Below are 57,671 nucleotides of genomic sequence, written 5' to 3' on the forward strand. Positions count from 1 at the left end.
TATTGTTAAAGAACGTTTGAGTTGCCTTAGCGACTCAAGGGAAGCGAATCTTACGCTTTCCTGTTTTTTTGTCAACACCTAATTTTAAATTTTATAAAAATCTAAAATCAAGTTTTACTCGACTCACTAAGTGGTTTGCCTGCAGCTTAAGCGTTGCCTGCTCTGCCGTCTCAGTGGGGTCGCATTATAGGGATATTCGAATGATGGTCAACGTTTATTTCACGCTTATTCAAAAGAACTTGGTTTTAGTACAAAATACATACAAACCGCGGTTTGAGGGGGTATAATTTGCATATAAAAAGACCATTCAATCAGTTTATACAAAGGATATGGTTATTTACATTGAACTAATTTCACTCTTACGAAGATAATAACTCTAAGCCTCCTCATAATTATTCATCTTAAGCACTCACACAAACTGCTTTTATGTATAGCTGTATGAGTAAAATTGTTAGGTACTATTACTAACCATTAATACGTATATATTTATCGGCTAACTCATCTATCGTTTCTCGGCAATTTGGATCTGGTTTAATGCAATCTATTGGACATACACTTATACAGGTTGGCTTTTCATAATGCCCTATACATTCGGTGCACCTTTCAGAATCTATCTGATAAATTTTAGCACCCATATGTATAGCTTCATTTGGGCATTCGGGATCGCACATATCACAGTTAATGCATTTGCTATTTATAAGTAGAGCCATTTTTTAACCTTTAAAATTAAAGTTTATATAAAACAAAAAGATAAGTAAAAAAAAGGTGTGTAAAGGCTAACTTTTGTGCAGTTCTAGTTTAATAAAAAACCCCTATTTTTCATTAAATCGTAACACAAGTTAGTAACACAAATTTTTATTTTTGGGTGTAAATTACAGCCGCGAATTATGCCTATCATTCTCTGTTGCTTTGTTGATCTTAATCAATAAAAATCGCCGCAAGGCCTTTATTTATATAGGTTTAATCAAAGTGAAAAAATCATTATCAACGCTTACCAAAGCTCAATACACGAAAGCGAAACTAGAATGGAAGCAACTTAAATCGCCATTTTCTATGCAGCACATAAATCGCTGTGTTATTTTGGCCTCTCAAATCATCTTTTTTGAGGAAAAAGAAAAATTAAAACAAGAGGTTAAGAAGCAAGATACAAAGCGATTATCGAAATATGAGGCACAACACAATCTTCGTCTTATATTTACCCTATCTGGAACAGTATCTTTTTACTCAGCTTTCCCTAAATCATCTGGCATAGCTAATACCAAGTTAGGTGAAGCACCTGAATTAACAATAGCAAAAGCGCGTAAGATCACTGAACAAATGAAATATGGCGTTTTAAATAATCATAATATTAAAACTGTGTTTGATGCTTATGAACAAAGCTTAATAGAGCGTCATAACACCGCACCCACTAAATTTGCAGCTTCATCGCTCAGAACATATCAATGCAGAATAAAAAAGCTCATGCATCATTTTCCGCTTAAGAGAGCGTTCCAGTCTCTTACAGCTGGAGAGTTAGAAAAGATTGTAGATATAATTATAAAAACAGAGTCTAACAACCAAGCAATCGAGCTTTTTGCACAAATTAGAAGAGTATGGCGATTTGCCAAAAACAAATTTAACTCAGGTAAAAACCCAGCTGCTGATATCGATGACTTTTACGTATCTGACCGTGTAGAAAGCCCCCGTCCTTGCCAAGTTTATACAGACTTAGATTCGATAGCTGAATTATGGATAAACCTCGCATCGGCCCCAAATGTACATCAAAAAAATGCTGCTCGATTTATGATTTTAACAGGTATACGCCCAATCAACATTCCGCAGATGAAATGGGAGTGGCTCAATAGTCTCGATTTCCCTACGTTAATTACATTTCCAGCATCCGTTGTTGGTGTGCGTGGCGAAATGAAAAACCAAAAAGAATACAAGTTGCCATTAACCAAAGCTATGCGTGCGATTATTTTGGAACAAAGAGCGTGGATGGAAAATGCGCTTCCGAACTGTAACCCTGATCATATATTTCTTCAGCCTCGCGATCTTAACAAACCATTTGCTAAAAGGTCGCTGGACAAAATCATCAAAGATTACTCCCCTGTTGATACAGTAAAAGGAGATAAAAGAAATATTGTAATGAAAGGATCTGCGGGTGCATTTTGCACAATGTGCCGAAGTTTTTTTAAATCCAACACAAAAGCGATTATGGTTGCCAACGGCTATCATTTTAAACACGCAGAAGAACTCACAAGACTCGCACTTCATCACCTTAGAAAAGAAGACGATCCAAACGGCTTAAATTATGATAAATCTGAAGAGCTATTTGGCACTTCAACAAAGTTGAAATTTAATGTTTTTAAACTTCATGAAGCTAGTATTTTAAAAAGAGCTAAAGAGCTTGAAAATCAGCAGCTAAGACTTACAGGAATGCAGAGTAAACAGGCTAGCAATCTAGAAGAAAACAGCCAAAAGAAAGCACTGAGAGATAGGATTAAAGCACATCTAGTTTACAAGCGCGGTTATGTAAACTTCATTAATCAGCCACTTGGTGATACGGGCAGAGTAACAAAAGATTTGATCTTAACAGCAGAGGGAAGAGCTGTCGTTGAGAAGTATTTAAGTGACCAAGAAGCCAAAGCAAAAAATAATTAAATAAAAGTTTAATTTCGACTTACCAAAGTTTTTGTAAAAAAAATTAATTTCATATCATTGCCTTATTAGAGCGATACCTCATCAGGTATTTGATGATTTTAACTTTTTTAAGGCTTATGTATTAATGGCAACATCAGTATTAAATTCAGTAAAACCATGTGAGGTCACGATTAAAAGTCGTGACCTTTGCATGGCTGAATTTAATGCATTTAAGCCACCGTACAGTGACGAGTCAATGGAAGAGCTAGCCAGTCTTGCGACTATTATATTATCGCAGGATAAAGGAAGAAGGCTTTCAAAATATCAGCTTAAAGATCAGATTAGAATTGTATTCCAGCATGATGGTATTATTAAATTTTTTACTCATTTTAAAAAAGAACATGGCATAAAAAACACAAAGCTTGGTGATTCTAATGATATGAGTTTTTCAGCAGCGAAATTAAAAGCGGCCGAAATATACAAAAAGAACACCTCTAATTACACATTCGAATTTGTAGTGAGTAAACAAGTAGAAAACTTAAAGGCAATTAATAAACATAGCCCCAGCAAGTTAGCTGAAACCACAGTAACAACATACACCTCTTACCTTAATGCAATTCAAAATGCCTTTGGTAAAAATACGTTATTTCAGTCTATTACGCCTGAGATAATAGAAGCAACGCTTGACCAACTACTAACAGAGAAAAGTGGTCCGCATGTGGCTAAGCTATTCGAGCAGATGAAAAAACTGTGGGTGTTCGCAAAAAATAAATATAATAACGGCACTAATCCATTCCTAGAGGTAGACAATAATTATATATCTTCTAGAACGGCGAAGCCTATTCCTTGTAAGGCATATACTGAAATATCTCTAATTTCTCAGCTATACATAAACCTAAAAACAGCTAAAAATAATACATTAATAAATGCTGTTCTGTTGATGATGTTTACAGGGCTAAGGCCTATAAATATTTGCAACCTACGTCTATCGTATATAGATGATTTAAATAATCCTAAATTTTTAACGTTTCCTGAAACAACCCATACCACTCGCGGTGCTATGAAAAACCAAAAAGAGTTTAAAATACAACTCACACCCGAGATGAAAAAAGCAATACAGCAAGAGTTAAAATTAAACCCAGACATAAACCGCACCTACTTATTTTGCAAGGTTAAAGACAACTCAAAACCCATTAGTAAAGAGAGTTTAAACCGAACTCTTAAATATCATGCGCCAAAAGACATGGTAGCGGCGCCGCGAGATAACATAAATATAAAAGGCTCAGCCGGAGCATTTCCAACACTACTTCGCAGCTTCTTAAAATCACATATGAAAGAAGTGCTAACTAAAAAAATTGGGTCATCAACAATTGCTGAAATTGAGTCTAAAAAAATGCTTCATCACTCTGTTTCAGATCACGATCCGATGAGTAAACATTATGACCACTCGAATAAAATATATAACACTGATATTAAAGCACTTTATAAAAACTTTTCCCTATTTGAGAAGGAAGTACTTAAAGAAGTAAAAATACAGGCTAAGTTAAAAAACAAAACGACTAAAAAATCATTTTTAAAATTAGATTATTCAAATAAATTTATCGCCAAAGTCAAAAGCACAGTAAGTGATTATTCAACTATCTGGAGTAATATAACTCAGCAAGCCCAAAAGCTTAAAAAGAGCCGCCCTTTACAAATACTAGAGTAGCATTTACATATAGCTATCCAACTTTTTCTTTGCTTACAAAACCTATAAAGAGCTTTTACTAGGTGGTGCAGATTGGTTACGTATAAAAGCGGGGATATCAAAAATATCAGATGGTTTTGGCTTAGTAGCGACTACTTTGGAGCTTTACTTATTTTAAGTCTCATTCAGTATTGATGCCTAGCCAGTAAATTAATTTGTGCAATTGCGCATTCCATTTTAATTCGTGCTGAGCTATTAGCTGAATGGACGGCTATTGTCGGTGGTACAAAGCCATCAATAAACACTGCCCGCTCAATCCAAAGTAAAACGTCATAGCCAGTGCCTTTATTATCATTTCCTAAATCATGATCAAGGCTGAGCTGTTTTACTTTGCCGCTCTTCAAAAATGCAACCACTTCGTCAGGCCAATAGGCTCGTAACCAACCGGCTGGTGTTTCTCTTTCATCATCTAAATATACGTTCATAGGTTTATCTCACTGAAAAATGTATTCAGACTCTGAAAGCAATAACTAACAACCCTTTAAGCTATATAATAATAGTTATTTTCCACATGGTGCTGGAGCTTGATTACGTATAAACGCTGGTATGTCAAAAATATCAGAGGGTTGAGGTTTGGCTCTAGCAGCTGGCGATTGTTCGACTTCGCTACTAGGCGCTTTATTGAAAGGTTCAACAATCATCTTAGCGCTTGCACCGGTTGCGATGATCAACAACTCATAATTAGTTGATAAGCTCTCTATTTTAGAGACGCCACAAATAACCAACGCGTTTGGGCTTACCTGCTGGCGCACAGTATCAGTAATAAGGTTATAGCTACCCAGTGAGATTTCTTCTTTGCAATTTACTTGTATTATTACACCCGTACTTGACGACATATCCACTTGATTAACTAACGGGTTATTAAGGGCACTATCCAATGCAATGGCAAGCTCGCTTTCTTCATTGCATTTACCAACACCTAGTACTGCATCACCCTGGCAATCCATAATTTTAGCAAAATCGTTTAAATCAACGTTTATTAGGCCTTGAAAGCACAGCATATCGATTAATGATTTTATGAGTGAGTGGAGTATTTGGTTACTATGTTTAAAGGCATCAAATAAGCCGATATCGTTACCAAACACTTCAATCAGTTGATCGTTTGGGAGCGTAATAACTGCATTAGCATGCTCTTTGAGTTCATTTAGGCCAATTTGCGCTATATTGCCTCTAAACTCGCCTTCGCTGCTAAATGGCAATGTAGCAACAAATATAATGGGCTTACCTTGCTCACTAGCAAGTTGTGCAATGTAAGGGCTGGCGCCAGTCCCAGTACCACCACCCAACCCTGTTGCACACAGAATTATATCGCAACCATTAATGAGCGTTAAGAGCTGCTCTTTACTCTCTTCTGCCGCTTGTAACCCAACTTTAGGGTCTGCGCCGGCACCGTAACCATGAGTGAGCTCAGCACCTATAAGCACAGCTTCATCACTTTGTGTATGCTCAAGCACTACTTTATCGGTATTAACACTGTACAAGTGCGCCTGATCAGACTCGCGTTGCTCAAAAATACTGTTAAGCGTATTACAACCGCACCCACCAATACCAAATACACCGATTGATAAACCATCATTCTGCTGAATTAATTGAAACATAACACCTCCTTCATCTTTAAAAGGAGCATAACAAACAGGTGCGTCAATTTTTGACGCACCTAAATTAGTTGGAGTTATTTATAAATGTTAGCGGCCGCTTTAAGCTTGCTAACAATTCTTTGTCGCAGCTTTTCAGGCTTAATAACCTCTAGCCAATGAGCACATTTAAATAGCTCATCAGTCAATTGCTCGGTATCAATAGTTTGGTAGGTAAGTAATACATTTTTTTCATCAATACTTTGCTTATCAGTCAGCTCGCCAAGTTCAATAAACTCTTGATTAACCGCAGAGTAGCTAGGCACTTTGACAACTAACTCAATCGCTTCTTGCTTCATACCTTTATTAATCGCACTGCGTAATGACTTTAGCTGCTCAGTACTTGGCTCTCGTCGTGTTTTTTGCAAAATGTGTACATTGCGGATACGGTAAACCGGCATCTGGTAACATTTATCGTGAAGCGACCCCACCATAAACTGCGCCATTAACACACCGCCTTGCTCAACTAAATTATAAAAACTCAACTCAGCAAATTTTAGCCAATGTGCCTCATCATAAAGTACTCTATAAAGCTCAGCGCTCACTACACGCTTATGCTTAATCGCATGCTCAATTTGCTCAACTAGCTGATTATCAATATTCACTTTTAAGGAAGGTTTTGGTAGCGTTGCAAGCCAGTCAGGTACATGGCCATTAAAACGTTTAAGCGCCTGCTCTGCTTTAATATGTACCGACTGTTTAACATCACTTGGGACTGATTGCGGTAATAACTGCTCCAACAGCAAATAGTGTTCAGCCATTTCACTGCTCATTACTTTTGTATTACCACCTCGCCACTGCGCATTGATAGACCAACCATACGGTTTACTGCGCGTGTCTTTTTCAAGGCCGAAGCAACCCTGCTCGTAAAGTAATTGAAGATCGCGTTGTAGCATACGGGTTGAAATTTCAAAGCCGCGTTCAAGCAGTTTTCGCTGTAGCTGTTGGGTCGAGATAGAGCTAGGCGTTATTGGCACAAGCTCTAAAATTGATAAATGACGATGTGAATTCATTAAATTAGGTGGGAAGTAGTCATTTTTGAATTACTCTAAAGTGCTCTTGGATACTTCGTCCAAATTTAATGTCAGCTGATAAAGCTATACGATACCCACGTAAATAATGTTTATCTAACTTTGATCGATCTTTTAAAGGTACTGTTATGAGCTTTTTTTTCATAACTTCAACCGCATCCCATGCAGAAATATCAACTTCAAGAGAGGCTATTATTACTTGGTTTCCAGGACTCCCTGTAATACCAAGTATTAACGTCGGAGACAGTTTTTTATCTTTAATCCAAGTCCCTAGATATTTATCATTTCCTAATTGCCAATATTTTTCTACTCTTTCGACGATTGCATCATCACTAGGTGGGTCTACTAAATTATACCCAACTCTATCGCCTAGCGTTTTATCTGTGACCTTAACTAATATAATTGACTCTGTATTCCCTTTAAACAAACAGTCATATTCTAAAGGTTGTTGCTCAAGCCTAGTAATGTATTTTTCTGGCACACCCAAAGGACGAAAACTGTACTTAGAAGACTCTTTTCGCATATTAAATTCAGGCTGGTGAGTAGAAATTAATGCTTCTTCAACAGCAATAGCTGTTTGTTCATTTTCATACGGGCCTGCTATTTCGAGCTTATAGCTTGCTTTTTTCAGCCAATTCTCAAGTTCACTATTATGTGTCTTTTTTTGGTGCGATGAGGCTCGTGTAGCAGACTTGCCCCTCCCCGCATATTTAATTTTGGAAGTCTTTGGGTCTCTGTATATATAGACATACTGTTCATTAACTTTCATAGATATCCTTTTAAGAATTAAAGCTTTTAACTATTTCTAAGTTATAAGCTGTGAGAAGTCCACTATTCTGTAGCGATAATTAGATGTAACTAATTCTAAAAACTAAATAACAAACCCAATCTTCTGCTTTTCGCCTTCTTTAAGATCGTTTTGCTCTTGTAAAATCGATAACATTCGCTCTTGTGTCATTCGCTTTTTTGAAAACTTCATTTGCCTTTTTACAATCGCAAAGTCACCTGGTGTGAGCTTTGTAAGCTTGAATAACTCATGCATTAGGTGCTTATTTAACACTCCTGGACCTAATGTATCTTTAAATAATTGCTTAGCCTGTACCGGAGTCAAATAGGTTAAATTTAAATTAAAATCAAATCGCCTCATTACCGCTTTATCTAAATTTTTAGCAAAGTTAGTTGCGGCAAAAAGTGGGAGTTGAAATTGGTCCATATAGCATAGTAATTCATTAACTGTTTGCACTTCCCAATTTGCCGTTGCTTGTTCGCGGCTGCACAACAAACCATCAGCCTCATCAATAAATATTGCACTTCCTTCTTGTGTAGCTTGTTTAAATAGTTGAGCAATATTTTGCTCACTTTCGCCAACCCACTTGCTTAATAAGTCAGATGCTTTAACAGATATAAGTTTAAAATCAGCTTTTTCGCATAAGTAATTTACAAAAGCTGTCTTACCTGTACCTGGCGGGCCCGTTAGCAGGGTTCGTGAACTCGAATATTCAATTACAGCCTCTTCTACCTGTTCGAGTGACGCATACTCAGACTCTATATTCACCATTTTAGGATTAAACTTTTGCGCTGCTTGATAAGTCAGCTCGTGTGTTGAAAAGCCGCATGCAGTTAAAGTATCTTGAATATTCTCTTCTATGCATTCACGCGCGGTTTGTGCTTTAAATCCGCATAACCTAGCTACATGAACAGCTTTAGCAATATGAGCTGGCAGTAAGTTTTTTTGAGTAGCTAATTTACTTATAAAACTATTACCAACACCCAAACCTTTAACATATTTGCCAATCATTTTTTCTTTAGTGGTTTTGTTTAGCTCAGGAATTTCGTAAACAATATTAAATCGCCTAATAACGCTCTGTGGTAAATCTTCTAAATGATTTGTGATCCAAATACTCACTACAGGATGATTTTCGATATAAGTATGAAGTAGCTCTTTTGAGAAGCTTTTAGAGAATAAATCACGCTCAAAAATGTTTTCACACTCATCCAATAACAATATTGTTTTTTTACGCTTACCTACCAACTTACTCACCACATTAAAGTGCTCTAAACGCAGCTCAGAGCTTGCGCTTCGACTATCGAGCTCGTTTGTTGGGTTTATTAAGTTACTGCCTTTAGCTTGTACCTTTAGCAACTGTGAACCACAGGCTTGCGCTAAATATTTAGCCAATGAAGTTTTGCCCGAACCTGGCACACCATAAAATAAAATACTCAATGCTTGCCCACCCGTTTTAGTCGCATTTTGCGTGGCTTTTAGTAAAGTATTTAAATCTAAGTGAGATAAATCAGCAGCGCTAAGTTCAGAAGCTTCACAAGGGGTAACCAAGTTAGATAAAATATCACTTTCACTATTTAATTTACCCTCGAGAAGACTTTTAGCAATTGCGTCTGGTAATATTAAAAACTCATCTTCCCCAGCAAATATCTCCATATCCATTGAATACATGCCAGATTCAATAATTAACCCAATTTGCTTGTTGAGTAGTGCTTCATCAATACCAACCGCATAAGCTATTTTTTCTAAAATAATGCTCGCATAATCGTCACGTAAGTATTCAACAAGTTCGCGTAATGGTTTACTGAGCGTCATGCAACACGAAAAAATAACTAAAGGAGTGACCGTTTTGGGCAGTCCAAACGCTTTACAAAATATATGCGCATTTTTTTGTAACGTTTTAGGCATTGTGGTTATTGCTAAATGATCTAATCGGGCTATCAAATCATCAACATCTAAGCCCTGTAAATTTGTATAGCTAAAGCCAGAAATGCTACATAACGCTTTTTTAAATAGCTTATCTTGCCAAAGCTCTTCTACGTCGAACTCTTCTAATAATTCAGTGGAAAAGTGTGCCACAATACGTTTTAATTGAGGGGTTGTGTTCATGCTATGTACCTAGTTATTGTTAATCAATGAGTACATAGTAGCTGGGTGAAATATTTTTAGATCACGTAAGAAAAGCAAACACAAAACGGCATAAGCCATTGAACTTAAAGTAAATAAAAAAGGTTTTTCTTTTTTTATTTAGAAAAACAAACGTAAAAAAATAAGTGTTTGTTTTATAATGAATATTATAGCAATATACAGACTATAACGTTGAAATGGACTTTATATGGAAGAAGTTAATTTAAAACCAGGCTCGGTAGATAACCCTATTGTTTTAAAGAATAAGCATCAAAATACTAAGCTCACTCAAAAGCATCTAAAAAATAGTAAAATCTATATACATAGACCACTACTGCAAAAATATACTAAAAATAACAATGGTGAGAAAGGGTTTTCTTTTGACAAGGCTCCCGATAGTTTTGAATCTTTTACCAATAACGTGATTTCAAATCCCAATTTGAAACCTATTGATATTAAAGTAGCTTTAGGATTATTTAATATCTTAGATCAAATCAGTGCAGGTGAAGGAGTTGTTTTTATTTGCAGTACAAATGAACTTGTATATCAATATTATGGTGAAGATAATTTAGAGGTTCACTTTACAAATATGCACACCGCCGATATTGAACTGACTCCGCTTCATGAACTCATATCAAAAAAGCTCAACTCAAAAATTAGTAACGACAGCTTAAACAAGGTTTTAATTAGACTTGATAGCTTTCACTATATAAATGTCACGCCCATTACTTACCAAAATTCGGAACTTGGTATCAACGATAAATCATTAAAAAAAGGAAAAGCATATCTAAAATTTATAGAGATTAACGATATGATGAACTCTAAATGCTTAGAAAAAATTTGGATTTAGGGAAGCATTCAAACTTTATTTAGCACTACATAAACTTGACTCCCACTAATAAAGAAAACTCTAAGCTCTGTAAATAAAACAGATACCTCAGTAGTGTTTCTAATCTAATACTTGTCGAAATTAACGACATGATAAATACAAAAAATTTAACTAACATTTGGACCAGATGTTTTTTAGGTACTTATAATTAGCTAAAACGCGCAATTTAATAAATTTACATTTTTACAAACACCGATAATTTTTAGGGAAATAAAATGATACTCATAAAAGCAGGAACTAGGTTTGACATTGATGAGGTGGCGCATTATGTATACTTACTCATCAGAAGCCGTCTTAACGACGATATAATAATAAATGAAGTCGAATTTAAAAAAGTAATTTATCAAATCCAAGCATTAATTGGCGACTTTGATTTATGGAGTTTAGTAAATGGGAGGTTTAGGTTTGGTGTACATAAATACCCTGTAGCTGGAAAGCTTTGTAAAAAGAATAAAGGCGCAGGTGTTTTCACTTTAAAAATAACAAATAAAAAAGCAGCTCTTTACATTGCTGGAGACGACAAGGTTAAAAAAGTAGTTCATGAAGAAATGGATTTAGATGGCGAGTCTAAACATCAGATAGAGTTAACAGGTAATATAAATACAAGTCATGCTATTAGTTTCATAAAACAAGCAGTAAATACAGATAAAGTGCAATCACGCTTAATTACTGTTGACAATACAAACCCAACCGATATTTTTTATAGCTACCTTTCTCTTGATACTATATCTTTGCAAGAGATAGAAACACTTGAGGATAGAGACACAAACGATAAGATTCGCCTAGTTTATGTCCGAGTAGGTCAAGGCCCGTTTAGAAAACAACTTTTAAGTATTTATGGTGAAACTTGTTTTATGTCGGGAAAATGCCCTGCGGAATCACTGCAAGCTGCTCATATAATTCCACATGCTGATACTAACCATAAAGGTAACTTTGAAAATGAGAACGGCTTGCTTTTGCGTTCTGATTTGCATAAGCTTTTTGACGATGGTTTGATTAAAATTAATGATAATTTTGTGGTTAAGGTAAGTAATAAACTTAAAGATTATGACTTGTACTACGAGTTAAATGGTAAACAGTTAGCGCAAAAAAACAACTTAATTAACTTTGATAAACTAAAACAAAATTTGGTCTCTCGAAATACTTTGTCCAAATCAAAATTAGATAAAGCACTTGGTAAATAAAGTTTAATATGTAACAACCTTACGCAACTGCCTATGATTAGCACAATTGATTAGGGCTTCATATAGAAAGTTGCTAAGGTTATAGCTATCCCCAAATTTATATATACTACGGAGCTCTAACTTCTAATTCACAGGCTATCTTAATCTGCTCTATATGCTTGTTGTTCAATTCTATTTCCCTATCAATACGCTCTATTTCATCTTGTAGATTGCGCTTTTCTGAGCCTAGCTCTGCATGGCTTAACTTCATTTCAAAGGGTATTTTTTCTATTTTCAACGATTGTATCTTAGCTATATAGGCCTTCGTTCGCTCTCTGACTAGCTCGTGTACTTTATTTTTAATTTCTAAGTTTTTATTAAATTCACTTATACCTTCAGTAACATCATCTAAAAAATTACTTGTGCCTAGTAGCACCTGAGTAGCTGCAGATTTACTATCATCATAAACTTTCTGTACCTCAGCCTTTGGTTTTGTGCACTTCATGATTAGGCCTGAAATGACCAAAAGTGGTAGAGCTATATAGGTTAGATAAACCCCTACATAAGTAACAGTAAATAGTGTTAGCAAATAAAGTGCTAATGTAAGCCAAAAAACAAAGCTTGCTTTAGAGTGCATATAAATTAATCCTTTAAAATTAAAATTTCTTATCTAATTTGGCGTTGAAAATTCTCAAAGTTATTTAAGGCGTCGAATGCAGTAAATACAGTCCAGCCGTGTCTTCTTAATATATTAGAATTACTCATATTAATAAGCACCGCTACTTTACGCCTTGGCCAGCAAAGATCGATTGAAACAAATGTTTCTTTATCTTGAATAACAATCCCTAGCTCAGCACCTGGTAACCTAGTCGACTCACATTTTTGCAGAAGGCCATCTAATGCTGTATCTGCACACTCTCGCAGATTATCGTAATTAAACACGTCAAACTTATGTTGTTCTCGTCTTAGCTGGTTAATTTTGAGAATATCTGAGTTGCTTACATATATATGATCATGATGTGGCTGCTTTTTATGGCAATCTGCACAAAGTACTCTCAAATTATCTCGTTCATTATCTGCTTTATTCCCATTGATATGATGAGTATGTAAGAGCCTTTTTTCAGATTTAAGGTCAACGCCGCATTGCTCACATGTATAATTCAAATCGCTTCTTAACTTAGCCGAAATTGATGGCCAATCTGACGTATAACCACTTGTATGTTTTTTACTGTTAACAGGTAAACTTTTAAAGTAGGAGCTATAAACTTCGAAAAATTGTTCAAACGAAAAACTATTAAATACTTGATTTTTAACTTGAGGACTTTGCGTAGAGTAACCCTTGTAATTGAGAATTTTTAAGCAGTTTTTACATACACCTAAATCAGCTTCCCCCTCTGTATTAGAGCCTCCTCTGTAGCTTGAGCCAAATACAGGAAAAAAGCCATCAACGCGATTAATTACATCATAGCGTTTAAACCGGCCTGTTTCTCGCATCAACTCAAGAGTAGAGCACTCTGCCACATGGATACGTCGTCCCAATTTACCATTAGACAACACTGCTTCAATATCATCTCCTTGATCTGGTATATAAAGCATAACCTGATGGCCATCATAGTTTAGTACACCGTTTGACCCATCAATTTCATCTAACTGTACATCTTTACCTAAAATCATCCCTTGATTAAGATGACTGCCAATGCTTTCGAGTTCAGAAGCATCACTGGTAATAGAAAAGTCTGTAACAACTTGCCCTAAAGGTGCTACCGCTCTATGTAACGCACTAAAATCAACTGTTAGCTTCATTACTGCGCCTCCAGTATCCGTTTTATTTGAATATCAGCATTAGTAATAGCCCTAAAGGATACACGCCTTGACCTTGCAGCATCTTCCACTCCATTCTCTTTAATTAAACGTGAAGATGAAAAACCAACTGCAGCAATATTAGCTTTAATCCAATCAGACTCATTAGGCATAAGTGCATAGCCATACTCTAATACAGAACGTGTTCGACCCTGAGATAGTCGCATATTATAAAAATATGCTTGCGCTTCTGTAGAGCCTCTTAAACCAACACTCGAAGTATGACCCTCAATACGAATTTCATCTAAAGAGTCCCTAAACGGAGCAAGCACGTTGATATATCGAGGGAAAAAGTCCTTTAATATTTCTTTATATGCGTCACTTAATCGAGTTTCATTATTAGCAAATAAAACATCAGGAGATTGAAAATTGAACGCTAACGTTTCTTTGTCTATTGTTGCTCCCCACTTATCAAGGTCTTTTTCAAATTCGCTTTCTAGAGCTTCATATATAGCAACTTGGTTTTGTTGGTAAGCAACAGCAACATCTTTAATCTTGTCGTTTTCTTTTTGAGTTATCATCATAAAAACAATAGCTATAAACAAGAATACAACCATTAGACCGGCCATCAAATCTGATACAGTTAACCAATGGTCACCACTATCTTGAGAGGTGTTTAGAAAGCCAAATATCTTTTCCATTACATTACTCGCTGACTTACAACTTCATTCATAGCTTTAGTTAGCTTAATGTAATCATCAACAAATTTACCGCTTACCTGCGCAAGTGCCTTACCCATTTCGTTCATTACACGGTTTATTTCTTGCTGCATCGCAGTATCAATAAGTTTTAGTTGTGAGTCTACGGCTTCACCAGTCATACCAACCTGCTTTTTAACCTCATTTTCCATTGCGTCAAAGGTACGTTTAGCTTGGTTAATTTGCTGTGTAGCTGCATCGTCAATCACTTCATTAAGGCGTTGCTGAAGTTTTTCTGCAGACTTAACTACAGTGTCACGCACCTGCTCTGTATCAGTCACAAGGTTTTGATTAGCTTGCTTCATAGTTGAAGTAATGTCTTTAGCGTCATCGACTAGTTTTTCAATCATGTCTCGCATATTGTTATTTAGGTCTGTCACTGTATCTTGTAAGTGCTGCTTAATTACTTCAGTTTGCGACTGTAAATGATCAGATGTTGTCTTTAAGCTTTCGTTAGTACGAGCTGTATTATCTGAAAATATATTACCTGCAGTTTGAATTTCTTTACCAATCTTGTCTGAACTTTCAATCAAACGATCGCCAACACTATTAATGCCTTTCTCTGTTTCATGAGCAAACTTGTCTAATAAATCATTAGATGTCTGAACGTGAGTTTTTATGTAATCGTCTGATTGTGTAAGAAGGGTTTTATAATGGTCACTCGCTGTTGTTACAGCAGCCGATATATCGTTTACTGTAGCTTCAACTTGTTTTTGAATTTGCGGGACGGCTTCAACAGCTTTGTCGCGCATATCTTTAAAGGCCTCTAGATGGCGTTCAAGCTCAGCTAATTGATGTTGATTAACCTCCATAACGCCTTTTAATTCACCCATAGATTGAGGAATTATTTGGCTTTGCTCACTAATATGAGCAACAGATGACTCAGTAGCAGAAATAGAAGCAACACCATGAGCGTATTGTTCACTCATTTCTTTAAGCTGAACTTTATAGTTTTCTTGCCATTCAACTAATTTAACTACCGCTTCATTTAATTGTTTAAAGTTATCACCAAACTGCTCTGTTAAGTTATTATTAAAATCACTAATCACCTGTTTTAGCGCTTCAATAACTTGCTCTGTAGCTGACTTTGATAAAGTATCTGCAAAGTCTTGTAGTTTAAGCCATAGCTTTTCACTAAACGCCTCAAAGTTTTCTTGTTGTTTTACAGCTTGTTCTTGGGCAATATTAATCGATGTTTTTGCATTATCATTAATATCACCACGTAATATTTTTAATTGCCCAAACAGTGTTGACTCTTCATTACCAACAATCGCCTCTTTTAAAACTTTTGTTTCTGCAACCTGCGCTTGCATAGCACCTAATATCGCCTCAGGTGTTGCATGAGAAAAGCTATCTTCTAGTTGCTTAGGTTTTAAGAACGAAAACGTAGACAGGGTTTTAAACACTAAAGATAAAAATATACCCGCTAAACTTGTAATAAATGCCGTTTTTAAACCCGCTAGTAATAACGGAATACTGGCCTCTATATCACTTTGGTTGAATTCTAATAAACCAAGAACTATACCTAAAAAAGTACCAAATATACCCATAGTAGTTAATAGTGTTGGAACAAACTGAACAAACTCAACTTGCTTAGCTTTTTTGGTGTAAAACAAACCTAAACCAAAAACAAAAAGCATTAAAATTAAAACAACACCACTAACAACGTTTGTATCAAAACCGCGTAGTAAACTTTCTAGTATATCCATATGATTTATCTTTTGTACTCTCGTAATTAAATAAACAACTACTTTGAAACCTCAAAGCAGAAAACACGCATTAATAGCAAGGAAAAGAATCATAAAGAGGTATAAAATTAACAGTGGGGATATGGTAATACTGCTTGGCTTTTATCCATAAAATCTTTAAGTTCCCTTTCGCCATCCACAACTAAAATAAAGCAATACTTTAGTCGTGGCGAGATAGTATATAAATCAACTGTGATAAGCAAAAAAATAATGATAAACCACTAAAAAAGCAGGCTATACAACCGAACTTTAAGCTTAAATTCAGTAACCTTAACTGTTTAGGCAATATTAACCATTAATTATCAGCCGAGTTCTCTACTAACTCCGACTTATCAATATCAAATGGTAATACTTTAAGTGTAAGGCCGTTATCAAAAATAAAATCAGGCAAGGGCTTTAAAAATTGAGGTGTCATAGGGTAGATCAGCCAAATCACTGCGGGTTCTAATTCATCCTTTTGGTAAGTTTGGTTATAGGCCAACATCTGGTATATGTCGCCCTCACTTATTCCATACTTGTATTTAGGTAAGTTTTCGTCAATCACCTTCCACTTTGTATCACCAATAACTAATTTACTTCCAGCTTGAATATGTAAGTCAGGTCTTAATTGGAAAAGCTTGCCATTATTGGTGCGTTTTTTATTGTCGCTAGGCTCATGGCTGATTAAATATTTACTACGAGTTTGTGTTTTAATTACATATTTTTGGAATTGTTTCTTCAAACAAATTGGTACGTAATCCTCAAATACTCGTTCCATAGGAAATAATATAGACAGCATACTTTTTGAACCATTTACCGATGTAGGGCTTTGATCTTTAAAAATCATCTCTATCCACGGCCTAATCGCTTCATAGTGAGATAAATGTCTGCCCCGTTGCCAAGCATTGAGATCCTGCCATATAGCTTTTGAGCTTGTTACTTCTTCAAAATGAAATAGTAACTCCCTGCAAAAATGTTGCGTTTTTGCTGTCACGCGCTTGAGCGACCAGAGCAAAGCACATTTAATTAATCGGTTTTCAGGGCGATTAGTTGTCAGCTCATCAAAGGCTATAAAGTGATGGTGTTTATTAACTAAGTTATGTCTGATTTGCTGACTAACCAATATTCTGCCTTTAATAAAAGGCTCATTACTTTCATGCGTTTCATACTGTCTTGCCATACCACGCTTAATTAATAAGCTTACCTCTTGCAAAAACAATTGTATGAATACATCAAGTAACGGCATTTTAGCCATATCTAACGATGCATTCTCGGCAACCTTACCTGGTAAATAACGCGTTGCCTTTAACATTTTTATGAGATTAGAGCGATTACTATCAATACCACTTTCATCACTCACACTATTTACGCTTTTTCGATGTGTTTTAGGCAATATTTCAATTTGGTCGCCGCAAGGTAAGCAAATTACACCAACGTAGTTTTGGCAAACTAATACCTCTTGTCGCTTTTCAAATCCATATCTAAATAACTTATCATGGTCTGCCTCACTGCAAGTTAACAGCTGTTTGAGCGCTTCAAATTGAGAGTGTTCTAGGTTTAAATGATCATCCTCATATTTAGTAATATTACCTTTGTACAAGCGAGAAAACTCATAAACAGACCATGTACTCATAAACCTTCCTTAGCTCTGTTTCATTTCATCAAAATTTTCATCATTTATGTTTTGATAAACAGCTGTATAATTTTCAATCTTGTCAAAGGCTTTACGGTCTACAAAGTAAGACTTCGCTGCATACTCATCAGAGCCACCAAGCCAAGTTGTATGAGCATCTTTGAGCTCTGAAACAAATCCGTTGCCGTTAAATACTTGCTTAATTTTATCCCAATCTTCAAAAAAGTATTCTTCCAATAGCGGCATAATATTAGTGATAAATACTTTTTTAAGATCTACCAAATTATTTACTTTCATTAGTAAGGCATGGCCGATAATGTGCTCTCTATCTAATAAAAGATCTATCCGTTTGTTAATCGTGAATAAAAGCTTCCTTAAGTTAATACCATCTACATTTTCTTTTAATAATGAGTAGTCAGTTCTAAGCTCTTCAAACTCAAAACGGCGTCTTAACGCTATATCTATATGCGTCAAAGAACGGTCAGCCGTGTTCATTGTGCCAATAATATCGAGGTTGCTAGGTACCGAAAAAGGTAAGTTTGAGTATGGCAAAGTAACGGTAAGTGAATGCTCTTCACCAGCCCGTTTATCTATTTCAATAAGGCTTATCAACTCACCAAATATCTTACTAATATTGCCTCGGTTAATTTCATCAATCACTAGTGCATATTGATGATTAGGGTCAGTTTCAGCACGCTTGCACAGGCGTTTTAAAATACCAGGCTTTACAATGTAACTTATATCACCATCATCGTTAGTAACTGGCCTTAAACCCTCAATAAACTCTTCATATCCATAAGATTGATGAAAAGTCACAAACTCAAAACGCTTTATTTCTTTTTCGACAGGGGGACCTGCCTTAAGCTCATTTAGTTGCTCTTTATAACTAGCGATTAGTTCATGTTCTTTATCAACAATAGTCCACTTACTATCTTTATCTTTGTTAAAAATTAGTGGTTCAATGCGCTTGGCGTACTTAACAGTTTCTGAGTCTTGAATGGTATGAGTTTGCAAAGCAGCCCAAGCTGTCTGCCTTATGTTGGCAGTTCTACCATTGAGCGCTAACTTCTTTGTAAAATACTCATGGTTCACAATATCTGTGACAGATAAATAGTGCTCTGAATCCAACAAAATAAGTGTAATAATTTCAAACCAACTTAACTCACCCAACTTATTGTTAAGCCAAACTACAGGCTCTTCAGAAGTTCCTGTTTCTGTGTACTGTTCTTTTAACAGCTTTTGCAGGGTAAAAGTTTTGCCAGTACCAGGTGGACCGTAGTAAATAAGGTTTTTTGATTTTTTTTCTGATTTATTTAGTTCTGAGGCCATTGAAGGATCCGTTTCATCTTCGTCTATATATAAGTTTTCATCGTTACTTTCTTTTTTTAGCTTTTCAAACAGCCACCAAATGAATGTATTAAAAACAAGCTCATTTTCAGGTTTATCTACCTTACTTTTAATTTTTTCGGTAACAACCTGATTTAATTCTGCCCAATTCCAACTAACATTAATTCCTAAATCAAAAGCATCATTTAAGTATTTCGTAAAAGCTCTTAAACCATCAACATTTAAAATCGTATTGTATTTTTTAGGATCTGCGGCAGCAAAAACCCTGTGGATCACACCACGCTTAACAGTGTTAAACTTTCCTTCCTTCTTAGCTTCACCAGCCCATTTATATATTTTTTCTAAAGTGTTTGGAGTAGGGTCTTTGAATATCAAAGCCGTAATTTCAGGCAAGTCGTCTAAAAGGTTTTTGTATTCATCATTGCTCAGAATCCCAGGCTTAGCGCTAGCAATTCCATTGGATTCAGACTTCCATAGTTTTTCTATAAATTCAGCTTCATAATTGAAGGCTGTATTACCTATGTTTTGCTTCACTTCTGCGCTAAAACGCTCATAAGCAGCAATCCAACCTTTATTAGGCTTTTTGAGATAATCGTTATATAAATCATTTATGGACTTGTGCTCAATAACGTCTGTAATACCGTAATCAAACTTAGAATTAACAAAGCGAATGACTTTTTCAGTACTATCAATGCTCCATTGGTTACTCACAAAAATTCGAGTGCCATCACCTAGAGTTAAAGCCTCTGTATCAGACTCAAAAAATCGCTTTCTTTTATCTTTACCATGCTTTTTCTTCTCTTCTAATTCTTTTGGGGTTATGTATAGAGGCTTGCTTTTACTTCTATTTTTTTCGATTGCTAGGAAGTCTTGTTTCAGTTGCTCATAAGTTGGTTTTTTATCTGCAACATACTTTTTCATTACCGCTAAAATAAGCGGTGCTTTACCTAACTGTTCTCCATTGAAGTTATATTTATTATAGGTTGGCATACAATTCCTTTTTAAATGATATTAAGTATTTAGAGGTTTTAATTATTTTCAGATAACTCATTCGCAGAGCAAACAGACCGATGGCCTTTATATATCAGCCTTTTCTTTGGTTCTAATCTGCCATCTGCAGTCCATTGCTTCGATTCTTCCTGTACTAGCGTTAAAACTACACCTGCCTTTTCATCATCTAACCCGATTTCTACAGTTTTATTGGGCTCGCTCCATAAGGAGATCACGTTACTTTTAGAAAACTCACCACCATTTGTAGAGCGTTCAACTATCCCATAAGGTGAAATAGTAAGGACACTACTTCCCGGCTCATCGACTAAAGTGTGCGAGTAATGCCCTGGCCAGCGACTTTTAAGTTGAGGTCCATCTAAAAGAAGAGCAACAACTAGATGAGGGGCTAATGATCTCAGTACACCTGAGATCGGCTCTTGCCTCGCAAGGTCTTCACATATTAATGGGCATATATGAGTTGAGCTTTTTTCAAATGAAAGTAATTTTCTAGATCCAATTAAACAGTCTTCCCACCACTTTACTTTTTTACCTTCAAAAACCTTCTGTAAGCCATAATTACTTACTTGTTGCTGATCAATAGCCCAGCGATGGTGCTTTTGTTGAGTCTCCGCAACAAAGCAACTCGTGTTTTCATCCCAAACTAATACCGATAAGCTATTCTCACCGTATGTACCGCCTGTTCCTTTTGTAAAAACGCCAAATATAAAAGTCGGAACTTTAAAATCCTTGCTTTTAAAGTACCTACCTAATTCTGAAATAATAGTTTGCTTATTTACACTATCAATTGAACACTCTGGAATTACAACAAGATCTAAAGGGCTATCAGAACTCTCAACTGCATATATAATTTTTTTTGCTGTAATTACTTCTAAGTTAGAATATGAGAAGAACCCAAATTCATCATCCATTTGTAATAGTGGTTTTACAGCTGTATTGAAGAAATTATCTTCTACTTTTAATGGCCAAGGCAAAAGTAAAATATTAAAGTCTTTTTGCTCATTGCTGTATTCGAATTTTTGGGGTAGTGAGTTTATCTCTACACCTGCTTTTACATAAGCTAAATCGTGGCTCAAACTATTTAAGGATATACCTGATTGTGGTGTGTGGGTTTTATAATGGACACTTCCGTAACTGGAATTACAATTTGAAAAGCTCAATATCGCTGAACTTTCTGAACGTGCTAGCTTTTTAACCTGGGCTGCAATGTATGCGGGAGCGCCCTCTGAAAATAAAGTATTTTTGATTTCAAAAGCACAACTATCGCTTGCATTAAATAACTCTATTAACTGACTAAAATAAGTTCGGTTTTGGAGTAAATCACTAACTTGTTGACTTGCGTTAGAACTCTTAAATAAATTGTACAAAAGCTCATAAAATCGGTGGGTAACTTTAATTACTTTTTCATTTTCATTAGATAATATAGATTCGATCCACGTTCGCGCATGCCTTCCTGTTGAGCCTTTATAGGGGAGTTCACAATAGTTTTTTAAAGATACTACGTTTTGATACACATCAAAAGTATCAAGCATTCTAGCAATGATGTGAAATGTATTCATAGGCCAAATGATATAAGATAGGAAAGTATCTTCTTCTAACGAAATAGCAATAAGACCTTCTTTACTATTATTATTTGGCACTTTAACAAATTCAGTAGCACGTCCCTCTGCATCATCACCTAATATTGTATTTCTTAAAAAAGTAGCTAATTGCATATTATAAAGCCTGTTCGACTATAGCATCGGTTAGATGGAGTTTAGTGGTTTGTGCGTCGGTTAAACGGGCTTTGAGTTGGTCGCAGAGTGCCATTAATTCATCGACTTTAGCGACAATACGGTACTGTTCTTCTAGTGGTGGTATAATAAAATAATGTTTAGAAAAGTCGTCAAATCGTAAACTCTCAACTGTCGTTCCCATTTTTGTTAAGTTTTTTAGTATATATGCTTCAAAGCCTTTCATCATCAACAAGATATAATCAACAATTGACTTATCAATCAAACTTAAAACCTTTAAATCTTGATTAACAGTACATACAGATTTAGTTATCGCTACAGGGAACTTTCTTCTTAATATTCCACTTCTAGCAACAAACAATAGCGACTCCGGATCTATTTCAGCTAACCCATCAGTGATTGCGAGTCTAGTAACATGATCTTCGCTATCAAAAATTTTCTCAACTTTCATATCTTTTGGCGTAACCCAAGGTATATCGCCATTCCAATACTGTGAATTCGCTTTACTAGGTGTTTTACCTCCAGTGAACAAACCAATATGTGACAATGTTACCCACTCCCACCCATTTGGTAATTCAAACGGTTTTTCTTCGTTGGTGATTTCAGGCAGTGGTTTTTGCTTTTTGATTTTTTTGTCTTTAATCAGTTGGGCTTTTTCTGCTGCTATGCGCTCTAGGAGTTTGGCTGCGGGTTCGTCGTTTGGGTTTTGTGGGACGAGTTTGCCCATTACTGCTAACTGTAAAATGGTTTGCTTAAGCGTGTCGATGCTGGCTGTGGTGGTGAATAGCGTGTCGAAGTGCTCGCTTAAACGTTGCCAGTTTTGTTGGAACTGTTCAGCTGTTTGTTCCGGTGTAGCTCCTTCCTCAGGTGCTTTCAGCAAGGCCTCTAACAGCACTTCAACTAATGTTTGATGTGCCGCAATACTGTTTTCAGTTTGCGCCTCAAGCGCATCACACAAGCTCATTAGTTCATCAACTTTAGCAACGATACGTTGCTGTTCTTTTACTGGTGGGATGCTGAGAGGAAATTGAATCAGCTGAGTCTGATTTATAAAAGGCTGATCAGAACCCTGCAAACTTTCTTTCAATTTATTTATGAATAATGGTGAATGTAAATAAAAATAGAAATATTTTTTGTAAATTAAATCGTTATAGAAATTGAACTTACCCACTCGTTGATATAAAACTGCGGGTAGATCTTCTCTACCCAAAATACAAGCTTTCATTAGGTTATTTAATAGCGGTCGATTTAAAGCTATTAAAATATCCCCAACTTTTAACTTTAATTCTGGGTACTCATCTAAATAAGAAATAGGTAAATAATTCTCTATTTCCCATTTTGTATATCCTAAGCTGACATTAGCAATCTGAAATAACCTTGCCCCGGTCTCTTTATACTCTGACTTTTTAAAACCTTTGCCTGATATTAATGAAGCTATCTCGGCGACTCTACACCACGCCCACCCTTTCGGCAATTCAAACGGCTTTTCATCCTCACTAATTTCTGGCAGTGCTTTTGGCTTTTTGATTTTTTTATCTTTTACCAATTGTGCTTTTTCAGCGGCTATTCGCTCAAGCAATACTGAAGCGGGTTCGTCATTTGGATCTTGAGGCACTAATTTGCCACGCACTGCGAGCTCTAAAATAAGTTCGCGGAGTTTTTTAATGCCATGAAGTGAAAACTTTTTAGATGAGCCGCGCCCTGAGGACGATTTTTGCTCTATGGCCGTCGTCCAAATATCAAGGTGTTCTGTTATTAATTGCTCTGCGCTTGTGTTTGATGTTTTTGACTCAGCCATTACTTGCCCTCAGTATCTTTAGCAAGCGCAGCTGACAATATGCCTTTAAGCTGGTCGCGCAGTGCTTGTATGTCTGCTTGCTGCTTTGAGTAGTCGGCTAGTAACTCTTCTGGGTCGTGGCTTATTACCTCGCCTACATGCGGGTTTTTAATGTCGAGGTTGTAATTACGGGCAATAATATCGTCGATTGATACTTTCCACGCCTGCTCGGTCTCTGTTCGGCTTGCAAAGCCGTCTGCCTCATTACCCCACCATTCGAGCTCCGCTTTAAACTCTTCAAACTTCATAGGTTTAGTTTTGTTGTAATTTTTAACCCCAGCTGGGTATGGGTGCTCGTAAAACCACACGTCTTTCGTTGGTGTACCTTTGGTAAAAAACAGAATATTGGTTTTAATACTGGTGTACGGGTTAAACACGCCATTGGGTAAGCGTATTATGGTATGTAAGTTACATTCCTCCACCAATAGCTTTTTAATTTTGGTTTTTACGCCTTCACCAAACAAGGTGCCGTCTGGCAATACTACTGCGGCGCGGCCTTTAGTGTTGAGCACTTCTATAATGAGCTGTAAGAACAAGTCGGCGGTTTCGCGAGTTTGCATGTCGCTTGGGAAGTTTTTCTCTATGCCGTCTTCTTCGGTGCCGCCAAACGGAGGGTTGGTGATGATTACATCTACTTGGTCATCCCAGCTTGAAAGCGGTTTATTTAGTGTATTGCCGTGTTTAACTTGTACCGGTACCTCTATGCCGTGAAGCATCATGTTAGTAGTACACAGTAAGTGCGGGAGTTGTTTTTTCTCTACGCCGTGTATTTGCTTTTGAAGTATTTGGTGGTCGTCGCCGGATTGAACATAGTTTGCTTTTACATGATCGAACGCACACGCTAAAAAGCCACCAGTACCACAGGCAGGGTCCATGATTGACTCGTCTAGTTTTGGGTCGGTTACTGCCACTATAAATTTAGTGATGGCGCGCGGGGTATAAAATTCGCCGGCGTTACCTGCGCTTTGTAAATCTTTTAGTATTTGCTCGTATAAGTCGCCAAATAAGTGGCGCTCTTTTGAGTCGGTAAAGTCTATTTCGTTTAGCTTATTAATAACCTGGCGCAGTAGCGTGCCGTTTTTCATGTAATTAAAGGCATCGCTAAAGGCTTGGGTGACTACATAACCACGTGGGTTTTTATCTATGGGTGCGGTTAGGTTTTTAAGCTCTGGGAATAGCTTATCGTTTACAAACTCTAAAAGCTCATCGCCCGTTATGCCTTCGTTATCGGCTGCCCAATTGCGCCATAAAAATTGCTCTGGGATTGGCTCGCGGTAGTCATCTAATTCAAGCTCTAGTTCTTCTTCTTGCGCGTCGAATACTTTTAAAAATAGTAACCACGACATTTGACCAAGGCGTTGTGCGTCGCCATCCACACCGGCGTCTTTACGCATAATATCTTGAATTGATTTAATAGCTGAACTGATAGACATAGTATTCTCTTGTTTGATTATTTTTATAAACAGCGGCTAAAGGCAAATATGAAAGCTGTTTAATTTAAATGGTTCAATGCTTTGCTGTGGCTAATACATAGCGACAAAAAACATAAATTTAGGCTGTTTTAGGCGCTGGCATTTGGTAAATTTCGGCTTCCAGCTCTTTAAGGGCTTCCTCGTATTGTGGTTTGCCACCAAAGCCTTTTTTTACTATTTCACTTAGGCTGCCAATTTCGTTAAACGGCGCTACTTTAAGTGCTTGCATAGATTCGATTTCTTGCACGCCTACATCGGCGTATTTTAACAGAAGGTTCTCGAGAACAGTTTGTGCGGTACCCGAATATTTAGTGAAATAGTTACGCTTTTGTACGTTATCTGCGCGCTCTTTTCGGGTAAGGGGTGGTTGGTCGTAAACTACATGGCAGATCATATCAAATGGGTCCATGTCTTTGCCGACTTCTTCCTCAAGCGCTGACCAAATAATGCCTTCTTCGGCAAGTTCATCTATTACGGCTTGCTTACGATCTGACTCGTTCCAACGTTTTACAAAGTCATCCAATGAACTGTACTGCTTGCTCATGGTTTTACGGGTGTAATCTATAAATGACTCGGTAACCAGTTTACCGTCGGTATCGTAATACTGTACTCGCTCTGCCACTTTATTAACGGTAACACCCGATACTCGGTACTTAACCATTTTATTGGTTTCATCGTCCCATTCTCCATCAAGCGTGCCATCGCCTTTAGGGTCGTTAATGGTGTCGTTGTTGGCATCGGTTGTATCGTCAGTGACTTGGTCGCTAAATATGTTGTCTGGTGTCTCTGCGCTGGTTGTATCATCTTGTGATTCAATATCAACGTCTTCGTTTTCAATGTCGGTTGGCGTTACTTTAATTACTTTTTCTGGTGTGCCATCAAAACGTTCATCGGCAAACAACTCGGTGGCTTTTTTAAAGTCGAGTATGGTAAACCACAGCTTGCCGTAGCGGTCATCAATACGGGTACCACGACCAATAATTTGTTTAAACTTGGTCATTGATTGGATGTTTTGATCAAGCACTACTAGCTTACAGGTTTTAGCGTCTACCCCTGTGGTCATAAGCTCTGAGGTGGTAGCAATTACTGGGTAAGGGCGTTTAGGATTTATAAAATTGTCGAGCTGGCCTTTACCTAATTCATCGTCGCCAGTGATCTTCATCACGTATTTATCGTTTTTTGCCATTTGCTCTGGATTTAAGTTGGCAAGAGCGCGGCGCATACGCTCGGCGTGATCTATGTCGTTACAAAACACAATGGTTTTAGCCATAGGGTCGGTACGTTTTAAATAGTTGGTAATGGTTTCGGCCACTAGTTGTGTACGCTCGTCAATCACCATTGTGCGGTCAAAGTCTTTTTGGTTGTATATGCGGTCTTGTATTACTTCGCCGTTGTTATCAACCTGCCCTTTTGTTGGTCGCCAGCCTTGTAGGTCTACATCAAGGTCAACACGTACCACTTTATATGGCGCTAAAAAGCCATCTTCTATGCCCTCTTTAAGGGAATAGGTATAAGCAGGGTCGCCAAAGTAATCGGTGTTTGATACTTCTTCGGTTTCTTTTGGTGTTGCGGTTAAACCAACTTGAGCAGCCCCTTTAAAATAGGTGAGAATTTCGCGCCATGCGCTATCTTCACTTGCGCTACCACGGTGGCACTCGTCGATAATAATGAGGTCAAAAAAGTCTGGGTCTACTTGCTTAAAGGCTTTTTGAGATTCTTCTGGCCCCGTTAGTGCTTGGTATAGTGCTAGGTGTATTTCGTAAGCGGGGTCGATTGTTCTGCCGGTAATTTTGGTCATTGACGTACCAAACGGCTGAAAGTCATTAATACGTGTTTGATCAACTAATATATTGCGGTCGGCTAAAAATAAGATGCGTTTTTTAGCGCGTGACTTCCATAAGCGCCATATGATTTGAAACGCGGTATAAGTTTTACCTGTTCCTGTTGCCATAACTAGTAATACACGGTCTTTACCTGACGATATAGCCTCTACTGTTTTATTAATGGCTTGGAGCTGATAGTAACGCGGGTGTTTACCGCTGCCATCATCGTAATAGGTTTGGTTGATTATAGGAAGTTGCGATTCTGTATAGCCCTTGTAGGCACAATATTTAGCCCAAAGCTCTTGCGGTGATGGGAAGTCTTCTAAGCGTATTTCGGTTTCAAGGTTATGCGCATCTGGCGTGCCTAGCTTGGTTTTATCATGGAAAATAAAGCCATCGCCATTGGAGGCAAATATAAACGGCACATCAAGCAGCCTGGCGTAATCTAAGCCTTGTTGTAGGCCTTTGCCTACCTCATGCTTATTGGCTTTGGCCTCAATGACAGCAAGCGGCATACTGGGTTTATGGTAAAGGACTATGTCAGCCGATTTAACCGTTTTACGTACACCAAGTTGCCCACGGACGATTACTTTACCGTCACGTAATTTAACTTCTTGGCGTATTTGGGTTATATCATCCCAGCCTGCGGTTTTAACTGCGGGTAGAATAAACTTACTGATTATATCGGTTTCGCTGAGCTTTCTTTTATCCATAACTTAAACCATCCCTAAATACTACGCTATGAGCCAACAAGGCTTTGCGTACAACTCGTTGATTCAACGTGTTTCATGCTGTTTAGTGATGCTATATAAAATATAATGAATTAGCAAAAATAAAAGGTATTAAAAGTTAGCAAGCTGAGTTAATAAAAGTATTAAGCTAATTATTGCTATAACCAAGCTGAAATAGTAACTCATTGCTATATTGGTTCAGAAGGTTAAAAGCTTTTTCTTGCTTAACGTTCATCTGTCCGCCAAAAATTTTATACTTAAGTGAGCTATGTTTTTTAAACATCCTCAAGTTATCTTCAAGCAACTTACCAAAGTGATTGGCATACTCGGTAATGTGGTAATGATGCTGCTGGACGGTTTTAAGGTGTGCCGTTGCTTCAGATTCAAGGGATGTTAACTTTTCTATCTCTGCCAACAGTTCAACTTTTTTCATCTTTATTTTTTCGACTTTTTTATATGAACCTGTTACTGCAAAGTACATTGCCGGAGCTGCTATTATGCCACCTAAAACCATAAACCCTCCAGCCATACCAGCTCCACCTGCAGCGATAGAACCACCACCAAACCAAGCTAGTGTTGCGTTTGTTGCAGCTATACCAGAGAGTGAGGTAATAGCAGTACCTGTAGATGCACTACCTATAATGGTAACGACGCCCCAAGCACCAATAGCTGAAGTACCACCCACTAAACCACCAAACCCTGCTTTGAGTGAAGTTTTGAAACCATCGGAGAACTGCTTTAACTGAATTAAAGTTACTTTTTGATCAACTGACTTTCTGTCACTTGTAACATTAGATTTAGTTTGTAAAACCTTTCCAACTTTTTTTAAAAGCTTATTTGTTTTCTCTAATGTAAAACCGATAGAATTTAAGGCTTTATTCGTCTCATCATTAATCAGTTTTAAATTTTCAAATACTGGCTTATACAGGGTGTTGTGTAAGTCTTCGTAATGTTTATTTTGAAGTGCTAAGTGATAAGTACCACCTAATGAAAAACAACCAATTAAATATTTACCTGTAGATTTTAATATTTGCCTCTTATTGCTTCCTTGTGCAAAAAACACTCCCTCAAACTCATTCTCTAAGTACTCAAAAGACTCGTCGGAAATTTCAGTAAGTGTTTTATTACTATAATTTACTATGGCTTTATAAGCGGTAATGCTATTTTTTGATTGCTTTAAATGAGCAAGGTACTGCTCTTTGACTTCACTGTAATACATTAATTTACTTCCTTGTTAACCAATACCCAACTTTTGAAAATATAAATAAGAGAAGTCGGACAATTATTTTTAAGTTATAAGGTTACAGGATTTCTCTTATCAATATCACCAAGAATTCGCATAGAAATACACTTAAGTATTAGAGTCACACTTTTTCTAAATCATAAAACTAAAAAAGCGCCCTAGAATTGGGCGCTTTGCATTTCGGACAAATAAACAGGGTTATACAAATTTAAATAACAAATATTGCAGCATAGTTTTCATGCTACGCTTATTGCTTTGGCAATATTGCTCATAGTTAATTATGCCAATAGCAATCTTGGTACAGAATAAGGTCAGCGAAATAAACCAGGCAAAATTTTGAGTTGATTGATATTGAAAAAGCAGTAACGCTGAGCCACTAAAAGCAATAGTCGAATAGGCAATTTCTATTCGGTGTTGTCTAAAAGCTTTTAAAATTTTGAGCATTAAAAATCGTCATCAAAAGCATCAAAGCAGCCAACATCGTTTAAATCCGCTATCGAATCTTCAATCTCATAAACAGTCATTACTCTATTAGATTGGCCCACCACATTGCCGCCAACATCAACGATATTAGCGCTCGCATTTGTGATAGGTAGTCCTGTTGTTGGATTAATAGCAATATCACTAGCGTCGTTTTTCATTTTTTAAACCTCAATAATCATTAACTTATGCTTTAAACTTTAATGATTTCGTGATAAAAAAACAAACTTGTTTGACTGCGCAGCTCAGCAACAAACAGTTTGGATAAGTGGTTCCCCCTCCACTTACTTCACCTAATTTTTACTAAGCAAAAAAACCTTATTCTTTTCTAAAAAATTCATTAATAAGTTTATTTTGAAGGCGGTTTTGTCTGAAAGACAGGTTTTAAGCTCGCATTTTTCGGCACGAAAAACTGCAAAAAAAGCGTCTCAGAATGAGGCCAATAGCTCGCGTAATACGTTGGAGGCGAAGCCGGAAATGTATGGAGTCGCGCGAATGTACAGCTGGTCTGTACCAACCGCGATAGTGTTTCGCATCAGCGAAATTCGATTAAAATTTGGCACAAATTGATATCGAACCATCTATTTTCGTAGAAAATAAAAGCGAAGAAAAATGCGGATAATGGGGCACCCATCGCATTGTCTGTAGCGGCAGTATGGCGGTTGGTACAGGGCGGAGCACGGTACATTCGCGCGGGGTCTACAACGCTAGCGCGATAGCGCGTTGAGTCAGCTTGTTGCGGAGCAACATCAGAGCTGGCGTGCGTTTTAGGCCTATGGTTGAGTAGCGAAGCGACGAGGCCATCCGCTGAAAGCGGCCTCTCTTTAGTGTTTTCATCCCTCGTTTCATTAAAAGAGCAAACGTACAACGTCTTGCAATGAATACCGTAATATTTTTGCCTAATTGAAATAAAGAATAACCTATAAAGTAAGGCCTCCTCTTAAAGAGGAGGCCTTACTTTATAGGTTTAATTCACACAAATTTTCTACGTTTAAAAAACACGCTTATTAAAAATAAAAAATAAATTGGATAATTTTACATAAAACGCAATTAGTTCGTTTTCCGACATCCTATTTAGAAATTCCGAAATATCGCAATTCTATAGGAGTTTATAAATATGAATGACCAAAAACATACCCAACAATTTTCACCAAACAGTGAATCAACAAACACACCTAATCCATTACATCAATTAAGAAAAGCCGATAGCGTACTTAGTATTGTTCAGGCCGATATTCCTAAACCATGCATTATTGTGCCTTCGATATTAACAGCCGGAGAGGCTACACTGCTTGCTGCCGGAGCTGGCTCTGGAAAAACCTATATCTCTCAGTATATCGCAGCGTGTGTTGCTGCTGGCACTACTAGTTTTGGTAATGAGCCGTGCGAAGCTAAAAAAGTTTTGTATATTGATGCTGAATTAGGTTTGCATCAGATACAAACACGTTTTGGGAATATTTTTAACGCGATAGGTGCTGGACCTGGTGACCAATTTTTTAGAGTAATCCATAAAAAAAGCTTTAAAGGGGGAATACCCGACCTCGCAACACCTGACGGTTTTGATACACTCGCCAGTGATATTGAATGGGCCGATGTAGTGATTTTCGATAACCTATCCGCACTGTATACATCCGCAGAAGAGCTCAATCAAAACGACTGGAACTACTACAACAAATGTATTGATGCATTACGAAACGAAGGAAAGGCTGTTTTGATACTGCACCATACAGATAAAACAGGCAAAAACTACCGAGGCCATACTGAAATTGCGCGTGCAGTTGATAATGTGCTCATTGCAGCAAAAGATTTAAAACTGAGTACTAATGCAGTGACTGTGGTTGATATAGCGCAGTCTAAATCACGCAACGGCGCCAGTAGTGAAAAGCTTATGAGTATCGCGTTTGGTGATGTATATAACGAAGGACGGTTTTTAATGGTTCGCGCCAAATAAGCGAGCAATTTTGCATGCTCGGGAGTTATATAAATTATGACTCCTGATTTAGTGAACCCGAATGCAAAACGATAACGACTATACTCATCAATACGCACGCTATTTTGACATTGATATGCGATATAACGTAGGTGCTAACAACTATCAAAAAGGTATAAACCGTACTGCTCTAACAGTCCTAATTGCGGTCAGGTTTTCTATTGTCGCGCCAGTGATTACTCGCTGGCTCTACAATATTAGTCAACCCCAAGCACTTGCCCATTTAAATAAGTTAGTAGATGAAAAGCTGTTAACGATGGTCCCTACACACAGAAGTCCTGATGGGCGGGTTTATATTCCAACTTACTCAGGAGCTAAATACGCACAAGAGCAAACCAGTATTGATACTTACTTTCGCTCAAAATCAAACCCCGCACTGCAGGTTAACTACAACCACATAATGCACGACCTGATGAATACATTTGTTGCCCTTCGCGGATTACATAACCATACCTCAGACGGCGTTTACAGGCCGCTATGGACAGGATTTTTATCTGAGCCAGAATTCAAACGATTATATAACCAAGGCAGTGCGCGAATTGTAGACGGTGTGGCCGTATTACCAGATAAAGCCGTCGTTGCCATCGAAATTGAAAACTCATTTAAAAATAAATCGACGCGTCAGACTATCCTGCTCAAATACCTCGACTCACTTAAAGCAGGCCACTACCAACAGGTATTTATATTTTCACAATCTACGCAAATATTTGAAGATATAAAAAGATTACACACCCAGTTACTGACAGAGCTCCCAGAGCGCATAAATAAGAGAACCCAACAACCATTCATGACTCACAAAGATGCTGCGTTATTACAATCTGCGATTGTGTATCGCACAAAATTTTGCGATGAAATTACCGCCCTATTCTATTCATAAGAAAGAGCATCAAAATGATGCTCTAGAAGTTAATGGCGATTAGACCACTGCGCAATAATATCCAATGTCAAATGGCTTGCATAACAAGCTAAAATCAATAGTACATACGAGTTAGCTGCCATATCTGTAATTAATGGTATATCACAGACCTTTTTGTAATGAAGCCAACACGATAACGCAAATGTGTAGCCGCTTATGGAGCACACATCTGAGAGTGTTCGAACTATCACCCCGAACTGCCATTTTATTGGTTTATTTTTCATAATATCTCTTATGTATATGACCTATTTTAATTAGGTATGCACAACTAAGAGGCATTGTTGATATTTCGCATAGAATATCAAAACGATAAAATTTGAATGTAAAAAAGGAGTGAATATTATTCACTCCTTTTTATTTTTAACCTGTCTACATTAGGTAACTAAGACCGCGCATTCGGGCCCTGCCGCCAAAACAATCGCTATATTGTTTTCTCCCTACATAACCCTGTACGTCATACAGAGTATGAATATTCATTTAAATGCAGTGAATCACCACAAAGGCTCTTCAGGTAGGTAAGCCTGTTTAGCGCCAGGCTCGGTGCAATTTTTTGGAGTAATGAACATGCAGTGTGTAACTTATTTTTGGTTCTATACATATAACTAGTAGCGTTGCAGGGAAATAAAAAAGCGAACCACGTGGTTCGCTAAAGGTTTTTAGGTATTTTCTAATATATCTAACCAATGGCACTCTGTAGCTGCAAAATACTCATTCGGTTTTAGCATAAATAGTTGCTCAAATTCTGCAGTAAACAACCCACAAAATTTTGTTATTTCTTCAATATGTATGAGTAAAAAAGCATACATCTCAATACCTTCCAAATACCTCTCCGAGAACTCAGGATTAGCAGCTAGTAACTGTTGAGAAATACTAATACCCAGCACACACCCCACGCTATCTCGGTGTAAATAAACGTAATTGGTGAAGCCCAGTTCAAGTTCTTGCTTATCAACAACATCAGCTAGTAGCAAAATTGTAGAGCTGTCATCCCACGGTGATCTACTAGCGCGTACATATTGGCGAATAAACGGCGATTTTTGGTCTTTCATGTTTTTTCCTAGTGATTTGTCCTAAAACTAACTAGGCATAAGTCAGGAGAAAAATTGAAAGGTAATAGATAAACGACGTAAATTTGCAAAACACCTCAAAAACATTAAGGTTAAGATATTGTTTCAAACATTGAGAATTTAAGATGAGTGATTTTATATGGTTATTACCGGCTGCTGTGTTGACGATAATTCTAATTAAGCTTGTTAAACAAGCTAAGAAAGTAGATTAAGTAAAAAACTTAACTTTTTTGATATAGCCGACGGTAGTTAAAGTGATCAAAAAGTCACTTTAAGGCCTTAAATCCGGCTTAATGTTCCCTAAAAGGCACTTTATTGTGAAAAGTGAAAAACACAAAAATGCGTTTTAATTTTTTACGCTTCTAATTTGATTTACACTCTATTGTATAAGGAACCTGAACAAAATTAGCCAGTATCTACTTTGCTTGGCATTAACACGTATCAAACGCTTTACTCGCAACAAAATAGACACTATAGTATCCATTAACCCTATTTAAAATCCACTTTAGATACACACATGTCTTTTTTGAGGTTCTATTATTAATTATTTATTATTAAGCGAAGGTGATGTGCAGCTAGCTTTTGCTGAGCATCTAAAAGAACGCCGCAAAAAAGCAAAGATGTCACGTGAGGCGTTAGCTAAAAAAAGTACGGTACCTGCTTCTACAATAAAAAAGTTTGAGGTTACAGGACTTATTTCATTCAGGCAGCTATTACTTTTGTGGCAATCTCTCGACGATTTGACTCGTTTATATGAATTAACAAAAGCGCCAACTCAAGGTAAGAATGCGCCAACGTCAATTGCTCAGGTATTAAACAATGGCCTTTAAACCCATAGAAAAGCTAGAAGTAAAACGTACACTGTCAGACTCAACAGAGTTAATGGTTGGTGTACTTGCTCAAAATAGACAAGGTGTTTACTTTCAATTCGATCAAGGCTATATAGACACATATGGTAATCTTTCGCCATTTTCACTCGCCTTCAATAGAGATGTTCAGTTAGCACCCAAAAGCCCACATAATGGATTGCATGGGGTCTTTTCTGATTGTTTACCTGATGGGTGGGGGCTATTACTACAGGACCGTGTATTCAGACAAAATAATATAATGCCTAACTTTGTTACAGCAATGGACCGCTTATCTTTTGTTGGCCATTCGGCTATGGGAGCATTATCGTTTACACCTGAAACTCATTATGATGGCACAAATGACGATGAAGCTGGTCTTGCTACATTAGGCCAACAAGCCCAAGCAATATTTGACGGACAAACAGAAGAAGTACTTTCTGCGTTAGTGGCTGCTGGTAGCTCCGGCGGTGCACGCCCAAAAGCCCAAATTTATTTTTCTGACAATAATATACAAGAATGTAGAACAAAACCTAAAACAGGTGATGATGCTTGGTTAATAAAATTCACATCCAAAAACCTCGCTTTAGGACATGAGGAAGGGTTATGTGAAGCTGTGTATTTGGATTTAGCTGAACAAGCGGGATTAAACCCTCCTCAGAGATTACTGGTACCCGCCCCAGAAGGGACCGGTGCAAAGCAATGGCTTGCCCTAAAACGATTCGATAGGTTTAAATTAATGGGTAATAAAATGGGCTGCAAACATATGCATAGTGCATGTGGCTTGCTTGATGCTGATTTTCGCACACCTACATTAGATTATGAAGATTTAATTAAAGCGAGCCGTGTTTTATGCAAATCACCTGCTGCAGGGCAATTACAATTTCGTCGGGCTATGTTTAATTTATTTAGCTGTAACCAAGACGACCACAGTAAAAACTGGGCTTTTTTACAAGAAGATTCTGGTGAGTGGGATTTAGCGCCTTTTTATGATGTCACTTTTAGTCCTCACCCTTTTAATGAGCATGCTACTTCGTTTGCTGGATTTGGAAAAAACCCGCCACTAAAAGCGATTCAAAAGCTAGCTTCTGCTGCTGGTTACGCAAATTGGAAGCAGGTACAAGTTATCATATCTGAAATAGCAGAGATTATTTTAAACTTTAAAAACACAGCAAAAGCGCTCGACGTAAATAAGCAAACGATTAGTTTAATAGAGCAACAGCTTGATAATACGTACGCCATAAATAAGCATTTAATAGGCAGTTAATTGTATTAAGCTAATAGTATTGATTTATTTATAACTCTAAAAAGGCAGCGGCAACTTTATTTCTAATTGACATTTCTAATGTCTATTTCAATGACCCTAGCAAACATGACTTCAAACTACGTTTAATTCATTTAGCTGATCAGATTGAGTTACATTATCTACCAGTACTCTTACTTACTTGGAATCTTATTTAAGCGTTTTTAGATTTAAATAATATCGATTCAAAAATTATGGTAGTTTGTGTTTTTAATTTTTTAGTTAATACAATTTGCCTTTTAAGGCTGTTTTTAAGATACTAACTAAGTGCTAACGAGTTACGTAAAATCGTAGCACAAACTATAGTACGACAAAGTAATAGATTGTTTTATATAGATTTAATTAAAAACCTCATAACTATCACAGTTAATGCATTTGCTATTTATAAGTAGAGCCACTATTAACCTCTTTTATTAATATAATTTATAAAACAAGAATCGGTAGGGGTTTTGTTTTAAATTTAAGCGCCGTATTAATTGAATTCTTAACTCTGTTTTTTATCACCATTTTTAAAATTATTGTTATGCTGGATAGTTTTAGAATGTAGAGCGCTTGTAATCGTTTACTTGCAAAACGCTACCAAATTATTAATGTTGATTTCAGTTTTCAATTTTGGAGTTAAAAACAATGAATGCTTATATATGGGCAATCCCTGCACTCACACTTACCATAATTTTGCTCAAACTAATAAGTGACTCAAGCAAAAAATAACATAGTGAACATTTAATTTAATAGGCTGCTTCTAAATTAGCTCGAAAATATCTAAGCATTAATTAATTACTTTAAATGCCCAGTAATACACAGCCTCATTTGTTATTGGGTTTAATTATTAATTAGCCGCGACTTGCTTAAATGGATTTCGTGTATCTTGGTGCTCATCTAAATTACGCATTAAAATGGCGTGCTCTAAATTAATACCTTCATCTAGTGGAATTTTTACAATATGCCCTGAGCCTTTGGCATCGCTAATACTTTCGCCCTTTTTGTTTTGCATGTATTCAAGCTCAAACGTAATGTTTCCTTGCGGTGTCATCAGCTCCAAAGAATGCCCAACACAAAATTTATTTTTAACGTCTATTTCAACTAGTCCATTTTCGCAGCGCCCTAGTACTTCACCCACAAATTGCTGCTGAGTTGATACCGAGTGACCGTATTCGTAGTTTTGATATTCTTGGTGAGCATGGCGCTTTAAAAAACCTTCGGTATAGCCTCTATGTGCTAAGTTCTCAAGCGTCTTAAATAAGTTTGTATCGAATGGTTTACCCGCAACCGCATCATCTATTGCTTTACGGTATACCTGAGCGGTGCGCGCAACGTAATAAAATGATTTAGTACGCCCTTCTATTTTTAAACTATGTACGCCCATTTTTGTAAGTTGTTCAACATACTGCACGGCACGCAAATCTTTTGAATTCATAATATAAGTGCCATGCTCATCCTCAAACGCAGGCATATACTCACCTGGGCGACCTTGCTCTTCAAGCATAAATACATCGTTACTTGGCACGCCTTCGCCAAGAGTAGGAATTACCTGTTTCGGATCAAACTTATGTACCATTTCGCCGGTTTCGTTCTCAGTACCGGGTTTAACATCGTATTCCCAACGGCATGCATTCGTACATGTACCTTGATTTGGATCGCGCTTATTTATATAACCCGAGAGTAAACATCGTCCAGAATAAGCCATACATAATGCACCATGCACGAATACTTCTAGCTCGGTGTCTGGACACTGTCTGCGTATTTCCTTTATTTCTTCAAGCGATAGCTCGCGAGATAAAATAACACGCTCAATACCTTGCTTTGCCCAAAACCGCACGCTAGCGTAGTTAACGGCATTTGCTTGCACTGATAAATGAATCGGCATTGTTGGCCATTTTTCACGAACAAGCATAATTAAACCCGGATCGGACATAATCAGCGCATCGGGCCCCATTGCTATTACGGGCTCAATATCACGTAAATACGATTTAACCTTAGCGTTATGTGGTGCAATATTTGATACCACATAAAACTTTTTATTTAATGCGTGAGCTTCATTAATACCTACTTGTAAGGTCTCTAAGTCAAACTCATTATTACGCACACGCAAACTGTAGCGAGGCTGGCCGGCATAGACTGCGTCAGCACCATAAGCAAAGGCGTAACGCATATTTTTTAAACTGCCTGCAGGGCACAATAGTTCAGGTATAAAACGGCTTGAAGAAACAGGTGACATTTGCGCTCCCTACAACAAAGGACATTAAGCCAATGGTGTGCGTTATAAATTTAAATATAAAAGCAGAAGCGCGGCAGTATAAAGAGCACTAAAATTATGCCTTTGATCAAGATCATAAAATTGTAATTGAACTGGTTTTTAATAAAATTAGGATTTTTCAGCTAAAGCGCGTATAATTCGCGCCCGTTAATATTCACACTTTTACTTATAAATTATTGGAGCATAAAGATGGCTTTAGAGCGTACTTTCTCAATCGTAAAACCTGATGCAGTAGCTAAAAACCACATCGGCGCTATCTACAACCGTTTCGAAACTGCTGGCCTTAAAATCGTTGCAGCTAAAATGGTTCACCTTTCACAAGAGAAAGCTGAAGGCTTCTACGCTGAGCACAGCGAACGTCCTTTCTTTGGCGCTTTAGTTTCTTTCATGACTTCTGGCCCAGTAATGGTTACCGTTCTTGAAGGCGAAAACGCTGTTCTTAAAAACCGTGAAATCATGGGTGCTACTAACCCTACTGAAGCACTAGCTGGTACTTTACGTGCAGACTACGCTGACAGCATCGACGAAAACGCTGTTCACGGTTCTGACGCTGTTGAATCTGCTGCTCGCGAAATCGCGTACTTCTTCGCTGACGAAGAGCTTTGCCCACGTACTCGTTAATTTGAGTTTCACAGTTAACCCTGTGATGCAAAGTATGAAAAGGGCTTTCGAGCCCTTTTTTAGTCATTAATTAAAGTATTACACTGGCATATTTGATGTTTTACTTAATGATTAAAGTGAGTGAATTGTGTACAATTCGCCCTTGTAAATTTTATCACCACCGTTACTGATTAAGGTTGTTTCATGACCACTGCGCAAAAAAAGATTAACTTATTAGATTTAAACCGAGATGCAATGCGTGAGCTATTTGTATCGTTCGGTGAAAAGCCATTTCGTGGCGATCAGGTGATGAAATGGATCTATCATTTTGGCGTAGATAACTTCGACGAAATGAGCAATGTAAATAAAAAGCTTAAAGAAAAGCTTAAAGCTGAGTGCGAAATTGTAGCCCCTGAAATATCAGTTCGCCAGCAAGCGAGCGACGGTACAATCAAATACGCATTAGTACTTGAAGGCGGACAAGAAGTTGAAGCCGTGTGGATCCCTGAAAAAGAGCGTGCAACGCTGTGTGTATCATCACAAGTTGGCTGCGCCCTTGAATGTACTTTTTGCTCTACCGCACAACAAGGCTTTAACCGTAACTTAAAAGTTTCAGAAATTATTGGCCAAGTATGGCGTGTAGCTAAAGATATTGGCCTAGATGGCAACAGCGAAAAGCGCCCTGTTACTAACGTAGTAATGATGGGTATGGGCGAGCCATTACTTAACGTTAAAAACGTAGTACCAGCAATGGAGTTAATGATGGACGATTGGGGCTTTGGTTTATCTAAGCGCCGCGTAACATTAAGTACATCGGGCGTAGTACCTGCACTTGATTTATTAAAAGAAAAAATTGACGTAGCACTTGCTATTTCACTTCACGCGCCAGATAACGCACTGCGTGATATTTTAGTGCCTATTAATAAAAAGTACCCTATTGAAGAGTTTTTAGCCGCATGTCGTCGTTACATTGATGGCTCTAAAGCCAATAAAGATGTAACAATTGAGTACGTAATGCTTAACGGCGTAAACGACAGCACCGACCAAGCTCACGAATTAGTTAAAACGTTAAAAGGCACGCCTTCTAAAGTAAACCTTATCCCGTTTAACCCGTTCCCAGGTAACGAATATACACGTTCAAGCAATAGCCGAATTGACCGTTTTTCTAAAGTATTACAAGCTGCTGGTATTACTTGTATTGTTCGCCGAACTCGAGGTGATGACATTGACGCCGCATGTGGGCAATTAGCCGGCGATGTAGTTGACCGCACTAAACGTATGGCGAAAAAGAAAATGCGTGACGATAACAAAATCTCAGTTAACATCCAGCAAGCCTAAATTTAGTTAAATTACTAAAAGCCCTCCTGTTAAATCGTTTATTATTAAATAATTGATGCAACATGAGGGCTTTTAGGTAATATAGGCAATATGGACAAAAATAAAGAGATAAGGTAATGCGATCTATACTTGCTATAACACTATCGGCACTGGCTTTAAGTGGCTGTGTTACCGAAAGTAGTTATAACGGCAGTAATAAGCCCGTTGTCAAAAATAAAATTAATAACGCCGGGGCAGCACGCACTCGAATAGCTTTAGCCTTACAGTATCTAAAAACAGGTAATAATTCACAAGCAAAATACAACCTAGAACGCGCTGCTGAATTCGCTCCCAACTTACCTGAAGTTCACTACTCTATGGCATATTACTATCAGCAAGTAGGTGAAAACCCATTAGCCGACAGAGCCTATCAAAAAGCATTAGATATAAAGCCTGATGATCCTAATACACTTAACAACTACGGTGTATTTTTGTGTGGTATTGATGAGTACGACCGTGCCACCGACCAATTTTTAAAAGCCATTGAAATTCCAACGTATATTCGTGTTGCCGAGAGCTACGAAAATCTAGCGTTGTGCGCCATTGAATTTGATGATTTTGAAAACGCAGAAACATACTTTAAACAAGCGCTTAATCATAGCTCTCAACGAACCTCTACTCTTATAAGCTTAGCGGCTCTGTTTTATGCAAAAAGTGACTTATACAAAGCAAACGACATTCTTAAAAAACATGACGACACAGGCCGAGTATCTTCGCGTGCTTTAATGCTTAGCTATTTAGTTAAAAATCGTATGGGTCGAATAGAAGAAGCCGAAAAAGTAGCAAGCACACTTTTACAAACCTATTCTACTAGTAACGAAGCATACGCAATTAGAGAGCAACGCACACGATTTAACGAATTTGAAATGCTGCGCGAGAAATATCGTAAGGCAAAACTCAATGAGTTAAAAGCTGATGCAGACAGCACGTATATAAGTGCAAAACCAAAAATAAAAATAGTAAGAAAAAAGGCACCTAATCAAGACAGCACAACAAGCCTGATTATTAAGCAACCGGCACAATTAACCCCAGCAAAGCCTGAACAAAACACGCAAGATGCGAATCCGGTCATAGCCAGAAATGATATGAACACAAGCGCAGAAACAACTGTTGATGAAGTTGCAACAACACCAGAAGTGACTCCAAAAAAAGTTACACCTAAAGCACCTGTAACACCAATTGCAAAACAGCCAGTACAAGCTGAAACAAAACAAATTAAACCCTCAGGGCCATCAACAGATACATCTGCGGTATTACTTGCGTTAACAACTCAACCAAATACAACAAATATGCCTGAGTCCGTTGTTGAAGAACCTGTTACTAAGTCAAGCACAGCAGCAGCTTCAACGGTAACAGCTAAAGTAGTACCAGCACAACCAAAAGAAGAGGTGAAAATTATTTCTTTTGGGGCGCCTAAAACGGCTAACTTTAATTCTCCTCAAATAAATCAGCCAGCAGTCACGACGAACACGACAGCTGCCAATAACGACTCAAATGTTGTTTTTTACGAAGCCACTAAAAACGAAGATATTTTTGAAACGAGTGATTACCAAAGCGGTAATGATGTTACATTTACAAATTTAGCGTCAAATAAGCAAACAGCATTACCTATGCTAAATCCTAAAGTGGCTCCATTACGAGTGCCTTTTCATATCATTGAGTTTGGTGAAAACCTATTTAGCATTTCGGTGCGATACAATGTTAAACTACAAAAGCTCCTACAATGGAATGGATTAAAAGAGTCGGATCGGGTCATGAATGGCAGCAAAATTTACTTAAACGATCCTAATATTTATTACGAAATTAAATCTGGCGACTCCCTTTACGATATTGCTACCCAGAAGCAAGTATTAATTGATGAATTAATGCGATGGAATAAATTAAGTCCTGATATAGAGCTAAAACCAGGACATAGACTTTTACTAGTGGATCCAGACTCATACCTATTATGAATGAAGAAAATACGCAAAGCGAGCAGCCTACAGTAGGCCAAATTTTAAAAGCACACAGAGAGCAAGCCAAGGTAAGCATTGAAACCATCGCTAAACCACTAAAGCTATCTGAGTTTCAAATTAAGCACCTTGAAAATGACGACTTTCAAGCGTTAGGACCTATTACTTTTGTTAAAGGCTACATAAAGAACTATTGCCGCGAATTAAAGGTAGATAGCGCCCCTATATTAGCTATGTTGCCAGCGCCACCTGAGCCAGCAAAACCAGCGAACATGCAAAGCTTTTCTCGTCGTACAGAAAAAGAAGCCAGCGATAGCCGTTTAATGTTAGTTACCTACGTTATAATAGCCATTGTTATTGGCTCCTCAGCTTTATGGTTTTGGCAAAACGCCACCCCCATAGAAGAGCAAACCACAAATATAAATATTGGCAACACTATAATGAGTGAACGCCAAGCCATTCAATCAACGAATATTGAACAGCAAAAATCGGCAAACGACGCTGATGAGTTACGCCAAGAGCCTGTTGAGCAAAGTACAGATTTAACAAATAACGAAATAACACAAACAGTTAACGAACAAACTGCAGAGTCAGATACCGATAAAGCCAACATCAGCACAATAGAAATGCTATTCAATGACGAGAGTTGGGTCGAAATACACGACGGAGAAGGCGAAAAAATAGCCTTTGGCGTTAAAAAAGCAGGTTACAGAATGACTGTTTCTGGCACACCTCCTTTTGCTGTTGTGCTTGGTAAGCACAATGTAGTTAACATTACCTTAAACGGTGAGCCAGTGGATATCTCGGCTTTTCCTAAGAACCGTTTAGCCAAATTTACATTACCATTAGCAGAGTAGTCGCTATGTTTTCAGAATCACCAATTAAACGCAGAAAATCCACCCGTATTAATGTAGGCAATGTGCCTATTGGCGACGGCGCTCCAATTGCCGTGCAGTCGATGACTAATACCGACACCATGGACGTTGATGCAACCGTTGCACAAATTCAAGCCATACAAGATGCTGGCGCCGACATAGTACGAGTATCGGTACCCACTATGGACGCAGCTGAAGCGTTTAAAAGTATAAAAGAGCAGGTCAGTATTCCGCTTGTTGCCGATATTCACTTTGATTACCGCATAGCCCTAAAAGTGGCAAAGTATGGCGTAGATTGCTTACGTATAAACCCTGGTAATATCGGAAGCGAAGAGCGCATTAGAGCTGTTGTTGATTCAGCTCGCGAGCACAACATCCCTATTCGTATTGGCGTTAATGGCGGCTCACTTGAGCGCGATTTACAGGAAAAATATGGTGAACCAACACCTGAGGCGTTATTAGAATCAGCAATGCGCCATGTAGATATATTGCGTCGCCTTGATTTTGATCAATTTAAAATATCGGTAAAAGCATCAGACGTATTTTTAGCTGTTGGCGCATACCGCTTGCTTGCAAAAGAAATAGACCAGCCTTTGCATTTGGGTATCACTGAAGCTGGCGGCATGCGTTCAGGTTCGGTTAAATCGGCTGTTGGCTTAGGCATGTTACTAGCTGAAGGTATTGGCGATACATTACGAGTATCACTCGCCGCCGACCCGGTACAAGAAATAAAAGTAGGCTTTGATATATTAAAATCACTGCGCATTCGCTCTCGTGGTATTAACTTTATTGCCTGCCCCAGCTGCTCACGCCAAGAATTTGATGTAGTAAGCACTATGAACCAACTAGAAGAACGCCTTGAAGATATAATCGAACCGGTTTCTGTATCGGTTATTGGTTGTGTAGTAAATGGCCCTGGTGAAGCACTCGTCAGTGATATTGGCCTTGCCGGTGCAAATCGCCGTTCTGGTTTGTATATTAATGGTGAACGTCAAAAAGCCCGTATCGACAATAACAATATTGTTGAGCAACTAGAGGGCTACGTTCGCGATTTCATAGATAAAAAACAAAGCCAAACCCCTATCGATGTAAAAATAGTCGAATAAATAACGTATAAACCGCCAAGCACTCGTGTTTGGCGTTGACCTGTATAATAATAGATTGACCTAAGCATTCATAAGATACAGAGTTCAACGCTTCATTTGGACTTTATATCAAAGAAATACTTTTAATAATGGTAGTTTCTTTTAATTCCACGACGCTCGCATCTTGGGGTCGTTTGGGTATATAATATCGGGTCAATTTTTAGCATTCTCGTTGTGTAAGCATTTTTTATTACACATAAACAGTAATTAGGATTTATCAGTGGCAAAACAAATTCAGGCAGTTCGCGGTATGAACGATTGTCTGCCGGGCGATACACAAATTTGGCAGAAAGTAGAAAACATTTTACGCGAGACTGTAGCATCGTTCGGTTATCAAGAAATTCGTTTTCCTATTGTAGAATCAACAGATCTATTTAAACGCTCTATTGGTGAAGTAACCGATATAGTAGAAAAAGAAATGTACACCTTTGCTGATCGCAACGGCGATTTACTGACTCTTCGCCCTGAAGGCACTGCAGTCTGTGTACGCGCTGGTAACGAAAACGGCTTATTGTATAACCAAGAGCAACGTCTTTGGTATATGGGCCCTATGTTTCGTCACGAACGTCCGCAAAAAGGACGTTATCGTCAATTTCACCAATTTGGTTTAGAAACCTTTGGTATTGCCACAGCCGATATAGATGCTGAAGTTATTTTATTAACAGCACAGCTGTGGGAAGCATTTGGCATTACCGAGCATGTACGATTAGAGCTTAATTCATTGGGGTCTAATGAAGCTCGCGCACAATACCGCGATGCGCTTGTTGCTTACCTTGAACAACATACTGACGTGCTTGATGAAGACTCAAAACGCCGCATGTATTCAAACCCATTACGTGTGCTTGATAGCAAAAATCCTGACGTACAGGCAATATTAGTTGATGCGCCTAAACTTTCAGAACATTTAGATGCTGAATCAAAAGAACATTTTGAAAATTTATGTGAACGTTTAGACGCTGCTGGCGTCTCATACACGGTTAACGAAAAATTGGTACGCGGTTTAGACTATTACAACCGCACAGTATTTGAATGGGTAACCGACAGCCTTGGCGCGCAAGGTACTGTGTGTGCTGGCGGACGCTACGATGGCTTAGTTGAGCAACTTGGTGGAAAGGCAACTCCAGCAGTTGGTTTTGCAATGGGCCTAGAGCGCTTAGTTTTGTTACTTCAGGCACTTGAATGTGTTGGTGACATTCGCCGTAATGCTGATATATATTTAGCGGCAATGGGCGACAAAGCAAGTATTCAAGCCCCGATTATTGCGTCTGAACTACGCCGTGATGTGGCTGGCCTTCGAGTGATGGTTCATGCGGGTGGCGGAAACTTTAAAAAACAATTAAAACGTGCCGATAAAAGCGATGCACTTGTTGCCGTAATTATTGGTGAAGATGAATTAGAACAAGGCGTTGTGACCATAAAGTATTTACGTGAACGTAAAGAACAAGTCACATTAGAATTAGAACAAGCTAAAGCGCTACTAGCTGAGCTTATAAACGGCTAAGCAGATATTAGAGGTAATCATGGATATACATTCAACAGAAGAAGAACAAGCAGAAGCAATTAAACGCTTTTTCCGTGAAAACGGTCTTTCACTGGCACTTGGTGTAATTGTCGGCTTAGGTGGCTTATATGGTTGGAAAGCTTACAACCAAAACCAAATTACAACCGCTGAGCAAGCGTCAGATTCTTACACTAAATTAGTTGAAGGTGATGATGTTTTATCATCAGCTGATGCTTTTATCAGTGAAAATAAAGATACAAACTATGCAGCACTTGCGGCGTTTGTTGCCGCTAAAGATGCGGTAGAAGCACAAAAGTTAGATGTTGCTAGCGAAAAGTTAAGCTGGATTGTATCAAACGTTGATAATGCAGAATTAAAAGCGATTGCGATTACACGTTTAGCGCGTATTCAAATTGCACAAACTAATTTTGACGATGCTTTAAGCACACTCAATGCACCATTACCTGAAGCATTTAATGCAAACGTTGCAGAGCTCAAAGGCGATATTTATGCCCAGCAAGGTAATAAAGAGCAAGCACGTACTGCTTATCAAGCTGCGGTAGATGCAGGAGGGTTAACAGGCAACCCTTTATTACAAGTTAAGTTAGATGACCTAGCAGTAACTAGCCCAGCGGCATAAGGTTTTAGGTATGAAAAAATTAACGACCGCAACCCTTGCCCTATGTATGGCAACGCTAATGGGTTGTTCATCAAGTGATGAAGAAGACGAACTAGTCCTTCCAGAAATCGTCAATCAATTTGAAACTGATGTGGTTTGGCAAGAGTCGGTAGGTAGCGGCGTAGAGCATTATTTTTCTCGCTTAACACCTGCTGTTTACAAAGACACTGTTTATGTTGCTAACCGCGAAGGTCAAGTAGAAGCGTTATCGCTTACTAACGGCGATGTACAGTGGGACACTGACGTACGCCAAGACACCTCATTTTGGCCTTGGAGCGACGACGGTTCAGCAAAATTATCAGGCGGTATATTACAAGCTTATGGTAAACTGTATATCGGTTCTGAACATGGCTTTGTTGTAGCACTCGATCGCGAAACCGGCGAAGAGGTATGGCGTAAAAACGTACCAGGTGAATCACTTTCAAAAGCAGCAGCAGGCGATGGCTTAATATTTGTAAACTTAGGTTCGGGTAAATTACTAGCACTTCACCCAGATACTGGTGAAGAGCGTTGGAGCTTTGAACAAGAAGTACCAGCACTTACATTACGCGGACAAAGTGCACCTACTGTTGCAAACGGTGGTGTTTTAGTTGGCCTTGAAACAGGTAAATTAAGCGTATTAATTTCAGAAAGTGGTTACTCAGCTTGGAGCGCAGAAATTGCAGCTGCAAAAGGTGCTTCAGAATTTGAACGCCTCGTTGATGTAGATACGCAGCCGCTTATTAGCGGCCCATACGCTTATGCAATTGCATACAACGGCAACTTAGCTGCAGTGGATATTCGCTCTGGTAATGTTGTTTGGAAACGTGAATACAGCAGCTACCGCGAAATTTCGATGGATGCACAAAGTATTTATGTAGTAGACAGCAACGGCGTTGTTTATGCATTAGATAAAAATTCAGGTATTGAACGTTGGAGCCAGCCCGCACTTCGTGGTTGGTACTTAACAGGTCCTGCTGTTACAGGTAACTATTTAGCCCTAGGCGACCAAGAAGGTAACCTACACTGGCTAAACAAGGAAACTGGCGAGTTAGTAGCGCGTGAAGACTTTGACAGCTCAGGCTTCTTTGTTGAACCTGTTGTTGCCGACGACAAACTGATATTATACACCCGTGACGGTGAAGTAAGTGCGGTAACAATACCAAACTAACTTACTAATAGTCATATGGTTTTTATAAGGCTTCGCTCTGCGAAGCCTTTTGTTGTTTTTTAAAGAGGTAGTTTATGCTTCCCGTGATCGCTCTAGTTGGGCGACCCAATGTGGGCAAATCCACATTATTTAACCGTTTAACACGTACTCGTGATGCACTCGTAGCCGATTTCCCAGGTTTAACACGAGATAGAAAATATGGCCAAGCTAGTTACGATGGCTATGAATTTATCGTGGTAGACACGGGCGGTATTGATGGCACTGAAGAAGGCATCGAGATCGAAATGGCTGACCAATCGCTACTTGCAATTGAAGAAGCCGACATCGTACTGTTTTTAGTTGATGCCCGCGTAGGCATGACCGTTGCCGACCAAGCTATTGCTAATCATCTTCGCAAGCAAGACAAAAAATGTTTTGTTGTTGCCAATAAAACCGATGGCATTGACGCTGATTCAAACTGTGCTGAATTTTACCAGTTATCGCTGGGTGAAATTCATCACATTGCAGCAGCGCATGGTCGCGGTATTACGCTTTTACTTGAGCACACACTTCAGCCTGTTATTGCCGAACTAGCAGCACAAGATGAAGACGTAGCCGATGACGATGAAGAGCTAATAGACCTTTACGAAGAAGGTGAAGGCGATGATACCGACCATCAAGCATTTGCAGATAAACCGGTAAAGCTTGCAATTATTGGTCGTCCCAATGTAGGTAAGTCAACACTTACAAACCGTATACTAGGTGAAGAACGTGTAATTGTGTACGATATGCCTGGTACAACGCGCGACTCTATCTATATCCCTATGACACGAAACGAAAAAGAGTACGTGTTGATCGACACAGCCGGTGTTCGTAAACGTAAAAAGGTAAGCGACGTAGTAGAAAAGTTCTCAGTGATTAAAACACTGCAGGCCATTGAAGACTGTAATGTTGTTTTACTGGTTGTGGATGCGCGCGATGGTATATCTGATCAAGACTTAAGTTTATTAGGTTTTGCGCTTAACTCGGGTCGTTCATTGGTTATTGCCGTGAACAAATGGGATGGTCTTGATGACTACGTTAAAGATCGTATAAAAACAGAGCTTGACCGTCGTTTAGGCTTTATTGACTTTGCACGCTTGCACTTTATATCAGCACTTCATGGCACAGGTGTTGGCCACTTATTTGAATCCGTTGATGAAGCTTACGAGTCAGCAACTAAACGTATTAGCACCGCTATGCTACGTCGTATAATGGACATGGCACAGGCCGATCACCAGCCGCCACTTGTTCGTGGTCGTCGTGTTAAGCTTAAATACGCGCATGCCGGTGGTTATAATCCGCCACGTATTGTAATTCACGGTAACCAAGTTCACGATTTACCAGATAGCTACAAACGCTACCTGATGAACTATTACCGTAAAGCACTAAAAATTATGGGCACCCCAATCAAAATTGAATTTAGAGAAGGTGATAACCCATTTGCAGGGCGTACTAATAAAGTAACGCTTTCGCAAAAACGTAAAATACGTGCTTTCGCAAAAGAAAACCGTAATAAATAAATTCGTTAGAGTTAATTTACTACAAAAAACGGCGTACTTTTTAGTACGCCGTTTTTGTTTTAATACATTATTAAACGTTACAAGCTAAGTAAAGCTAAGCGCACTAAGTTCTCAACCGTGGTTTCGTGCGCACTTTTATTTTTATTAGTTGGCATAAACCTAGAAGCAGGCGGTTTAATAGTTACAAACCCATGATTGGTTGCCATTTCGTGGGCTAACAGTTTTCGCTCTTTAGGTGTTAAATGGTTTTCGTGTATTTTAGCCAGCTCGCCACTATCAAGCCATATTCCTGCACAACCTGGGCACTCGTCTATCTCAACCACTTTGAGCGGTGAAAAAAACCGGCGCATCATCACCACTTTTTTGCACTTCGGGCAATTAATTCGTAGCGATACATCGTATTCACTCTCGCTATATTCACTCAAATACTTAAGTAGAACCTGACCATGCTTTAACTCAGGCGAGCTAAACTTAAAAATTTGGCTGTTATCAAAAAACACGGCGCCTTGCGCTGACGTAAAAACAGTAATCCCGCCAACGAGTAAAGGTTCAAGTGGCGTATTACTACGAGGACAATACATTTAAAATTCCTTTTTATTTATGTTCATTTACTCAAGCGCTTTATGAATAAGCCCAACAAGCGGCGCTGGCAATGTAATATTACCTGCAAGTACAAACTCATGCGCGTCATCTGACATTTTTTGCCATGTACGGCGAATAATCCCTATCCATTTTTGCTCATCGTAATCAGGCTTACTATTAGCAAACCCCAACATGTAATGCTCAATAAATACGAGGCTTGCTACGTCTTCTACTAATTGGCTGTCGGGGTTACGTTTAATATTCTTTTTAGCGACTGCATCGTACACTCGGTTTTGCTCAGCTTCGCCGTAACCAGCTTGCTGCATAAGCGCTACAACGCTACTTGCATGAAATATATAAAGTGCACTGCGCCATTGATGATAGCCCTGCTTATTCATTTCAAAGTCACTACGCGGCGACTTCCAGCGCTGTATATGCTGCCCACGCACTGCAATTTGCATAAGCTCGTCAGCGTCTGGGTTAAATCGGCTAAGCATATCGCTCATACGCTGTGAGTATAAGTACTCTTTAGGAACACTCTCCCCATTAAATTGCTCATTGTTTGGGTCTTGATTGTTTGCTTCATCAATTAAGGCAATTACTTTATTAAACATGACGGTCATTTTTTATAATAAGTTTTAATTATTCTAAACGCTGATAAAACAATAAACTAGAGCTGCTGTAAGTTATGCAGTGAAATTTGCTCAACCTTAAAATACAATCGATAAATACATATGAGGAAAAGTAAGCGCATTGCTTAAGTTAACTTGGTACTATATTAAACACAAATTAAAATAAAAAAGCGCGACTAACTCGCCAATAACGGATGACTATGTTTAAAAAACGTATTTTAGCTATGTGCTTAGCAGCCACCTCGCTACCAAGCCTTGCCGATAGTAACAGCGACTTAAAAACCATTATTGATAACCACTGGCAAAACGCCAAAGCTGAAAAAATATTTTTCCGTACCGACCCAGACGGCTGGAAGCCAAACGGTACATTACCAAATTGGAGCGAGCAAGCCATTGCAAAGCGCCAAGCTTATAACAACAGCGTACTAAAAAGCTTAGCCCGTATTAACCCAAAAACACTCAACAACGATCAGCTAATGAACTACCGCTTATTTAAATATGAGCGAGAAACCGAGCAGCAAAGCTACCTTTATCAAGATAAGTATTTTCCGGTTAATTTTTTAAGTGGCTGGCATACTTACTTTGCAGAAGCGCCCGCTAACATGGCTTTTTTAACAGCTGATGATTACAACGCATTTTTAATCAGCCTTGCCGACTACCCGCGCTTTAATCAGCAAAATATTGATTTAATGAAAGAAGGTATAAAAACAGGCTTTACTCATTACTGTAAAACCTTTGAAAATTACAACCAAAGCATTAGCGCGCACATAGTTAAAAACCCCGAAAATAGCGCCCTTTACGAGCCCTTTACGCGTTTACCTAAAACCTTTAGCGCAGCGCAAAAAGCAAGCTTAAAACAAAAAGCACAAGCGGTAATTAAAGAAAAAGTAATTCCTGCCTATCAGCATTTTTACGAATTTTTTGAAAATGACTATATGTCACATTGTAGAACGCAGCCTGGTATTGCAAGCGTTAAAGGCGGGCTTGATTATTACAAATACACCGTTAATTACTACACCACAACAAGCGCCACACCAAAGCAAATACATGAGCTAGGCCTTAAAGAAGTCGCGCGTATTAAGGCGCAAATGCAAAATATTATTGATGAAGTAGGCTTTGATGGCACCTATAGTGAATTTTTAGAATATTTAGCAACCGATGAGCAATTTTACGCAAAAGACGCGCAAGACCTACTTGAAAAAACCGCTTATATCACGCAAAAAATGTATGGCAAATTACCCACTTACTTTGGCCACTTACCTCGTAACACCTTTACTATTAAAGGCTCTGCAAGCCGTGGTGCGTTTTATATGCCACCGCCAGATAACCGCTCGCCAGGCACTTATTTTTTAGCCTCAACACCTAAACTGCAGCCTTTATATAATTTAGAAGCACTTAGTCTGCACGAAGCCATACCCGGGCACCATTTACAAAACGCCATTGCTATGGAGCTAAATGTACCCGAATTTAGGCGCACACTTAGCCATTCTGCATTTGGCGAAGGTTGGGCGCTTTATACAGAACGTTTAGGTAAAGAAGCGGGTTTTTATCAAAGCCCTTACAGCGATTTTGGCCGTTTAGGCTACGAAATGTGGCGTGCAGTACGCTTAGTGGTTGATACCGGTATTCATGCATTTGGTTGGAGCCGCCAAAAAGCAATTGACTACTTAGCTAGTCACACCGCTTTACCACAAAGCGCGGTGGAAGATCAGATAGATCGTTATATTTCATGGCCAGGCCAAGCGCTCTCTTACAAAATGGGCGAAATAAAAATACGAGAGCTTCGCGCAAAAGCCGAAAAAGAGCTAGGCGCTCAATTTGATATACGCAGCTTTCACGACACTGTAATAGGCCAAGGCTCCCTGCCAATGGCAGTACTTGAAGACGTTATAAACGATTGGATAGCAGAGCAAAAACCATAATTTAAAACCCTGCTTCAATAAAATCAGAGGCGGTAACTTTACCGCCTTTTTCTAACTTAAAGTCTTGCACTCATTTTAAAATTTAGTCGATTAAACACTATTAATTAATCCTCATCGACTTTTGCTTCGTAGATTTAATCATCATAAAAACCAGAGCAAAAGTATGAGCAAACGCATTTTATATTGGCTACAAAACGATTTACGCCTAAACGACAACCCAATCTTTAGCAAACTTGCACTACAGCAATGCGCACTAGACGTCGTGTTTGTAATTAACCCCAACTGGTTTAAAAACTCAAATTATCAGCAAAAGCAGTATGGTGAAAACAAGCACACCTTTTTAATGCAAAGCCTTTATGAATTACAGCAAGCATTAATTGCACGAGGCCAAACTCTGCACGTGCTAGAAGGCGAACCAGTTAGTGTTTTAAAGCAACGTATTAAAGAGCAACACATTGAAGAAGTGGTTTATAGTGAGCAATTTGGTGTGTACGAACAGCGCGAAGTTAATTTATTAAAAGCTCATTGTCCTGAAGTCCTGTTTACCGGTACCCTGCAGGATACCTTGTATCAGCAAAACGAACTGCCATTTAACTTAACAGATTTACCCAAAAGCTTTACCCCATTTAAAAAGAAGGTTGAAGCTGCCAACATACCAATCACGCTGTCGCACATTACAACCGAGCTATTGCCTAAACCTATTACGTTGTGCGCTAAAAACCCAATTGAGTTGCCAAAAGCAATTAACAACTCAATGCATGGTGGCTTAACAAGTGCACAAAAACACTGTGAACAGTACTTTTCAGGCGAATTACCTAGCACTTACAAAATAACTCGCAACGCGCTTGACGGCTTTGACAACACCACTAAATTTAGCCCATGGCTTGCTTTTGGGTGTATTAGCGCAAAACAAATATACAATGCGGTTGAGCAATACGAACAAACACATATCGCTAACGATTCAACCTACTGGATTAAGTTTGAACTACTGTGGCGCGAATACTTTAAATGGCACGCGCTAAATGTACAAAGCAGCTTGTTTAGTTTTAAGGGGCAAAAGCAAACTAAGCCACTTACTACGTTTATGCCAAACCGTTTTGCTGCTTGGTGCCAAGGCACAACGCCTTACCCCTTGGTTAATGCCATCATGAAAGAGCTCAATGCCACCGGTTTTATAACAAACCGCTCAAGGCAAATTGTGGCAAGCTGCTTAGTTAACGAGCTGGCACTCGATTGGCGTTACGGCGCAGCTTATTTTGAGCAGCAGCTAATTGATCATGACGTAGCAGCCAATTGGGGCAACTGGCAGTACATAGCGGGAGTAGGCGTTGACCCACGTGGCGGGCGGCACTTCAATATTGAAAAGCAAACACAGCAGTTTGACCCTAAATCCATTTACACCAAAAAATGGGGAGGCAATCAAAGCCCTGATGCACAGCTCGATCACTTAAACGAAGTAGATTGGCCTATTTAAGCCAATCTACCTCCACCTAGTTATATTTAAAACAGCTGCGCAATGCCAACATTAATGGCAAAGCCACCTAAGGTTAAAAACAAAAACAAACAGCCAGCTAATAACAGTGGTTTAATACCGGCTTGGCGAATAGCACCAACATGTGTACGCAGCCCAAGTGCGACCATGGCAATGGTAAGTAATATATTGTCAAACCATATAATGGCGTTTGTAGCACCTTGGGGAATAACCGATAACGAATGAACGCCACTTGCCACTATAAATAACAACGCAAACCAAGGAATCGTAATTCCTGATTTTTGTTCGCCGCCCTGTGCGTTTATGTTTGCATGCTTTTTACTTTGCCAAAATGATAAGCCTACTAAAAATGGCGCAAGCATCATTACGCGTAGCATTTTTTCTATCACGGCGGTGTCGGCTGCATTGGCACTTACCGCAGTCCCTGCTGCTACCACTTGTGCGACTTCATGAATGGTTGAACCAACAAAAATACCGTATGCGTGTTCACTCAGCCCCATGTACTCAAACAGTATTGGGTAGGCAAACATACTTAACGTGCCAAATACCACCACCGTTGCCATCGCTACGGATACTTTATGCGCCTGCGCTTTTATAACCGGCTCTGTTGCCATTACCGCAGCGGCGCCACAAATAGAACTACCCGCACCAATAAGTATGGTTGTTTGTTCATCAAGCTTAAAAACGCGCTTGCCTAGCTGTATTGCTAATATAAACGTACCTAACAGCATTACCACATCGGTTAATAGGCCATGCCAGCCTACACCCGCTACTTGCGCAAAGGTAATTCTAAACCCAAATAAAATAACGCCCGCTTTGAGTAATATACTTTTGGCGTAATCAACGCCTACATCTGTACGCGTAGCAATGTGCGCAAAAACGCTGTTGCCCACAATAATGCCAAGCACAATACCAATAGTGAGTGAGCTAAATTGCGCACTTTGCATTATAGGTAACTTACTTAATGCAACAGATGCCCCCGCTAACACAACCACCAGCAGCATACCTAACCACCAGCGCGTATCGCCGTATTGCTTAGTATTAATAACCAAAGGCTGAAACCCATTTTTAATAGCGCTAAGCATAATATTCCCTCACTTAAACCATGTTGATGTGTTGACTTAATTGTAAGAAAGCTCAAAATATAACTCCAATATATTAAAATCATGATTTGATAACTTAAGGTTATACAATTTAAGGTTGTTCAATGAACTTACATGCACTTAGGGTGTTTTATACAGTGGCTAAGTTGGGTAGCTTTTCAGGTGCAGCCGAGGCTCTTTTTATAAGCCAGCCTGCTGTTTCTAAGGCGCTAAAAGAGCTAGAGCATCAGTTAAATATTCAACTTATTGAACGTGCATCTAAGGGTAAAAAGCTCACCTTAAGCGAAGGCGGCCAAGCCTTGTATGATCACGCCCGTAGTATTTTTGCTATCGAAAAAGCCGCCCTAGACGATATAAAATCGCGAACGGGGCTTAAGCGCGGTACATTAGTTATAGGCACCAGCACCACCATTGCCAGTTATTGGCTACCGCCTTATTTAGCCAAATTTTGTGCGCAATACCCGCATATAAAAGTAGAAGTACAAGTGGCTAATACCGCGCAAATTGAGCACGCATTACTTGAATGCACCATCGATTTAGCACTGGTTGAAGGCACACCTACCGAGCATCATATAATAAGTAAGCACTGGCAAAATGATTTAATGAGTGTGGTTATACCGAGCAACTTTAAGCCCACTAAAGACTTAAAAGCATGGTTAAACGAGCAGTTTTGGCTACTGCGCGAGCCAGGCTCGGGCACGTTAGAAATGTCTGTAAAGTTATTAGCTGAGCATGGCGTACAAGCAGAGCAAAGTATGCAATTAGGCAGCAACGAAGCCATTGCCAGGACCGTCGCTCAAGGTATGGGGGTCGCTTTATTGCCAAATGTAGTCACTGAAGATTTAGTGCAGTTAGGCAAATTAACGCGCCTGAGCCAAAAAAATAACAAGCAACTCTCTCGGCCTCTTTATCAACTGCATTATAAAGACAGACCGTCTTCGCATGCTGCGCAAGCGTTCGAAAAAAGCCTGTTTAGTGAATAGAAGTTATGAGTGTAAAACTATGATTAGATTGTAAGTCACCTATAAGCGAAAAAACTTTAGCTAAATGCAATTTGTTTGCATTTTTCACAAACCACAATTGAGTTTTTTCAGATCGCATTAATGTCATAAGCCACATAACTTTAAGTAAAAGACTAATAATCAATACCAAAGTCATGCTCATTCACATGTGTGGATAATATAACTAAGGTTAAGAAAAATACCTTGATGCTAAACCAATACCAATAATTAAAATAATTAATAAAACCCAATATTTTTTTGAACCATCTAAATTTTCACCGCACACAGGGCAAGATGATGACGCGATTGGAGTCCCGTTAAGATTTGTCGTTTTAACTACAGGTGAAGTAATCCCTGCTTTACACTTTTTACACTTCATAAATATCCATTTTAATTATAAATAAAATAACTGGTTGATGCTCACATAACACTTACAGACCCTGCGTTAAATCTTCTGCCAATGACCCCGTGGGTTTTTCAATCACACGCACCAACTCTTTACCATTTTGTTTAACAATAAATGTAGGGGTGTATTTTAAATCATGTGCCTGTGCAACACCTGCATCGTCTTGCTTGTTGTAACCCACTGCCACATAGTTAACACTTGCCAGTTCAACTTTTGACTGTTCAAGAAGTTTAATCAGTTTAGGTACTTCGCGGTGGCTGTCGTGACACCAAGTACCAAATAATACAACTAGCTCTTTACCTTTAAGCTTTTGCATTAACGCAATATCTTTAGAGGTAGGGGTAAACGTTGAGTAATATTCGCTAAATTTATCGTAATCGTTTAGTAAAGCCTGCGCGCTTATATCACCTGAAAATGGCGCAACATCGTCAGCACACGCTGCCAATGGCATGCTTAAGGCGCATAATAAAATTAATTTTTTAATCATTAGGTTAAGGTAACTTTTAAAATGAGTAATTAAGCTCACTATACTGAATATTACTGAATGTTTACACATTGTTTGCACCTTCTTTTTTTATTGTTTTACCACGTTATTAAAATAAAAAAGATCGCATCAATGACCATAAAACCCCTACTATTTTATTCATTAATTACCTCCACTACATTTTTGTATGGCTGTGGCGGTACTGAGCAAACAACCGATAGCAGCACAGAGCAAACTGACTCATCATCAACAAACACCTCAACGGGCTTAGTTATTAACGAAATTGTCGCAAGCCCACGCGATACAACCTACGATTGGATTGAGCTATACGCCACTGAAGATATAGCCGACTTATCGGTATTTTCACTTGTTGATGATAACACCGACAGAGAGCCTCAACCTTTACCCGCAGTAGCGCTTTCGCAAGGTGAGTTTATTGTTATTCAAGCCATTGATGAAACCGACACCCCGCCCGATAACGGTTATTACGTTACCTTTAAACTAGGAAGCGACGATGCGGTTACGTTATACGAGGACAGCACTGCTATCTCTGTACTTGATTGGGAAGAAGGCGAAGCCGCTGAAGGGTTTAGTTACGGCTTATACACCGATGGCACCGGCACCGCGCAAACATTAACGCCAACAGAAGGCGCAGCTAACCAAACAGCCGATACCTCTACACTTGTTACAACGCTAATTGCTGAAGATGCACCACTTCGTATAAACGAAGTAGTAGCAAAAGACAGCAGCGGCGGCGAGGACTGGATAGAGCTTTATGTAACAAGCAGTAGCGATGTTTATTTAGCAGACTACACACTAAGTGATGATAATAACGAACAATTTGCTCTACCCGATATCACGTTATCGCCGGGTGAGTTTTACCGTATTTACGCAAGCACCGATGATTTAAGCGATCTGCCAAGCGTTGCGTTTAAATTAGGCGCAAGCGATACCGTAAGCCTTTACAGTAACAATGTAATTATAGAGCAGTTATCGTGGAATAAAGGCCAAGCCCTGAGCGGTTACAGCTATGGCCGCTACCCAGATGGCAGTGATGCAACTGCGGTACTCACTCCAACAGAGCTCAGCTCAAACAGCCAAGCAACCCACGGGCCGCTCGTTATTAACGAAATAGTGGCAAGCGCCGCAGACGATGGCAACGACTGGTTTGAGCTATACAACAACAGCGCAAATACAATTAACTTAGCCAACTATCACGTTATTGATGAAAGCGACGACATAGACCCCATCACTCTACCCGA

The 57,671-nt window shown here is 38.6% G+C and carries 46 protein-coding genes (1 of these 46 running past the window's edge); 21 read left to right on the forward strand and 25 right to left on the reverse strand.

The window, feature by feature from the left end:
- Positions 1–464: 464 nt before the first annotated feature.
- Positions 465–710, reverse strand: coding sequence for a YfhL family 4Fe-4S dicluster ferredoxin (locus ACFI34_RS16810; protein WP_462674312.1), 246 nt, complete (start codon positions 708–710; stop codon positions 465–467).
- 259 nt (positions 711–969) lie between these two features.
- On the opposite strand from ACFI34_RS16810, the gene ACFI34_RS16815 reads away from it, so the two are divergent.
- Both ACFI34_RS16815 and ACFI34_RS16820 read left to right on the forward strand, forming a co-directional pair.
- Complete coding sequence (locus ACFI34_RS16815) at positions 970–2,643, forward strand: tyrosine-type recombinase/integrase (protein WP_462674313.1); 1,674 nt, start codon at positions 970–972, stop codon at positions 2,641–2,643.
- Positions 2,644–2,767: 124 nt separating this feature from the next.
- On the forward strand, positions 2,768–4,330 hold the full coding sequence (locus tag ACFI34_RS16820; protein ID WP_462674314.1) for a tyrosine-type recombinase/integrase: 1,563 nt from the start codon (positions 2,768–2,770) through the stop codon (positions 4,328–4,330).
- A gap of 164 nt (positions 4,331–4,494) precedes the next feature.
- Here ACFI34_RS16820 and ACFI34_RS16825 read toward each other — a convergent pair whose 3' ends face one another.
- The 5 genes from ACFI34_RS16825 to ACFI34_RS16845 all read right to left on the reverse strand — a co-directional run bounded on the left by ACFI34_RS16825 (position 4,495) and on the right by ACFI34_RS16845 (position 9,927).
- Positions 4,495–4,794, reverse strand: coding sequence for a cyclic-phosphate processing receiver domain-containing protein (locus ACFI34_RS16825; protein ID WP_462674315.1), 300 nt, complete (start codon positions 4,792–4,794; stop codon positions 4,495–4,497).
- Between the two features lie 75 nt (positions 4,795–4,869).
- A complete protein-coding gene (locus ACFI34_RS16830) occupies positions 4,870–5,967 on the reverse strand; it encodes a cell division protein FtsZ (protein WP_462674316.1) in 1,098 nt (365 codons plus the stop codon).
- A 74-nt stretch (positions 5,968–6,041) separates the two neighbouring features.
- Positions 6,042–7,016 (reverse strand): helix-turn-helix transcriptional regulator, encoded by a 975-nt coding sequence (locus ACFI34_RS16835; RefSeq protein WP_462674317.1) that lies wholly within the window; start codon positions 7,014–7,016, stop codon positions 6,042–6,044.
- 19 nt (positions 7,017–7,035) lie between these two features.
- Positions 7,036–7,803, reverse strand: coding sequence for a GIY-YIG nuclease family protein (locus tag ACFI34_RS16840; RefSeq protein ID WP_182798062.1), 768 nt, complete (start codon positions 7,801–7,803; stop codon positions 7,036–7,038).
- Positions 7,804–7,905: 102 nt separating this feature from the next.
- Positions 7,906–9,927, reverse strand: coding sequence for an AAA family ATPase (locus ACFI34_RS16845; RefSeq protein WP_462674318.1), 2,022 nt, complete (start codon positions 9,925–9,927; stop codon positions 7,906–7,908).
- 226 nt (positions 9,928–10,153) lie between these two features.
- Here ACFI34_RS16845 and ACFI34_RS16850 point away from each other — a divergent pair, with 226 nt between their 5' ends.
- A complete protein-coding gene (locus ACFI34_RS16850; RefSeq protein WP_462674319.1) occupies positions 10,154–10,795 on the forward strand; it encodes a hypothetical protein in 642 nt (213 codons plus the stop codon).
- Between the two features lie 254 nt (positions 10,796–11,049).
- Entirely contained in the window at positions 11,050–12,018 is a 969-nt protein-coding gene (locus ACFI34_RS16855) for an HNH endonuclease (protein ID WP_462674320.1), read from the forward strand.
- 106 nt (positions 12,019–12,124) lie between these two features.
- Here the strand turns inward: ACFI34_RS16855 and ACFI34_RS16860 are convergent, their stop codons facing one another.
- The 12 genes from ACFI34_RS16860 to ACFI34_RS16915 all read right to left on the reverse strand — a co-directional run bounded on the left by ACFI34_RS16860 (position 12,125) and on the right by ACFI34_RS16915 (position 29,750).
- Complete coding sequence (locus ACFI34_RS16860; protein WP_462674321.1) at positions 12,125–12,634, reverse strand: hypothetical protein; 510 nt, start codon at positions 12,632–12,634, stop codon at positions 12,125–12,127.
- Positions 12,635–12,663: 29 nt separating this feature from the next.
- Complete coding sequence (locus ACFI34_RS16865) at positions 12,664–13,800, reverse strand: HNH endonuclease (RefSeq protein WP_462674322.1); 1,137 nt, start codon at positions 13,798–13,800, stop codon at positions 12,664–12,666.
- Positions 13,800–14,498 (reverse strand): OmpA family protein, encoded by a 699-nt coding sequence (locus ACFI34_RS16870; RefSeq protein ID WP_462674323.1) that lies wholly within the window; start codon positions 14,496–14,498, stop codon positions 13,800–13,802. The genes ACFI34_RS16865 and ACFI34_RS16870 overlap by 1 nt, the downstream gene beginning before the upstream one ends.
- Complete coding sequence (locus tag ACFI34_RS16875) at positions 14,498–16,264, reverse strand: MotA/TolQ/ExbB proton channel family protein (RefSeq protein ID WP_462674324.1); 1,767 nt, start codon at positions 16,262–16,264, stop codon at positions 14,498–14,500. Before ACFI34_RS16875 ends, ACFI34_RS16870 begins: the two co-directional genes overlap by 1 nt.
- Positions 16,265–16,598: 334 nt before the next feature.
- Positions 16,599–17,915, reverse strand: coding sequence for an McrC family protein (locus ACFI34_RS16880; protein ID WP_462674325.1), 1,317 nt, complete (start codon positions 17,913–17,915; stop codon positions 16,599–16,601).
- A 9-nt stretch (positions 17,916–17,924) separates the two neighbouring features.
- Positions 17,925–20,252, reverse strand: coding sequence for an McrB family protein (locus tag ACFI34_RS16885; protein WP_462674326.1), 2,328 nt, complete (start codon positions 20,250–20,252; stop codon positions 17,925–17,927).
- A 38-nt stretch (positions 20,253–20,290) separates the two neighbouring features.
- Positions 20,291–21,985, reverse strand: a complete 1,695-nt coding sequence (locus ACFI34_RS16890; RefSeq protein WP_462674327.1) for a hypothetical protein — start codon at positions 21,983–21,985, stop codon at positions 20,291–20,293.
- A gap of 1 nt (position 21,986) precedes the next feature.
- Positions 21,987–23,801 carry a restriction endonuclease subunit S gene (locus tag ACFI34_RS16895; RefSeq protein WP_462674328.1) on the reverse strand — a complete coding sequence of 605 codons (1,815 nt, stop codon included), beginning with the start codon at positions 23,799–23,801 and terminating at the stop codon, positions 21,987–21,989.
- On the reverse strand, positions 23,801–25,273 hold the full coding sequence (locus tag ACFI34_RS16900) for an N-6 DNA methylase (protein ID WP_462674329.1): 1,473 nt from the start codon (positions 25,271–25,273) through the stop codon (positions 23,801–23,803). Before ACFI34_RS16900 ends, ACFI34_RS16895 begins: the two co-directional genes overlap by 1 nt.
- 118 nt (positions 25,274–25,391) lie before the next feature.
- Positions 25,392–27,848 (reverse strand): EcoAI/FtnUII family type I restriction enzme subunit R, encoded by a 2,457-nt coding sequence (gene hsdR, locus ACFI34_RS16905; protein ID WP_462674330.1) that lies wholly within the window; start codon positions 27,846–27,848, stop codon positions 25,392–25,394.
- Between the two features lie 166 nt (positions 27,849–28,014).
- Positions 28,015–28,929 carry a hypothetical protein gene (locus tag ACFI34_RS16910; protein WP_462674331.1) on the reverse strand — a complete coding sequence of 305 codons (915 nt, stop codon included), beginning with the start codon at positions 28,927–28,929 and terminating at the stop codon, positions 28,015–28,017.
- A gap of 623 nt (positions 28,930–29,552) precedes the next feature.
- Positions 29,553–29,750, reverse strand: coding sequence for a hypothetical protein (locus tag ACFI34_RS16915; protein WP_462674332.1), 198 nt, complete (start codon positions 29,748–29,750; stop codon positions 29,553–29,555).
- Between the two features lie 956 nt (positions 29,751–30,706).
- On the opposite strand from ACFI34_RS16915, the gene ACFI34_RS16920 reads away from it, so the two are divergent.
- On the forward strand, positions 30,707–31,540 hold the full coding sequence (locus tag ACFI34_RS16920; RefSeq protein WP_462674333.1) for an AAA family ATPase: 834 nt from the start codon (positions 30,707–30,709) through the stop codon (positions 31,538–31,540).
- Between the two features lie 61 nt (positions 31,541–31,601).
- A complete protein-coding gene (locus ACFI34_RS16925) occupies positions 31,602–32,456 on the forward strand; it encodes a hypothetical protein (RefSeq protein WP_462674334.1) in 855 nt (284 codons plus the stop codon).
- Between the two features lie 29 nt (positions 32,457–32,485).
- Here ACFI34_RS16925 and ACFI34_RS16930 read toward each other — a convergent pair whose 3' ends face one another.
- Positions 32,486–32,719 carry a hypothetical protein gene (locus ACFI34_RS16930; RefSeq protein ID WP_462674335.1) on the reverse strand — a complete coding sequence of 78 codons (234 nt, stop codon included), beginning with the start codon at positions 32,717–32,719 and terminating at the stop codon, positions 32,486–32,488.
- Between the two features lie 432 nt (positions 32,720–33,151).
- Positions 33,152–33,544 (reverse strand): hypothetical protein, encoded by a 393-nt coding sequence (locus ACFI34_RS16935; RefSeq protein ID WP_462674336.1) that lies wholly within the window; start codon positions 33,542–33,544, stop codon positions 33,152–33,154.
- A 557-nt stretch (positions 33,545–34,101) separates the two neighbouring features.
- Here ACFI34_RS16935 and ACFI34_RS16940 point away from each other — a divergent pair.
- Together ACFI34_RS16940 and ACFI34_RS16945 are read left to right on the forward strand one after the other, a co-directional pair.
- Complete coding sequence (locus tag ACFI34_RS16940) at positions 34,102–34,392, forward strand: helix-turn-helix domain-containing protein (RefSeq protein WP_090493474.1); 291 nt, start codon at positions 34,102–34,104, stop codon at positions 34,390–34,392.
- Complete coding sequence (locus ACFI34_RS16945; RefSeq protein ID WP_442449010.1) at positions 34,382–35,674, forward strand: type II toxin-antitoxin system HipA family toxin; 1,293 nt, start codon at positions 34,382–34,384, stop codon at positions 35,672–35,674. Before ACFI34_RS16940 ends, ACFI34_RS16945 begins: the two co-directional genes overlap by 11 nt.
- A gap of 865 nt (positions 35,675–36,539) precedes the next feature.
- On the opposite strand, the gene trhP is transcribed toward ACFI34_RS16945, so the two are convergent.
- Positions 36,540–37,928 (reverse strand): prephenate-dependent tRNA uridine(34) hydroxylase TrhP, encoded by a 1,389-nt coding sequence (gene trhP, locus ACFI34_RS16950; RefSeq protein ID WP_462674337.1) that lies wholly within the window; start codon positions 37,926–37,928, stop codon positions 36,540–36,542.
- Between the two features lie 228 nt (positions 37,929–38,156).
- On the opposite strand from trhP, the gene ndk reads away from it, so the two are divergent.
- From ndk to der, 9 genes are all read left to right on the forward strand, one after another.
- Positions 38,157–38,588: a nucleoside-diphosphate kinase gene (gene ndk / locus ACFI34_RS16955; RefSeq protein ID WP_462674338.1), complete on the forward strand. Its 432-nt coding sequence runs from the start codon at positions 38,157–38,159 to the stop codon at positions 38,586–38,588.
- A gap of 183 nt (positions 38,589–38,771) precedes the next feature.
- Positions 38,772–39,905, forward strand: coding sequence for a dual-specificity RNA methyltransferase RlmN (rlmN, locus tag ACFI34_RS16960; protein ID WP_006793574.1), 1,134 nt, complete (start codon positions 38,772–38,774; stop codon positions 39,903–39,905).
- Between the two features lie 116 nt (positions 39,906–40,021).
- Positions 40,022–41,896 (forward strand): type IV pilus biogenesis/stability protein PilW, encoded by a 1,875-nt coding sequence (gene pilW, locus ACFI34_RS16965; protein ID WP_462674339.1) that lies wholly within the window; start codon positions 40,022–40,024, stop codon positions 41,894–41,896.
- A complete protein-coding gene (locus ACFI34_RS16970; protein ID WP_462674340.1) occupies positions 41,893–42,753 on the forward strand; it encodes a RodZ domain-containing protein in 861 nt (286 codons plus the stop codon). The genes pilW and ACFI34_RS16970 overlap by 4 nt, the downstream gene beginning before the upstream one ends.
- Before the next feature lie 5 nt (positions 42,754–42,758).
- A complete protein-coding gene (gene ispG, locus ACFI34_RS16975) occupies positions 42,759–43,877 on the forward strand; it encodes a flavodoxin-dependent (E)-4-hydroxy-3-methylbut-2-enyl-diphosphate synthase (RefSeq protein WP_006793571.1) in 1,119 nt (372 codons plus the stop codon).
- Between the two features lie 259 nt (positions 43,878–44,136).
- Positions 44,137–45,417 (forward strand): histidine--tRNA ligase, encoded by a 1,281-nt coding sequence (gene hisS, locus ACFI34_RS16980; RefSeq protein WP_462674341.1) that lies wholly within the window; start codon positions 44,137–44,139, stop codon positions 45,415–45,417.
- A 19-nt stretch (positions 45,418–45,436) separates the two neighbouring features.
- Entirely contained in the window at positions 45,437–46,057 is a 621-nt protein-coding gene (locus ACFI34_RS16985; protein ID WP_006793569.1) for a YfgM family protein, read from the forward strand.
- Between the two features lie 10 nt (positions 46,058–46,067).
- Positions 46,068–47,246 carry an outer membrane protein assembly factor BamB gene (gene bamB / locus ACFI34_RS16990; RefSeq protein WP_462674342.1) on the forward strand — a complete coding sequence of 393 codons (1,179 nt, stop codon included), beginning with the start codon at positions 46,068–46,070 and terminating at the stop codon, positions 47,244–47,246.
- Between the two features lie 74 nt (positions 47,247–47,320).
- Positions 47,321–48,787: a ribosome biogenesis GTPase Der gene (gene der, locus ACFI34_RS16995; protein ID WP_462674343.1), complete on the forward strand. Its 1,467-nt coding sequence runs from the start codon at positions 47,321–47,323 to the stop codon at positions 48,785–48,787.
- Between the two features lie 77 nt (positions 48,788–48,864).
- Here der and ACFI34_RS17000 read toward each other — a convergent pair whose 3' ends face one another.
- Positions 48,865–49,368, reverse strand: coding sequence for a TFIIB-type zinc ribbon-containing protein (locus ACFI34_RS17000; protein WP_462674344.1), 504 nt, complete (start codon positions 49,366–49,368; stop codon positions 48,865–48,867).
- 27 nt (positions 49,369–49,395) lie between these two features.
- Positions 49,396–49,983 (reverse strand): DUF4202 domain-containing protein, encoded by a 588-nt coding sequence (locus ACFI34_RS17005; protein ID WP_462674345.1) that lies wholly within the window; start codon positions 49,981–49,983, stop codon positions 49,396–49,398.
- Between the two features lie 218 nt (positions 49,984–50,201).
- Between ACFI34_RS17005 and ACFI34_RS17010 the strand changes: the two genes are divergently transcribed.
- Positions 50,202–51,923, forward strand: coding sequence for a DUF885 domain-containing protein (locus tag ACFI34_RS17010; protein ID WP_462674346.1), 1,722 nt, complete (start codon positions 50,202–50,204; stop codon positions 51,921–51,923).
- Positions 51,924–52,086: 163 nt separating this feature from the next.
- Positions 52,087–53,397 (forward strand): DASH family cryptochrome, encoded by a 1,311-nt coding sequence (locus tag ACFI34_RS17015; RefSeq protein ID WP_462674347.1) that lies wholly within the window; start codon positions 52,087–52,089, stop codon positions 53,395–53,397.
- Between the two features lie 26 nt (positions 53,398–53,423).
- Here the strand turns inward: ACFI34_RS17015 and ACFI34_RS17020 are convergent, their stop codons facing one another.
- Positions 53,424–54,500, reverse strand: coding sequence for a YeiH family protein (locus tag ACFI34_RS17020; protein WP_462674348.1), 1,077 nt, complete (start codon positions 54,498–54,500; stop codon positions 53,424–53,426).
- 122 nt (positions 54,501–54,622) lie between these two features.
- Between ACFI34_RS17020 and ACFI34_RS17025 the strand changes: the two genes are divergently transcribed.
- Positions 54,623–55,501 (forward strand): LysR family transcriptional regulator, encoded by an 879-nt coding sequence (locus tag ACFI34_RS17025; RefSeq protein WP_462674349.1) that lies wholly within the window; start codon positions 54,623–54,625, stop codon positions 55,499–55,501.
- A gap of 449 nt (positions 55,502–55,950) precedes the next feature.
- Here the strand turns inward: ACFI34_RS17025 and ACFI34_RS17030 are convergent, their stop codons facing one another.
- A complete protein-coding gene (locus tag ACFI34_RS17030) occupies positions 55,951–56,412 on the reverse strand; it encodes a thioredoxin family protein (protein ID WP_462674350.1) in 462 nt (153 codons plus the stop codon).
- Positions 56,413–56,541: 129 nt separating this feature from the next.
- On the opposite strand from ACFI34_RS17030, the gene ACFI34_RS17035 reads away from it, so the two are divergent.
- Positions 56,542–57,671 carry the beginning of a CotH kinase family protein gene (locus tag ACFI34_RS17035; RefSeq protein ID WP_462674351.1) on the forward strand. Its footprint extends 1,426 nt past the window's final position, so the window shows 1,130 of its 2,556 coding nt (coding positions 1–1,130); the start codon lies at positions 56,542–56,544; its stop codon lies beyond the right edge, outside the window.

This window comes from Pseudoalteromonas sp. PSi26, from assembly GCF_054960575.1.

Excerpts from the sequence above, each read along its gene's own strand:
- ACFI34_RS16810 (WP_462674312.1), bottom strand. The coding sequence starts at position 710 with ATGGCTCTACTTATAAATAGCAAATGCATTAACTGTGATATGTGCGAT.
- ACFI34_RS16820 (WP_462674314.1), top strand. The coding sequence starts at position 2,768 with ATGGCAACATCAGTATTAAATTCAGTAAAACCATGTGAGGTCACGATT.
- ACFI34_RS16825 (WP_462674315.1), bottom strand. The coding sequence starts at position 4,794 with ATGAACGTATATTTAGATGATGAAAGAGAAACACCAGCCGGTTGGTTA.
- ACFI34_RS16830 (WP_462674316.1), bottom strand. The coding sequence starts at position 5,967 with ATGTTTCAATTAATTCAGCAGAATGATGGTTTATCAATCGGTGTATTT.
- ACFI34_RS16835 (WP_462674317.1), bottom strand. The coding sequence starts at position 7,016 with ATGAATTCACATCGTCATTTATCAATTTTAGAGCTTGTGCCAATAACG.
- ACFI34_RS16840 (WP_182798062.1), bottom strand. The coding sequence starts at position 7,803 with ATGAAAGTTAATGAACAGTATGTCTATATATACAGAGACCCAAAGACT.
- ACFI34_RS16845 (WP_462674318.1), bottom strand. The coding sequence starts at position 9,927 with ATGAACACAACCCCTCAATTAAAACGTATTGTGGCACACTTTTCCACT.
- ACFI34_RS16850 (WP_462674319.1), top strand. The coding sequence starts at position 10,154 with ATGGAAGAAGTTAATTTAAAACCAGGCTCGGTAGATAACCCTATTGTT.
- ACFI34_RS16855 (WP_462674320.1), top strand. The coding sequence starts at position 11,050 with ATGATACTCATAAAAGCAGGAACTAGGTTTGACATTGATGAGGTGGCG.
- ACFI34_RS16860 (WP_462674321.1), bottom strand. The coding sequence starts at position 12,634 with ATGCACTCTAAAGCAAGCTTTGTTTTTTGGCTTACATTAGCACTTTAT.
- ACFI34_RS16865 (WP_462674322.1), bottom strand. The coding sequence starts at position 13,800 with ATGAAGCTAACAGTTGATTTTAGTGCGTTACATAGAGCGGTAGCACCT.
- ACFI34_RS16870 (WP_462674323.1), bottom strand. The coding sequence starts at position 14,498 with ATGGAAAAGATATTTGGCTTTCTAAACACCTCTCAAGATAGTGGTGAC.
- ACFI34_RS16875 (WP_462674324.1), bottom strand. The coding sequence starts at position 16,264 with ATGGATATACTAGAAAGTTTACTACGCGGTTTTGATACAAACGTTGTT.
- ACFI34_RS16880 (WP_462674325.1), bottom strand. The coding sequence starts at position 17,915 with ATGAGTACATGGTCTGTTTATGAGTTTTCTCGCTTGTACAAAGGTAAT.
- ACFI34_RS16885 (WP_462674326.1), bottom strand. The coding sequence starts at position 20,252 with ATGCCAACCTATAATAAATATAACTTCAATGGAGAACAGTTAGGTAAA.
- ACFI34_RS16890 (WP_462674327.1), bottom strand. The coding sequence starts at position 21,985 with ATGCAATTAGCTACTTTTTTAAGAAATACAATATTAGGTGATGATGCA.
- ACFI34_RS16895 (WP_462674328.1), bottom strand. The coding sequence starts at position 23,801 with ATGGCTGAGTCAAAAACATCAAACACAAGCGCAGAGCAATTAATAACA.
- ACFI34_RS16900 (WP_462674329.1), bottom strand. The coding sequence starts at position 25,273 with ATGTCTATCAGTTCAGCTATTAAATCAATTCAAGATATTATGCGTAAA.
- hsdR (WP_462674330.1), bottom strand. The coding sequence starts at position 27,848 with ATGGATAAAAGAAAGCTCAGCGAAACCGATATAATCAGTAAGTTTATT.
- ACFI34_RS16915 (WP_462674332.1), bottom strand. The coding sequence starts at position 29,750 with ATGAAAAACGACGCTAGTGATATTGCTATTAATCCAACAACAGGACTA.
- ACFI34_RS16920 (WP_462674333.1), top strand. The coding sequence starts at position 30,707 with ATGAATGACCAAAAACATACCCAACAATTTTCACCAAACAGTGAATCA.
- ACFI34_RS16925 (WP_462674334.1), top strand. The coding sequence starts at position 31,602 with ATGCAAAACGATAACGACTATACTCATCAATACGCACGCTATTTTGAC.
- ACFI34_RS16930 (WP_462674335.1), bottom strand. The coding sequence starts at position 32,719 with ATGAAAAATAAACCAATAAAATGGCAGTTCGGGGTGATAGTTCGAACA.
- ACFI34_RS16935 (WP_462674336.1), bottom strand. The coding sequence starts at position 33,544 with ATGAAAGACCAAAAATCGCCGTTTATTCGCCAATATGTACGCGCTAGT.
- ACFI34_RS16945 (WP_442449010.1), top strand. The coding sequence starts at position 34,382 with ATGGCCTTTAAACCCATAGAAAAGCTAGAAGTAAAACGTACACTGTCA.
- trhP (WP_462674337.1), bottom strand. The coding sequence starts at position 37,928 with ATGTCACCTGTTTCTTCAAGCCGTTTTATACCTGAACTATTGTGCCCT.
- ndk (WP_462674338.1), top strand. The coding sequence starts at position 38,157 with ATGGCTTTAGAGCGTACTTTCTCAATCGTAAAACCTGATGCAGTAGCT.
- rlmN (WP_006793574.1), top strand. The coding sequence starts at position 38,772 with ATGACCACTGCGCAAAAAAAGATTAACTTATTAGATTTAAACCGAGAT.
- pilW (WP_462674339.1), top strand. The coding sequence starts at position 40,022 with ATGCGATCTATACTTGCTATAACACTATCGGCACTGGCTTTAAGTGGC.
- ACFI34_RS16970 (WP_462674340.1), top strand. The coding sequence starts at position 41,893 with ATGAATGAAGAAAATACGCAAAGCGAGCAGCCTACAGTAGGCCAAATT.
- ispG (WP_006793571.1), top strand. The coding sequence starts at position 42,759 with ATGTTTTCAGAATCACCAATTAAACGCAGAAAATCCACCCGTATTAAT.
- ACFI34_RS16985 (WP_006793569.1), top strand. The coding sequence starts at position 45,437 with ATGGATATACATTCAACAGAAGAAGAACAAGCAGAAGCAATTAAACGC.
- bamB (WP_462674342.1), top strand. The coding sequence starts at position 46,068 with ATGAAAAAATTAACGACCGCAACCCTTGCCCTATGTATGGCAACGCTA.
- der (WP_462674343.1), top strand. The coding sequence starts at position 47,321 with ATGCTTCCCGTGATCGCTCTAGTTGGGCGACCCAATGTGGGCAAATCC.
- ACFI34_RS17000 (WP_462674344.1), bottom strand. The coding sequence starts at position 49,368 with ATGTATTGTCCTCGTAGTAATACGCCACTTGAACCTTTACTCGTTGGC.
- ACFI34_RS17005 (WP_462674345.1), bottom strand. The coding sequence starts at position 49,983 with ATGTTTAATAAAGTAATTGCCTTAATTGATGAAGCAAACAATCAAGAC.
- ACFI34_RS17010 (WP_462674346.1), top strand. The coding sequence starts at position 50,202 with ATGTTTAAAAAACGTATTTTAGCTATGTGCTTAGCAGCCACCTCGCTA.
- ACFI34_RS17015 (WP_462674347.1), top strand. The coding sequence starts at position 52,087 with ATGAGCAAACGCATTTTATATTGGCTACAAAACGATTTACGCCTAAAC.
- ACFI34_RS17020 (WP_462674348.1), bottom strand. The coding sequence starts at position 54,500 with ATGCTTAGCGCTATTAAAAATGGGTTTCAGCCTTTGGTTATTAATACT.
- ACFI34_RS17025 (WP_462674349.1), top strand. The coding sequence starts at position 54,623 with ATGAACTTACATGCACTTAGGGTGTTTTATACAGTGGCTAAGTTGGGT.
- ACFI34_RS17030 (WP_462674350.1), bottom strand. The coding sequence starts at position 56,412 with ATGATTAAAAAATTAATTTTATTATGCGCCTTAAGCATGCCATTGGCA.